Source organism: Rhodococcus sp. NPDC060084 (genome assembly GCF_042730335.1).
Classification (GTDB): domain Bacteria; phylum Actinomycetota; class Actinomycetes; order Mycobacteriales; family Mycobacteriaceae; genus Rhodococcus.
Map to the genome: position 1 here is coordinate 1 of NZ_JBHWWX010000037.1, position 44,340 is coordinate 44,340.

The window sequence follows — 44,340 nt, forward strand, 5'->3', positions numbered from 1 at the left end:
GTGCGGCGGCACCCGGCCGCCGGGCTTTCGTGGCGTCAGGGGCGGCGGAACCATGCTTCGGGGCGGCCCGCGAGAGCTTTGCCGAGCCGTAGCCGCGAGGTGTCGGTCAGCGGTTCGGGGAGAGAGTCGGGGGAGAACCACCCGACCTCGAGATTCTCGTCGTCGGCCACCCGGGCACTGCCACCCACGGCGCGCATGAGAAATGCCACATCGAGATACTGCGCTTCGTCACCGTTCGGATAGACGATCGGAGCGGTGACGTCGACGCTCGTGAGCCGGACGACTTCCGCGTCGACGCCCGTTTCCTCGTGCACTTCCCGGATCGCCGCTGCCGCAGGTTCTTCGCCTGGCTCGAGGATGCCCGAGACGACGGCCCATTTTCCGTTGTCCGCGCGGCGGGTGAGCAACACCCGGTGATCGTCGTCGACGACGACGGCGCTCACTCCGGGCAGCCACAGCGGTGCTGTGCCGACCTGGGCGCGGAGTCGGAGAACGAAGTCGGGGACCGGCATCGCGTATTCCTCTTCTATCCGGAGTAACCGTTGAGACCCACGCCGAGGTCCTCGAGGATCGCGCGCGCTGCGACGGGACCGGGTGTGGACCACACCTCGTCGGCTACGGAGAACAGCCGGTTGTCGGTGACCGCGCCGAGGTCGAGCCACGGATCGGTGCGCATGATCTCGGTGCCGCGCGCGAGTCCGTCTTCGCCGTCGAATCGGACGAAGATCACATCGCCGTCCGCTGCCGCTGGATCGTCCGCGGCGAAAGCTTCGGTCGGGCGGTTGTCGACGATCCCGAACCGCTGTGCCGGCGGCCGTGCGGCGCCGAGATCTCCGACGACCTGTCCGGCGAACGACGCCGTGCCCTCTATCTCTCCACCGTCGGCGGTGAACCGCACGATCGAGGCCTGAGTCTGGGACGACACCAGTTCGCGTCCGAGGGCGGCAGCCTCGGCGGCGTAGGTGTCGAGTACCGCCTGCGCGGCGGTGTTGCGTCCCAGGGCTTCGCCGACGCGGAGGAACTGATCCCGCCAGAACACGGGATCGGAACCGACCAGCACGGTGGGAGCCACCGCGGACACCGATCGGTAGACGCTCTCGTCGGCCGCCGACCCCAGGATCAGATCGGGGCGGGCCTGCTCGATCGCGGCGACATCGGGCGCGCCCTCCGGCCCGACGGTGGGCAACTCGGAGATGCCGGTGCCGAGATACTCCGGCCTCCCGTCGGCGTCGACGGTGGCGCCCACGACACGCTCCCACAAGCCGAGTGCGCACACGGCGTCGAGCGCTGCCTCGTCGAGCACGACGATGCGCTGCGCGTCGGCCGGAACCTCGGTGACCCCGGCGGTGTGGACCATCCGCCGTGTGCCGGTCGGCGGAACGCCCGCATCCAGAGGAGACGGAAGGGCGCACGCGGTGCTGGTGTCACGGTCGATGCCGACCACGGATGCGCCGGCGATGCGGGTGGTCGTGCGCACGATGGTCGAGGCGTCGTCGTCGGCGGGGGTGGAACAACTCGCCAGTACGGTCGACGTCGCGGCAGCGATCGCGAGGGACGCGACGACTGCGCGGGACCGGTGCACAGCTAACACTTCAGACCACTCCTGACGGACGGGCTCGAACCAGGGGACGGCTCAGGCTATCTCGTGTGGCACACGCCGCCGACAGTGTCCCGCAAGCTCGTTGGGACCCGTTCCTGTGATCCGCAGCACAGGCTCTGTGGTGAGTCCCGGGCTCCATGCCAGGTAGCGTGGCGGCGAATACGACAGCGAGTAGGACCCGGCGGGCGACCGGTTTGCGGAGGGTCTACGATTCGATGAGCGCAAGCCAGAGAACGTTCGCCTCCAGCCCGAGGCCGAGCGCGCATTCAGGAGGATTAGTGACTGCCGTAGCGCCCCAGCCAGTCCCAGAGTTAGCGGTAGCGAGGCCATACCCGCCGCGGCAGGGACCCAAGGGTTCGTTCATCTACAAGATGATCACGACAACAGACCCCAAGATGCTTGGGCTCATGTACCTGGTCACCTCGTTCGCGTACTTCCTCATCGGTGGCCTGATGGCCCTGCTGATGCGTACAGAGCTCGCGGTTCCCGGTCTTCAGTTCTTGTCGAACGAACAGTTCAACCAGCTGTTCACCATGCACGGCACGATCATGCTGCTGATGTATGCGACGCCCGTGGTGTTCGCCTTCGCGAACTACATCCTGCCGTTGCAGATCGGCGCGCCCGACGTGGCGTTCCCGCGTCTGAACGCGTTCAGCTACTGGCTGTACCTGTTCGGCGCGACGATCGTCATGCTCGGCTTCGTGACCCCCGGTGGTGCCGCCGACTTCGGCTGGACCGCGTACACCCCGCTCACCAGTGAGCTGCATTCCCCGGGTGTCGGCGCGGACTTCTGGATTCTCGGTCTCGGTGTCATGGGCCTGGGCACCATCCTCGGCGCGGTCAACTTCATCACCACCGTCGTGTGCATGCGCGCTCCCGGTATGACGATGTTCCGGATGCCGATCTTCACGTGGAACATCCTGATCACCGCCCTGCTGATCCTGCTCGTGTTCCCGCTGCTGACCGCTGCGTTCTTCGGGCTGTTCGTCGACCGTCATCTCGGTGGCCACATCTACGACCCGGCTACCGGCGGTGTGCTCCTCTGGCAGCACCTGTTCTGGTTCTTCGGTCACCCCGAGGTGTACGTCATCGCGCTGCCGTTCTTCGGCATCGTCTCGGAGATCTTCCCGGTCTTCAGCCGCAAGCCGATCTTCGGTTACACCGGCCTGGTCTACGCGACGATCGCCATCGCGGCGCTGTCGATCGCGGTGTGGGCGCACCACATGTACGCCACCGGCGCCGTGCTGCTTCCGTACTTCTCGTTCATGACGTTCCTGATCGCCGTCCCGACGGGCGTGAAGTTCTTCAACTGGATCGGCACGCTGTGGAAGGGGCAATTGACCTTCGAGACACCGATGTTGTTCTCGGTCGGCTTCATCATCACGTTCCTCTTCGGTGGCCTGACCGGCGTCATCCTCGCGAGCCCGCCGCTCGACTTCCACCTGCACGACTCGTACTTCGTCGTGGCGCACTTCCACTACGTGCTCTTCGGCACCATCGTGTTCGCCACGTACGCCGGCATCTACTTCTGGTTCCCGAAGATGACGGGCCGCATGCTCGACGAGGGTCTCGGCAAGTGGCACTTCTGGCTGACCTTCGTGGGCTTCCACACCACCTTCCTGGTGCAGCACTGGCTCGGTAACGAGGGCATGCCGCGTCGCTACGCGGACTACCTGCCGTCGGACGGGTTCACCACGCTCAACACGATCTCGACCATCGGTGCGTTCGTGCTCGGTGCTTCGACCCTGCCGTTCCTGTGGAACGTGTTCAAGAGCTACCGCTACGGCCAGGTCGTCACGGTCGACGACCCGTGGGGCTTCGGTAACTCGCTCGAGTGGGCCACCTCCTGCCCGCCGCCGCGGCACAACTTCACCGAGTTGCCGCGCATCCGGTCGGAGCGCCCCGCGTTCGAACTGCACTACCCGCACATGGTCGAGAAGATGCGCGCCGAGGCGCACGTCGGACCGGGTAGCCACAAGCACAGCGTGAACGTGCTCGAAGGCGCCGACCGTACCCCCGGCGACGTCCCGCGCTCCTGATCGACCCGCTCTACGCACCGAAGCCCCGCCCGTCTCCACGGGCGGGGCTTCCGCCGTTCCGGGCCCGTACCCCGACGCGGAGCCGACCGCTCGAACTGCGACAATGGACAGGCACGTGCTGCGTCCGCACGTGCCTCGACGACAATGATCGGAGACGTTGTGGCGTCTGACAGCACGGTGCTCGTGACCGTGACCGGACCGGACCATCCCGGCGTGACCTCGGAGCTGTTCGCAGCGCTGACGAGGTATGACGTCGACCTGCTCGACGTCGAGCAGGTCGTGATCCGCGGGCAGTTGACGCTCGGCGTCCTCGTGGTCTGCCCCCGCGATGTCGAGGCGTTGCAGGACGAGGTCTCGTCGGCCATGGCCGCCATCGGCATGCGCGCCGAAGTGCAGATCGGCGTGGCGCCCGGCAGCGGCCACCCGGTGTCCACCCACGCCGTCGTCGTGCTGGGCAGTCCGTTGAGTGCGCGCGCGTTGCGGTCGGTGGGACGCACGCTCGCCGCGCAGGGCGCCAACATCGATTCCATCCGCGGCATCGCCGACTATCCCGTCACCGGACTGGAACTGATGGTCACCGCACCGGACACCGATTCGGATGCCGACTCCCGTTTGCGCAAGGCCCTCGCGGAACTCGCCGCCGGTATCGACGTGGACATCGCGGTGGAACGCGCCGGTCTCGCCCGTCGCGCGAAGCGTCTGATCGTCTTCGACGTGGACTCGACTCTGGTGCAGGGCGAGGTCATCGAGATGCTCGCTGCGCACGCGGGCGTCGAGGACAAGGTCCGCGAAGTCACCGAAGCCGCGATGCGGGGCGAGATCGATTTCGCGCAGTCGCTCGAACAACGCGTCGCCACACTCGCCGGCCTGCCCGCCAGTGTGATCGACGAAGTCGCCGATCAGATCGAACTCACCCCCGGCGCGCGCACCACCATCCGGACGCTGCGTCGGCTCGGGTTCCGCTGCGGCGTCGTCTCGGGCGGTTTCCGCCAGGTCATCGAAGGCCTCGCTCACGACCTCGAACTCGACTTCGTGCGCGCGAACACTCTCGAAATCGTCGACGGAAGGCTCACGGGCCGCGTTGTCGGCGACATCGTCGACCGTGCCGCAAAGGCGCACGCGCTCCGGGAATTCGCCGCCGAGGCGGGTGTGCCCATCGAGCAGACCGTGGCCGTCGGCGACGGTGCCAACGACATCGACATGCTCGGTGCCGCAGGGCTGGGTATCGCGTTCAACGCGAAGCCCGCGCTGCGCGAGGTCGCCGACACCGCGTTGTCCTACCCGTATCTGGACGCCGTGCTCTTCGTCCTCGGTGTCACGCGGGACGAGGTGGAAGCCGCCGACCGGGTCGACGGAACGTTGCGACGGGTACCGCTCGATCGTGGTGCCTGAACCCCATCCGATCTTCACCGACCCCGGGTTCGCGCAGCGGCACGCCGTGCTCGCCCGGGGTTACGGAGACCGGCCCGACCCGGACGACCCGGCGTCGGTGCTGGCGATGCCGATCGTTCTCCACATCCCGAAATCCGATCCGCCCGACCGGAGTTCGCTGCTCGAGGCCGCCGCAATCGCCACCGTCACACTGTGCCTGGATCCGCGGGTCGGGCCGGGCCCGGACGGAGAGCCCGGACCGTGGCAGGAACCGTTCCTCGCGTGGAACGACGCCCGGATCCGCAAGGTCAGCCGTCGTGCCCGCGGCGCGCAATGGCGTGCCGCGCAGGAGGTCCCCGGTGTCACCGTCGACCACGCCGGCGCCCAGGCGCGGGCACTGGTCCCCGGTCCGGTAGGAGCCCTCGACCCGAGGATCTCCCGGTTGCAGATCGGCGGCACCGATGTCCCGCCCGACAGTCCGCCCTCCCCGCCCGCCGGTGTTCCGGTGCTGTGGGTCGACGGAACTCTCGGTATGACGGTGGGCAAGGCCGCCGCACAGGTCGGTCACGCCTCGATGCTGCTCGCCGGCGCGATGCCGCTCGAGTCCGCGCGCCAGTGGGCGGCCGCGGGTTATCCCTGTGCCGTCCGTGAGGCGACCCCCGCGCGATGGCGCGAACTGCTCGCGCACGTCGAGAACGGATCTGCCGTCGCGGTGAAGGACGCCGGGTTCACCGAAGTCGCGCCCGGGTCGGTCACCGTCGTCGCACAGGCAGAGTGACCGTCGCGACGACAGCGACGCCGCACCGCGTCATCCCGGCGTGGACCCGTGGTGGTCGGAGCCGGAGTGCGTTGGGTCCGTGGGTATTTCGTCTCGCAGCGCGGTTCGGAACACCAGTACGGCCGGACCGGGCAGCGTAAACTCGGTGCCCACCGGGCGAGGGGCATCGTCGACGGGTGAGCCGTCGACAGTGCTCGAGTCGAAGACACACATGATGTCGCCGCGATACCACTCCGGCCCACCCAGCGTCAGGGTCGCGGCGCCCCCGGCGTGCAGAACGAACAGACCACTGCTGTCGGGGAGCTGTATCCCCGCGCGGGTGGTGGTGCCCAGCCCCGATCCGTCGACCCACCCTTGAAGGGTGCGGCGGCTCTCGTCGTGCCAGCCCGCGTAGTCGAGTTCGGTGCCGTCGATCCCGAACCACACCAGGTCGGGGTGGCCGTCGGTCCTCGCCCGCCCGTCGAAGAACCGTCGCCGCCGTAGCACCGGCACGACGTTCCGGAGCCGGAGAAGCCCGCGCACGTACGCGAGCCGGTCGAGGTCGGCGTCTTCCCAGTCCAACGGCCACGCGTCGCGTACCGGTACATCCTCCGGAACGCAGTACGCGTTGTTGTTGCCGTGCTGGGTGTGACCGAGTTCGTCCCCGGCGAGCAGCATCGGTGTCCCGGTCGAGAGCAGCAGCGTCGCGAGCAGCGCGCGGACGTGCCGGTCGCGCGCGGCGACGATCTCCACGTCGTCGGTGGGACCTTCCACCCCGTGATCGACCGATTCGTTGTGGTCGGAGCCGTCGCGGCCGTCCTCACCGTTCGCCTCGTTGCGCTTGTGCCGGTACGACACGAGGTCGGTGAGTGTGAATCCGTCGTGCGCGGTGATGTAGTTGACCGACATCGCGGGCTGCCGCTGATCCCGCCGGAACAGATCCTCCGAGCCGGTGAGCCTCGAGGCGAGTTCGCGCACACCCGAGTGCCCCGCCCAGAAGCGGCGCGCCGTGTCGCGGTACTTGTCGTTCCATTCGGCCCACTGCACACCGAAGCGTCCCAACTGGTAACCGTGCCCGGTCGCGTCCCACGGCTCGGCGATGAGTTTGAGGTCGGTGAGCACCGGGTCGGTGGTGATCGCGGTGAGCAGAGCCCCGCGCGGGTCGAACGCACCACCGCGCGGCCGCGCCAGCGCGCTCGCGAGGTCGAACCGGAACCCGTCCACACCCATCTCCTGCGCCCAGTACCGCAGGCTGTCGCACACCATCCGGACGGCGATGGGGGAGGAACCGTCGATCGTGTTGCCGCAGCCGGTGAGGTCGATGTCGTGACCGTGGTGGTCGAGCAGGTAGTAACCGGGCGCGTCGAGGCCGCGCCACGACAGGTTCGGTCCCGCCACCGACCATTCGCACGTGTGGTTGTAGACGACATCGAGAACGACTTCGAGTCCGGCGCTGTGCAGCGCGCGGACCATCGTGCGGAACTCGGCGATCTCCTCACCCGGTGTCGCGGCGTAGGCGGGGTGCGGAGCGAAGTACGACGCGGTCGAATACCCCCAGTGATTGCGCATCCCGCGCGCCCGGACCGGGGGTTCGGTGAGAAAAGCCTGGACCGGCAGGAGTTCGACCGTGGTCACTCCGAGCTGCACGAGATGGTCGATCACCGCCGGGTGGCAGAGCCCGAGGTAGGTGCCGCGCAGATGCGGGGGTACCTGCGGATGGTGCGCGGTGTACGAACCCACGTGCAGTTCGTAGACGACGGTGTTCTCCCACGGTATGTCGGGCCGCTGCGGGGTGTCGGCGTCGGAGGCCGTGACCACCGACAGCGGCGTGTGCCCGAGCGAGTCCACAGTCGACATCGCGTCGAACGGTCCGCCGTCGTACGCGAGCAGCCTGGCTGCGTCACCTACCTCGCCCGTGATCTGCCGTCCCCACGGATCGAGAAGGATCTTGTGCGGATTGGTGCGCAGGCCGTGGCGCGGATCCCACCGCCCGTGCGCGCGATAGCCGTACCGTTGCCCCGCGCCGACACCGGGGACCACGCCGTGCCACACGCCGTAGGTGAAATCGAGGAGGTCGATGCGCTGTTCGTGCCCGTCCTCGCCGACGAGACACACCTGGACGCGGTCGCTGTGCGGGGCGTGCACGGCGAACCGGGTACCGGAACCGACAACCGTCGCGCCGAGGGGGAACGGCGACCGGTCGTGCAGGGCGGCGGACGGGACGGATTCCGAGGAGGGTGACGACACAGGGATGATCCTGCCGCGTGTCGCGCCCGGACGTAAGACAAGATGGACGCGTGGCACAACCTGATCCCGATTTGCTCATCGAATTCGAAGACGTTCTGGTGCGGCGTGGAGGCAACGTCCTCGTCGGACCCGTGACCTGGAAGGTGGAACTCGACGAACGCTGGGTGGTGCTCGGCCCCAACGGCGCAGGCAAGACGACGCTGCTGCGCATCGCGGCGGCCGAGACGTTCCCCACGTCCGGAACGGCACACGTGCTCGGCGAAACGTTCGGCCGGACCGACCTGTCCGAACTGCGGACCCGCATCGGCCTGTCGTCGGCGGCGCTCGCGAACCGCGTGCCGTTCGACGAGAAAGTCCTCGATCTGGTGATCTCCGCCGGATACGGCGTACTCGGCCGATGGCGCGAGCGCTACGACGACATGGACACCGAGCGCGCGATCGAGATGCTCGAGAGCCTCGGCGCCGAACATCTCGCCGACCGCTCGTACGGAACGCTGTCGGAGGGCGAGCGCAAACGCGTGCTCATCGCCCGCGCGCTCATGACCGATCCCGAACTGCTGCTGCTCGACGAACCCGCGGCCGGCCTGGACCTGGGTGGCCGCGAGGAACTCGTCGCGCGACTCGGCGTGCTGGCCGCCGACCCGGATGCCCCGGCCACCGTCCTCATCACGCACCACGTCGAGGAGATCCCGCCCGGTTTCACCCACGCGTTGCTCCTCAAGGAGGGCACGGTCGTCGCGCAGGGTCTGCTCGACGACGTCATCACCGGGGAGAACCTCAGCGAAGCGTTCAGCCAGGCCATCACGCTGGAACAGGCGGACGGCCGGTTCTTCGCACGCCGAACCCGGGAGCCGGGACGCCACCGTCGCGGGTGACACGACGGGCGCCCGGCATGGCGTGCGTCACGTGATCCGATAGTTTGAGGCCATGTCCCACGATCGCTCGGTGAGCTCCTTCGACCCCGCCGCGGTGCCGATCCGCGGTGCTTCCACGGTGATGCTGGTACGCGACTCCGCACGGGGAGTGGAGGTGTTCCTCCAACAGCGCGTGGTCGGCATGGACTTCGCCGGAGGGATGACCGTGTTCCCCGGCGGCGGGGTCGATCCGTCCGATACCGACGCGTCGGTGCGGTGGTCCGGTCCGGACGTCGCATGGTGGGCGGAGCGGTTCGCCACCGACGAGGCGACAGCGCGCGCACTGGTACTGGCGGCCGTGCGGGAAACGTTCGAGGAATGCGGTGTCCTGCTGGCCGGACCGGACCCCGACACGCTCGTCGCCGACACTGCCGTCTACGCCGGTGCGCGCCGCAAGCTCGAGGCCCGCGACCTGTCCTTCGGCGATTTTCTCGCGCGGGAAGGACTCGTGCTGCGCGCCGACCTGCTGCGCCCCTGGGCCAACTGGATCACGCCCCTGGGCGAGCGACGCCGGTACGACACCCGCTTCTTCGTCGCCGCCGCACCCGACGGACAACGCGCGGACGGGGAGACGAGCGAGGCCGACGAGGTGCGCTGGCGGACCGCCGCGGAAGAACTCGAGTACTGGCGGTCGGGACGGTGCGTGCTGCTTCCCCCGACCTGGACTCAGTTGACGGACCTGGCGCGATACCGGACGGTCGCGGAGATCATAGCCGCGGAAGTGACCGTCGAACCGGTCCTTCCCGTCATGAGCAAGCGGGACGGAATGATCCACATCTCGTTCGACGGCGAGGACGGTTACTACGCGGTCGGGTCGCATCCGTGGGCCCAGCGCGCCGACCTCTAGGCTTCGTGCATGCCTGAATTCGTGACGCTCGAGGTTTCCGACGGTATCGGCACCATCCGACTCGACCGGCCGCCGATGAACGCGCTCAACCGGCAGCTCCAGGAGGAGCTTCGGGAGGCCGCGCGGGAAGCGTCGGTGCGGGACGACGTGAAGTCGGTGATCGTGTACGGCGGGGAGAAGGTGTTCGCCGCCGGCGCCGATATCAAGGAACTCGCCGAGATCGACTTCGTCCGGATGAGCCGGATCGTGGGCGATCTGCAATCCGCGCTGGGCTCGATCGCCGACATTCCGAAGCCGACCGTCGCCGCGATCACCGGGTACGCGCTCGGCGGTGGCCTCGAACTCGCCCTCGGCGCCGACAGGCGGATCATCGGGGACAACGTGAAGCTGGGCACGCCCGAGGTCCTGCTCGGCGTGATTCCCGGTGGTGGCGGCACACAGCGCCTCGCCCGCCTGGTGGGGCCGTCGAAAGCCAAGGACATCGTGTACACCGGCCGGTTCGTCGGGGCGGACGAGGCTCTGGCGATGGGGCTCGTGGACGAGGTCGTGGCACCGGACGACGTGTACGAGGCGGCCCGCCGGTGGGCCGCGCAGTTCACCACAGCGGCGTCGCGTGCGCTTGCGGCAGCCAAGGCTGCGATCGACCAGGGTCTCGAGACCGATCTCGTGACCGGCCTCGCCATCGAACAGCACCTGTTCGCGTCGCTGTTCGCCACGAAGGATCGGACCATCGGCATGGAGTCGTTCCTCGCCGACGGACCCGGAAAAGCCGATTTCGTCGGCGAATAGTTCGCCCAACCGCAAAATTGCCCCCGACTTACCGATGGGTAGGATCACCGCCATGACTGCAAGCAGGCCCGACGGGGTCGACCCCGCGCCGAACCCGCACGCCACTGCCGAACAGGTCGCGGCAGCGATGGAAGACACCAAGCTCGCTCAGGTGCTCTACCACGACTGGGAAGCCGAGACGTACGACGACAAGTGGTCGATCTCGTACGACGAACGCTGCATCGACTACGCGAAGGGACGGTTCGTCGCCGCCGCCGGAGAGCAGCCCCTGCCCTACGAGCGGGCGCTCGAGTTGGGCTGCGGCACCGGCTTCTTCCTGCTCAACCTCATGCAGGGTGGGGTGGCGAAGAGCGGTTCGGTCACCGACCTGTCGCCGGGCATGGTCAAGGTGGCGCTGCGCAACGCCGAGCATCTCGGTCTCGATGTCGACGGCCGCGTCGCCGACGCCGAAACCATCCCGTACGAGGATGACACCTTCGACCTCGTCGTCGGACACGCAGTGCTGCACCACATTCCCGATGTCGAGCAGTCCCTGCGTGAGGTGCTGCGCATCCTCAAGCCGGGTGGCCGATTCGTGTTCGCCGGTGAGCCGAGCACAGTCGGCAACTTCTACGCGCGCTGGCTCGGGCGCATCACGTGGGAGGCCACGACCACCGTCACGAAGCTGCCGTTCCTCAGCGACTGGCGCCGCCCGCAGACCGAACTCGACGAGTCGTCGCGCGCCGCGGCACTCGAGGCCGTCGTCGATCTGCACACCTTCGACCCCTCCGATCTCGAGAAGATCGCCCGGTCGGCCGGCGCGGTGAACGTCAAGGCCTCGAGCGAGGAGTTCGCCGCCGCACTGCTCGGCTGGCCCGTTCGCACGTTCGAAGCCGCAGTTCCGCCCGAGAAGCTGGGCTGGAACTGGGCCAAGTTCGCCTTCGGCGGCTGGAAGTCGCTCAGCTGGGTCGACGAGAATGTGCTCAAGCACGTTGTCCCGCGCAGCTTCTTCTACAACGTGATGATCACCGGTGTGAAGCCGGGCAAGTAATTGGGATACGAGTTCACGCTCGACGACGTCCGGTACCTGACCTCCGATACCGGCGCGGCAGCGCTCGCACGTGTCGGCGAGCGTGAACTGTCGACGCGTACGCGCCTTGCCGATATCGGCTGGGTGCGTACGCACTTCGGCGACCGTACCGCGGTGCTCGTGGAGACGGTGTTGTTGCGCCGCAAGGCGGACGCGAAGATTCCCGGTGCCGCGCGCTGGATCCTCACCGACGATGCAGTGCAGCAGTCGACGCCCGCAACCGTGGCGGCGCATCGTGCGCGACGGCTTGCCGGCCGCCGGGTCCACGACGTCACCTGCTCGATCGGCACCGAACTCGCCGAACTCGTCGGTGTCGCGGAGACGGTGGTGGGCAGCGACCTCGACGAAGTGCGCCTCGCCATGGCCGCGCACAACGTCCCCGAGGCATATCTCCTCCGTGCGGACGCGCTGACGCCGGTGACACGCGGCACGACCGTCGTCGCGGACCCTGCGCGTCGCGCCGGCGGCCGCAGGACCCACGACCCGGCGGCGCTGCAACCGCCGTTGCCCGACCTTCTCGGGGTGTATGCAGGACGCGATCTGGCCGTGAAGTGCGCGCCGGGTCTGGACTTCGACTCCCTCGACTGGGACGGCGAGGTCGAGGTGGTGTCGCTGGACGGCGGCGTGCGTGAAGCATGCCTGTACTCCCCGGGACTCACCCACGGCGGTGTTCGACGCCGCGCGTCGGTACTCCGTTCGGACGGAACCGGTTTCGAGGTCACCGACACGATGCCGGACGAGATTCCCGAGCGTGCACCGGGGGAATGGATCGTCGATCCGGACGGTGCGATCGTGCGGTCCGGACTGGTGCGTCACTACGCGGCCGCACACGGGCTGTGGCAACTCGATCCACGTATCGCCTACCTCACCGGCGATACGTTGCCCGACGGGGTGCGTGGATTCCGCGTCCTCGAACAGTTCAAATACACGGAGAAGGCGCTGAAACAGGCACTGTCCCGGTTCGATTGCGGGATCGCCGAGATCCTGGTGCGCGGGCTCGACATCGATCCCGCGGTGCTGCGTCCCCGGCTCAAATTGAAGGGCTCACGCTCGCTGAGCGTGGTGCTGACCCGCATCGGCCGCACGCCCGAGGCCTTCGTGTGCGCAGCGTCCCGTTAGCCTGCACGGACCGTGTGGGGCAGCGCTCCGAGAATCGCCGCGGGGCTGCCCGCCGGCAGGAGGGGTAGCCGGACGTTCGGAGTCGAAATCCTGCCCTGGGCGTGGAGCACGGCCTTGATGACGGTGGGGTTCGGCCCTGCGGTCAGCGCGCACGCGGTCTCCACGAGTCGGTTCCCGAGGGCCCTCGCCTGCGACAGGAATCCGCCGTCCCACAACCGGAACAGTTCGACGAACTCGCGCGTGCAGACGTTCGCGGTCGCCAGGATCGCTCCCGCGGCACCCATCGCGAGGAGCGGGGAAACCAGCGCGTCGTCTCCTGCGAGGACCGAGAACGACGTGGGGGCCACTGCGACCAGTCGCGCGGTGTCGGTGTCCACCGAGCCGACTGCCTGTTTGATGCCGGCAATCTGCGGATGCTGCGACAGTCGCTCGACGGACTCCCAGCCCAGGTGCTGACCGGTGCGGTACGGAACGTTGTAGAGAATCAGGGGGAGCGGACTGCGTGCGGCGATGTATTCGAAGTGCGCCACCACCCCTGCCTCGGACGGGCGTGTGTAGTACGGGACCACCACCATTGCGGCTGTGGCGTCGCCCTCCGCATGCAGTTCCTCGAGGGTGCGCGCGGTGCCGGCCGTGTCGTTCGAACCTGCGCCGACGATCAGGGGCACGCCGTGCTCGCGGCACGCCGTGCTGCAGATCCGCACGACCTCTCGACGTTCCAGAGGGGTCAGGGTGGCCGCCTCCGCGGTTGTTCCCAACGCCACGATGCCGGCTGCGCCTTCTTCGATCACGCCGTGGGCGAGACGTTCGAGGTCGGTCGCGGCGATCTCGCCGGTGTCTGTGAACGGGGTGACGAGCGGGACGAAGATGCCCGACGGATGGAATGTCATGCACCCACTTTTACCGTCGCAATTCACAAGATCCAGTTACTCTTCGTGACGGAACTCGTAAGCTGAACCGATGCTCGACGTTCGCAAGCTCAGGCTTCTCCGTGAACTCGCCCATCGAGGCACGATCGCTGCCGTCGCCGAGGCGCTTTCGTACACGCCGTCGGCGGTGTCGCAACAGATCTCGGCGCTCGAACGCGAGGCCGGCCGCCCCCTCCTGGTGCGCACGGGTCGTCGGGTGAGGCTGACCCCGGCGGCTCTCATCCTCGTCGAGCACACCGAGGCGGTTCTGGCGGAACTGGAACGAGCAGAAACCGCGCTCGCGACGAGTGGGCCGGGGCCGTCGGGGTCGGTTCGCCTCGGGGCCTTTCCGACCGCGCTACGGACGGTTGTGCTCCCCGCCCTGTCGGAACTCCGCCGTGCGGAGCAGGGCCCGGAAGTGACGGTGACGGAGGTCGATCCCGCCGATGCGCCGGATCTGCTTCGGGGAGGTCACCTCGACATGGCGCTCGTCCACGAATACGACAACGTGCCGTCCTCCGTCGGGTCGGGCATCGAACTCGAACCGCTGCTCGACGAGGTCATCTATCTGGCCGCGTCCGCAGCGCCGGACGCGGAGGGTTTGGCGGTCGTCCGCAGTCACGCAGACAGCCCTTGGATTGTCGGGAACTCCGGCACGTTGTGTCACACCATGGCGGTGCGCACCTGTCGCTCCCAAGGGTTCGAACCGTGGGTCACCCATCGGGTCGACGACTTCGCCACGGTCCTGCGACTGGTTGCAGCGGGAGCCGGCGTGGCACTGGTGCCACAGCTCGGGGCGATCGATGTTCCGGCAGGGGTGGTGCTCACCGCGCTTCCGGTCGGGAGACGAACCCGAATTGCGTACCGCCGGGGCAGTGGGCACCGGCCGGCGCAGGCTGTCGTGAGCGCCGAATTACGCAGGGCAGCACGATCTTTCGACTGTACCTCGACTGTCGGCTGAGGGAACTGCTTCAGCGGAGTACGACGATGTCACCGTCGTGCGTCGTGGTGACGAACTCGCCGTCGGGGCCCACCGCGGTGCCGACCGGGAATCCTGTTGCCTCCGTGATCGGTTCCTCGTCGATCGAGTGGCCGTCCGAGGTGTCGAACACGAGTGCGGCAAGGCCGTCGGCGCCGCCCACGATCGAGTAACCCAGCCCGTTCGAGGTCACCGCCGGTACGGCGTGCTGCGTGACATCCGTTCGCTGCCACACCATTTCGGCGCCGTCGCCATTGTCCCGCAGTGCGGTCAGGGCGCCCTCGTCTCCGCCGGCGGCAAGCAGCAGCAATCCGTCACCGGTCACTGCCGGGCCGGTCGCGGGGGAGTAGTCGAGTCGATGGCTCCATCGGGGTGTCCCCGTCGTGGAGTCGACGGCCCAGAGGGTGCCGTCGCCGTCGTGGACGTAGACGGTCGCGCCGTCGGCGGACAGCACCGGACTCGTCACGGCGCCGCCCGGCAGGTCGTCGGTGGACCATTCTTCGACCACGGACGCGTTGTCGCCGCTGGTGTACCGCATGGCGACGAGCGACGCGCGGTCGGCACCGGGACGCCACAGGGTCACGAAGATCCGGTCCGTGGCCAGGTCGACTGCGGGAGTGGTGGCGACGGGGCAATCGGGTGATCCGCCGAAGCATGCGGGCAACCCGTGATCGCTCGCGAGCCTCGGAACGTTCTGGCCGTCGCCGACGGCGGGAATGGGTACGAGGTCGAACAGTGGTGCGACGAGTTGGCCGGTCTGCGGGTTGATGATGTTGACCTGGCCGAAATGCGTGACGACGACCAGTTTTCCGTCGGACGCGAACTGGGCGCTGCGCGGTGTGCCGCTCACCGGGATCCGCCAGCGTCGCTGCCCGTGTTCGTTGAACGAGAACATGCCACCGTCCTCGCCGACGTAGATGTTCGCGTTGCCGTCGGACACGGGGGTCACGGTCGTGGCGCCCGGAGCGAGCCGCGTGCACCACCGTTTGCGGCCGTTGTCGATCTGGAAGGAGAAGAGGTTGCATCCCGCGTCCGTCGAGGCGGTGACTGCGATCTGGCCGTTGCGGGCAACCCCGGCGGGAGAGCCCACCCGGCCTCCCAGCGGGCGGGCCCACGCGGCCGAGAGGTCGTCGAGACCGTCTGCGGTGGCGGTGCTGCTGTTGCGGGCATCCGAATAACGGCCCGGCCAGCCTCCTTCGGAGAGCACATCGCTGGTACCGCCTCCGCCTGCGCACCCGCTCAGTGCGACCGCTGCCGTCGATGCCAGCACTGCGGCCCGCAGGACACCCCGCATCACCCAACTCCTCCCGGGACGAACGTTTCGAGCCGTCAGCGTATCGGGCCGGTGGTTGTACCCCACGCAGGAGGCGGACCGTAGGCTGCCCCCTATGACGAGCATGTGGGGCGCACCGCTGCGCACGAGGTGGCGCGGTTCCCGTCGCCGGGATCAGGACCAGGCACGATTCCTGACACTGTCATCTCTGCGATGGGTGCTGGCAAACAAGGCATACACGCCGTGGTACCTGGTCCGGTACTACCGCCTGGCGAAGTTCAAGCTGGCGAATCCGCACGTCGTGCTGCGCGGAATGGTGTTTCTCGGGAAGAACGTCGAGATCCACGCGACGCCCGACCTGGCGCGGCTCGAGATCGGCAAGTGGGTGCATATCGGTGATGGCAACGCCATCCGCTGCCACGAAGGTTCGCTGCGAATCGGCGACAAGGTCGTGTTCGGCAAGGACAACGTCGTCAACACCTACCTCGACATCGAGATCGGCGCCTCGACCCTCGTTGCGGACTGGTGCTATATCTGCGATTTCGACCATCGCACGGAGGACATCACCTATCCGATCAAGGACCAGGGCATCATCAAGGGTCCGGTGCGCATCGGGCCGGACACCTGGATCGCCGCCAAGGTGACGGTGTTGCGCAATACCAAGGTGGGTCGCGGCTGTGTGCTCGGCGCGCACGCCGTGGTCAAGGGTGAGATCCCCGATTACAGCATTGCCGTCGGCTCGCCGGCGAAGGTCGTGAAGAATCGGAAGCTGTCGTGGGAGACCGCCGCCGCCGAACGTGCCGCACGGGCCGCAGCGCTCGAGGACATCGCGCGGAAGAAGGCGGGAGAAAAGCCGGCCGACGCACAACCCGGCGTCTGACGACAGCCACAGGAAGATCGGCAGGGGAGGGCTCGAGTGGATTTCGACGAATACCGGCGTCACGACGCCGTGGGGCTCGCAGAACTGGTGGCGGGCGGGCAGGTGACGCCGCACGAACTGCTCGAGACGGCGATCGCCAGGCTCGACGCCGTCGAGCCGACTCTCAATACGGTCGTCTACCGGCTCGACCGAGAGGCTCGTGTGCGGGCCGGCCACCCGTTGGACGGCCCGTTCGCGGGCGTGCCCTTCCTCGTGAAGGACCTCGGGCAGGACATCGCGGGGATCCCCACCGGCAGTGGGTCCCGCGCCCTCGCCCAAGTTCCCGCCGAACGCAACTCGGTGGTCGTCGACCGCTGGCTCGAGGCGGGTCTCGTCGTCTTCGGGAAGACCAACACCCCGGAATTCGGGCTCAAGGGCATCACCGAACCGGAAGCGAACGGTCCCACACGCAACCCGTGGAACCCGGCGTTGACCCCCGGGGGTTCGTCCGGTGGTTCCGCCGCGGCTGTCGCAGCGGGCGTGGTGCCCGTGGCGGGCGCGAGCGACGGCGGCGGCTCGATCCGGATCCCGGCCGCATGCTGCGGTCTCGTCGGTCTCAAGCCCGGCCGTGGAGTCGTGCCGACCGGCCCGCTCGGCAGCGAACCGCTGCACGGGGCGGCAACGAACGGGGCGATCACCCGGAGCATCCGTGACTCCGCGGCTCTCCTGGACGTCATGGCCGGTGCCTATGGGGCGGCGCCCTTCCTGAGCGCGGCTCCACCGCAGTCGTATTCGGCCGCCGCCCGCACCGCCCCCCGGCGCCTGCGGATCGGGTACGCGACTGCGTCCCCGCTCGGGGCCGGGGTCGACCCCGAAGCGGTCGCAGCGGTCGACGCCACGGTTGCCCTGCTCGACGAACTCGGTCACCACGTCGAGCCCGCGACGACCGGCGTCGACGAGCGGCAACTGGCCACGGATTTCCTCACGATGTGGTTCGCGTCGTTGACGGCGGAGGTCGACGAGGTACGGCAACGCACGGGGTCGGGCCCGGACGGATTCGAGTTCGACACCCGCATTCTCGCCGAACTGGGCCGCACCGTGCCCGCTCCGGAGTATCTCGCGGCGCTGGCGCGCTGGGGCGAACACACCACCCGGCTCGCCGCGTTCCACGAGCGTTACGACCTACTGCTCACGCCGACCCTGGCTTATCCTCCGGCGCGGATCGGGGAACTGGCGACTCCGCGCTGGGTGAGCACCCTCGGGAACGTGCTCATCGCGACGCGAATGGGCAGGGTGGCCCGCTGGACCGGCCTGGTGGACCGGATGATAGACGAGAACCTCGGACGCACGCCGTACACCCAGCTGGCGAACATCACCGGGCGCCCGGCGATCTCGCTGCCGCTGCACTGGACCGCGGACGACGTACCCCTCGGCGTGCAGTTCGTCGCGCCGCTCGGCGGGGAAGGCCTGCTGCTCGCTCTCGGGGCCGAACTGGAACAGGCTCGCCCGTGGTTCGACCGCGTGCCGGCGCTCGGAGTCGGCTGACTCAGTCCCGGCCGGGCAGCGGGCGCTGCGGGATCACGGGCCGTCCGAGCGGATGCCGTACCCGCCGCTTCGCGCCGATGTAGACCTGGGCCGTCTCCTCGGCGACCTGTCCCCAGTCGAAGTCGTCGGTGAGCCGGGCCCTGGCGGCCCGGGCGCGTTCCTGCGCGGCGGCCGGATCGTCGAGCGTCTTGCGCACCGCCGACGTGAGCGCTGCGACGTCGCCGGGAGGAAACGACAACCCGGTCGTGCCGTCGACGACGGCCTCGCCGAGCCCACCGGCGGTCGAGGTGACCAACGGTGTTCCCGCAGCGGCAGCTTCGAGCGCGATGATGCCGAACGGTTCGTACCGGCTGGGCAGGACGATGGCGTCGGCGGTGTGCAGTCGATCGAGCAGTTCGGTGTGGTCGAGGTTGCCGAGGAAGGTCACCGAGCGTGCGACACGATGAACCCGCGCCTGTTCGCGCAACCACTCGGACTGGGTGCCGTCCCCGGCGACCATGAGTGTGGTGCCGGGGTGGAAACGCCGAATCCGCGGGAGGGCGGCGATCGCGTCCTGCACGCCCTTTTCGTACTCGAGCCGTCCCACATAGAGAAGCCGGGCCGGTCCGGATCGGGGTGCGCGCTCGCGGTACGACCACGTCGTGATGTCGATACCGTTGCGGATCACCGAGATTCGCGGCAGATCGGGGCCGTACAGTGCTGTCACTTCGTCGTACATCGACGCCGAACACGTGATGAGCGCGTCGGATTCGTGGGCGAGCCACCACTCGACCGAGTGCACCTGGCGGTTGATTCTGCCCGAGAGCCACCCGCTGTGGCGGCCCGCTTCGGTTGCGTGGAGCGTGGAGACCAGCGGCACGTCGAAGTGCTCGGCAAGGGCGATGGCGGGATGCGCGACCAGCCAGTCGTGTGCATGCACGACATCGGGTTGCCACCCCTCGCCGATACCGCCGCGGCTCAGGCCGATCCCCGCGCGCACCATCGCGTGCCCCATCGCGAGGGTCCAGGCGAGCATGTCCTCGCCGAATACGAAGTGGGGGGCGTCCTCCGCGACCGCGACGACGAGCACGCCCTCGGCGATATGGCTGAGTGTGGGATGCGTCGAAGCATCGGTTCCCGTGGGGCGCCGGGACAGCACCACGACTTCGTTCCCCGCTGCGGCAAGTTCCGTGGCGAGATGGTGAACGTGCCGACCGAGCCCACCGACGACGACCGGCGGGTACTCCCACGACACGATCAGGATCTTCATCACTTGCCTCCGTGGCGTCCGGGCAGGCGCCGCGCGTCGAGCCCGGGGAACAGGTTGTCGGCTCGGTTCCAGCCGTCGGCCAACCGTACTGCCGTCGAGTCCCGACCGGAAGCGACCGCCTCGGCGATCTCCCGGAGGGCGTGCGCGTGGGTGTGCGCGCGATCGCGGGCGTAGGCGGCCGCGGTGTCCTTGCTGACCATGAACGCCCAGTCGCTCGAGACGGTGAGCAGTGCTTCGCGCAACATCTGGTCGTGCACGCGGTTGCGCAGGACCGGTGCTCCGGGTGCGTGCCCGTCACGGGCTTTGTCGAGTGTGTCGAGCGTGGTCCGGACCACCTCGTCGTTGAGCTGGACGAGGTCGGAGACCTGGTCGCCGGCCCACACCCGCCAGTCCTTGCCCGATCCCCACGAGGAGTTCGCGAGATCGACGGGGCCACCGACGTATCCGCGATCACGGGCGTCGGTGAGCGTGCCCACCTCGATGCCCGCCTCCGGCAGCGCCCGCAGAAGCCGCTCGAGGAACAGCGGGCCCTCGAACCACCAGTGCCCGAACAGTTCGGTGTCGAATGCCGCGACGACGAGTGCGTCCCTGCCGATACGCGCGGACTCGCTCCGGAGGCGGCGGCGGATCGTGTCGACGAAGTCGGCGACGTGGCGGTCGACGGCGAGGGACGCGAGTTCGGGGTCGTAGGGCGCCTTGTCCTCCGACGGCACCGCGCGTCCGGTCACCCGGGAGGGTTTGAGACCCGTGTCGTGACAGTAGGTGTGGAAGTCGCGGTAGGCGGCGTGCCCGGGGTATCCGGACTTCGGCGACCACACGCGGTACGAGACCTGAAGGTCACGTCCGAAACACAAGACGTCCGAGTCGAGCACGGTGCGGCCGAGAGTGGTCTCGCCGTGCAGCGCCGGCCCGTCGACCATGAAATGTTCGACACCGGCTGCCGCGTACCCGATTTCCATGCCCGGCGTGAATCCGCACTCGGGGCCCCAGATGCCACGGGGTCGGTGTTGCCAACGGGCGTGCGCGTCGTGCAGGCCTTCGGCGAGGGAGAACTCCCGCATCCGGGGGTCGAGCAGTGGCTGGAACGGGTGCGCGAGCGGACCACCGAGCAGTTCGATCGCGTCGGCGTCGACGAGGTTGCGGAGCACGGGGGAACCGCCGTGGCGCCATCGGGTTTCGAACATCTCGCGCGCGGCTGCTGCCGCACGGTGTTCGCGCGCCCCGAGTGCCTGGTAGGACTCCTCGGCCATGCCGGCGGCCTCGTGGGCGCGCAGTTGCCAGTTGCCGAGCCAGTGGTGCATTCCGGCAAGACAGTGCGGATCGTCGAGCTGGGCGGCCAGGACGGGCGTGATCCCGAGCGTGACCATCCGGCTGTGTCCTTCGTGGGCAAGGCGCGCAAGAACGTCGGTGACCGGGAGATATGTTGCGGCCCAGGACTGATAGAGCCATTCCTCACCGACCGGCCAGCGGCCGTGATGGGCGAGCCACGGCAGGTGGGAGTGCAGGACGAGGGAGAACATTCCCGGTTCCCCGGTCTTCTTCGTACTCACCGCGCGGGATCCTTTACTGCGACGGCAACCAGATCGAGGCTGCTGTCGATGTTTTCGGGGTCGAGGACGAAGTCGTCGACGGTGATGCCCGCGACGTCCTCGGTGAGTTCTGCGGGCCACGGTTCTCCGGCCAGTGCACGCTCGATCTGCGCGTCGATGAACGAGCCGCCGTGCTTGGCGTCGAGCGCGCGGAGCGTCGGGCCGTGGTGCACTCCGGTCATCAGTTCCACCCGGAAACCGGCGCTGTCGAGCAGTTCCGAGAGTTCGGCCGCATCGAGTTCACGGGTGTGGAACGGATTGAGCGGGGTGTCGCGCCCGGGCGAGAAGGTGATGCGGTTCGGTGTGCTGATCAGCAGCGCGCCGCCCGGGGAGAGCACGCGGTGGCATTCGCGGAGGAACTGTCCCTGGTCCCACAGGTGTTCGATGACCTGGAAGTTCACGACGACGTCGACGGTCTCGTCCGCGAGGGGGAGTTCGGCGAGGTTGCCGTGCCGCATGTCGACGCGCGGGTAGCGGGCGCGGATGTGGGCAACTGCGCTCTCGTCGTAGTCGAGGCCGATGACCCGCGTCGCCACGTCGGCGATCATGTCCGCGCCGTAGCCTTCGCCCGCTCCCGCTTCGAGGACGGTGCGGTGTCGGCAGCGGTCGAGCAGTTGCCGGTAGACCACTTCGTGGCGCCGGAACCAGTAGTTCTCCTCGGCGATGCCGGGTACCGTCCGTTCGCCGGTGAGGGGGAGAGTCTGGGCGTCGTCGGTGCGGCTGTTGGTATCGCTCACCGAGCAGACATTAGTGCCACTGCACTCCGGCTCCGTTCCGGTGGTCCAGATCACAGGTTTGCGCGTCCTTTCGTGCGGCTATGGTGAACCAGGAATCCCGCTAAGTTACCCACGGGTAACTTAGCGTTTGATAATCTATCGCACACGCCGTGCGACAGACACGAGTGCTCGGTTCAGGCAGCGCCTTGCCGACCAAAGGCAGCTACACACAGGAGGTCGACGCAGACCCATGACGAACATCGTCGTTTTGATCAAGCAGGTCCCCGACACGTGGTCCGAGCGCAAGCTCACCGACGGCGACTACACGCTCGACCGTGAAGCCGCCGACGCGGTTCTCGACGAGATCAACGAGCGGGCGGTCGAAGAGGCCCTGCTCATCAAGGAGCGCGACGGCGGCGAGGTGACCGTGCTGACCGCAGGTCCCGACCGCGCGACCGACGCCATCCGCAAGGCGCTGTCGATGGGTGCCGACAAGGCCATCCACCTCAACGATCCCGCGCTGCACGGCTCGGACTCCATCCAGACCGCCTACGCGCTCGCCGCGGCGCTCGGCCAGATCGAGGGCGTCGAGCTCGTCATCGCCGGCAACGAGGCCACCGACGGTCGCGTCGGTGCCGTGCCCGCGATCATCGCGGAGTACCTGGGCCTGCCGCACCTCACGCACCTGCGCAAGCTGACCCTGGCCGACGGCAAGGCCACCGGCGAGCGTGAGACCGACGAGGGCGTCTTCGGCCTCGAGGCACCGCTCCCCGCGATCGTCTCGGTCACCGAGAAGATCAACGAGCCGCGCTTCCCGTCCTTCAAGGGCATCATGGCCGCGAAGAAGAAGGAAGTTCAGACCCTCACCCTGGCGGACATCGGTCTCGATCCCGAGATCTTCGGTGTCGCGAACGCCGCGTCCACCGTCACCGGCGTCACCCCGAAGCCTGCGCGTACCGCCGGCGAGCGTGTCGCCGACGAGGGCGACGGTGGCGACAAGGTCGCTCAGTACCTGGTCGGCAACAAGATCATCTGATCGCGCCCCCGCGACAACACCAGACCTATCTAGGGAGAGAAGCAAGCAATGGCAGAAGTACTCGTGCTCGTCGAGCATGCCGAGGGCGCGCTCAAGAAGATCAGCACCGAACTCATCACCGCCGCTCGCGCGCTGGGTGAGCCGTCGGCAGTCGTGACCGGTCCCGCCGGCACCGCCGACAAGCTCCAGGAGGCGCTCGCCGCCGCCGGTGCCGCGAAGGTCTACGCCGCCGAGTCGGACATCATCGACGGCTACCTCGTGACGCCGAAGGTCGACGTTCTCGCCGCGCTCGTCGAATCCACCAGCCCCGCAGCGGTTCTCACCGCAGCGTCGGTCGAGGGCAAGGAGGTGTCCGGCCGCCTCGCTGCACGCCTGGGCTCCGGTCTGCTCGTCGACGTCGTCGACGTCAAGAGCGACGGCTCGGCTGTCCACTCGATCTTCGGTGGCGCGTTCACCGTCGATGCCAAGGCCAACGGCGACGTTCCGGTCATCTCGGTTCGCCCGGGTGCGATCGAGGCCAAGCCGGAGGCTGCCGCCGCCACTCGCGTCGACGTCGAGGTTCCGGCCCAGGAAGAGAACGCGGTCAAGATCACCTCGCGTGAGCCCGTCGCCGGTGGCGACCGTCCCGAGCTCACCGAGGCGTCGATCGTCGTCTCCGGTGGTCGTGGTGTCGGCTCGGCCGACAAGTTCTCCGTGGTCGAAGAACTCGCCGATTCGCTCGGCGCAGCGGTGGGCGCATCGCGCGCCGCTGTCGACTCGGGCTACTACCCGGGTCAGTTCCAGGTCGGCCAGACCGGTAAGACGGTCTCGCCGCAGCTGTACATCGCGCTCGGTATCTCCGGAGCGATCCAGCACCGCGCGGGTATGCAGACCTCGAAGACCATCGTCGCGGTCAACAAGGACGAAGAGGCACCGATCTTCGAGATCGCCGACTTCGGCGTCGTGGGCGACCTGTTCAACGTCGCTCCGCAGCTGACCGAGGCTGTCAAGAAGCACAAGGGCTGATTCTCACCCTCAGCAAGAGCGCGGCCCCGTTCCGGAATCCGGAGCGGGGCCGCCCTCGCGCGTGGGCAGTCCCGGTGGGCGAGATGTCCGGCTCGTCCGCACGCCGGAACGTGACCCTTGCCGCATGTGCTCCCGTGGAAGCGGTGAGCGCGACGGGCACCCCGAGCCACCCGCTATCCTGGATCGGTCATGACCTCGCCCGCCACCGGATCCTCCGGTACCCCGAAAACTGTCTACCTCGATCACGCCGCGACCACGCCGATGCTGACCGCGGCGATCGACGCGATGACCGGGGTGTTCGCAACCACCGGCAATGCCTCGTCCCTGCACGGTTCGGGACGCGCGGCACGCCGCAGGATAGAAGAAGCCCGCGAATCGATCGCCGCCGAACTCGGTGCGCGACCCTCCGAAGTGATCTTCGTCTCCGGAGGCACCGAAGGCGACAACCTCGCGGTCAAGGGCATCTACTGGGGCCGGCGCGCCCAGGACCCGCGGCGCCGCCGGATCATCGCGAGCGCCGTGGAACACCACGCCGTGCTCGACGCCGTCGAGTGGCTGGCCGACCACGAGGGTGCCGTGGTGACCTGGCTGCCGGTGGACGCGGTCGGGCGGGTCGAGCCGGCAGTTCTGCGCGAGGCGCTCGCCGCTCATCCGGACGAGGTCGCCCTCGTCACGATCATGTGGGCCAACAACGAAGTCGGCACCGTGATGCCGATCGCCGAACTCGCTGCCGTCGCGGCCGAGTTCGGTGTGCCGATGCACAGCGACGCGGTGCAAGCCGTCGCGCATCTGCCCGTCGATTTCGCGGCGAGCGGGCTGTCGGCGCTCACCCTCGCCGCTCACAAGTTCGGCGGCCCCCAGGGTGTCGGTGCGCTCCTGCTCGGACGCCAGGTGCCCTGCGTTCCGCTCGCGCACGGCGGAGGACACGAACGGGACATCCGGTCGGGGACCCAGGACACCGCGTCGATCGTCGGCATGGCCGCTGCGCTCCGGGAGGTCACCCGCGACCTTCCGGCCCGGACCGCCGAACTCGCCGTCCTGCGCGATCGTCTGGTCGACGGTGTCGAAGCGGTGATCCCCGATGTGATCCTCAACGGACCCCGCGGCGCGGGGCGGCTTCCCAACAATGCGCACATGACGTTCCCCGGCTGTGAGGGGGATTCGCTGCTGATGCTGCTCGATGCGGCCGGGATCGAATGCTCTACCGGGTCGGCGTGCACGGCAGGCGTGGCGCGGCCCAGCCACGTGCTGGTCGCGATGGGATCCGACCCCGCGACCGCCCGCGGGTCGTTGCGATTCTCGTTGGGGCACACCACGACCCGAGACGACATCGATGTACTGATCGACGCTCTGCCGCGCGTGGTGGAGCGGGCACGTGCCGCCGGTATGGCGAGCGCTGGTGGACGAGGAGGTGACCGGAGATGAGGATTCTTGCGGCTATGAGCGGCGGTGTGGACTCGGCGGTTGCCGCGGCCCGCGCTGTCGATGCCGGACACGACGTGGTGGGGGTGCATCTGGCGTTGTCGTCTGCTCCCGGCACCCTGCGCACCGGTTCGCGAGGTTGTTGCTCGAAGGAGGATGCCGGCGATGCCCGCCGCGCCGCCGACATGCTCGGAATCCCCTTCTACATATGGGATTTCGCCGACCGCTTCAAAGAAGACGTGATCGACGACTTCGTGGAGGCCTACGCGGCGGGTCAGACCCCCAATCCGTGCCTGCGGTGCAACGAGAAGATCAAGTTCTCCGCGCTGGCCGACCGCGCGGTGGCCCTGGGCTTCGACGCGGTCGCGACCGGACACTACGCGCGCTTGCAGGACGGGGTGCTGCGGCGCGCGGTCGACGCCGACAAGGACCAGTCCTACGTATTGGCAGTGCTGACCGCGGAACAGTTGTCGCGGGCGATGTTCCCGATCGGGGACACACCCAAGGACCTGATCCGCGCCGAAGCCGCCGAGCGCGGTCTCGCGGTGGCGAACAAGCCGGACAGCCACGACATCTGCTTCATTCCCTCCGGTGACACCCGGGCCTTCCTCGGCGCGCGCATCGGGGTGCGGCCAGGTGCGGTCGTCGACGACGATTCGGGGGAGGTCCTCGCCGAGCACGAGGGCGTCCACGGCTTCACGATCGGTCAGCGCAAGGGACTCGGGATCTCCGGTCCGGGCGCCGACGGCGGTCCGCGGTACGTCACCGCGATCGAACCCGAGACGGGCACCGTCCGTGTCGGCAGCGCCGAACGCCTCAAGGTCGACTTCATCCATGCGGAGCGTGCGGTATGGACCTCGGGTAGCGCACCCGACGGCCCCGTCGAATGCGTCGTGCAGGTCCGCGCGCACGGCGGGATCGCCCCGGCGGTCGCCGAGGCGGCCGGTTCGGGCATCGAGATCTCTCTGCGGGAACCGCTCACGGGCGTCGCCGCCGGTCAGGCCGCGGTGCTGTACCGGCCGGACCCGGCCGGAGACATCGTTCTCGGCAGCGGCACGATCGCGGTCGCACGGCCCGTAGCCGAGGGCATGTGACGACCCGAGACCCGGCTCGGGGGATCTGGTCCGGGATCGCCACCGGAGTGGGTTCGTGGCCGGGCACCGACGCGCGCGAAGCGGCGGCTGTGGTGGTCGGGGAACTCGCCGAGCTTCCGCATCTCGTGGAACTTCCGGACAGAGGTCTGGGTTCGGACACGATCGGGCGGGCGAGCGCGCTGCTCGTCGACCTCCATCTCGACGCATCGACGACCGGTTACCGATTGGTCTCCCGGCGCGGCACGATCGCCGCGCGCGCCGAAGATCTGCTCCGGCAGGACCTCGACGCGCTCGAGGAAGCGTGGGAACGCGCCGGTGCGGGGCCGGATCGCACGGTCAAGGTGCAGTCGGCCGGTCCGCTGACGCTGGCTGCTCATCTGGAACTCGCCACGGGCCGTCGCGTCCTGCTCGACCGCGGGGCGGTGCGCGAACTGTCCGAGTCGCTGGCGGAGGGAATTGCGCGGCACGCCGCCGAACTGCACCGCAGACTCGGCGTGCAGGTCGTCGTGCAACTCGACGAACCCGCGCTTCCCGATGTCCTCGCCGGGACATTGGAGGGCAGGACGATCCTCGAGACGGTTCCGGCATGGCCCGAACCCGAGGCGCTCGACGTCCTGGATACGACGATCCGCGGCACCGGACTGTCCGTCGCGGTGCACTGCTGCGTCGGCAGCCTGCCCGCCGACCTGTTGCGCCGCAGCGCCGCAGAGGCCGTCGCGTTCGATCTCACGAGGGTGTCGCGGGCCGATCTGGACGGCATCGGTGAACTGTTCGATTCCGGTACCGCGCTCGTCCTCGGGCTGGTTCCGACCACCGCTCCCAACCCCGTGCCCAGCTGGCGGGAGCAGGCGGCACCTGCCGTGGAACTCTTCGACCGTCTCGGCTTCCCCCGTACCGCGTTGCGGTCGGTGTCCGTGGCCCCGACGTGCGGGCTCGCCTCGGCGGACCCGCACTGGGCGCGGCAGGCACTGAAGTCGGCGCGCGACATCTCGGCAGCGCTCTCGGAGGACCCCGAGACGCTCTGACGAAAGGGGTCCGGCCGACGCCGCCGGACCCGGTCCGGTGCGATCGGATCGCTGCGGAGTTGTCGGGGTCCTCGACTAGTCTTGTGACCTGTGAGTGAACCGACGGACGCGCCTGCCACCGCTCCTCCCGAGGCGCGCGAGCGCTGGCAGGATCTTGCCGAGCAGGTACGGGAGCACCAGTTCCGCTACTACGTGCGCGACGCGCCGATCATCTCCGACGGTCAGTTCGACGCACTGCTCGGCGAACTCCAGGCGCTCGAGGAGCAGTACACGGAGCTGCGCACCCCGGACTCACCGACCCAGCTCGTCGGCGGAGGGTTCGCCACCGATTTCACCGCTGTCAGCCACCTCGAGCCGATGCTCAGCCTCGACAACGTTTTCGACGAGGACGAGCTGCGGGCATGGCTCGCGCGCGCGGAGACCGAGACCGGGACACACCCGGATTACCTGTGCGAGGTGAAGATCGACGGTGTGGCGCTGAGCCTGGTGTACGAGAACGGCCGACTCGTGCGCGCCGCGACCCGCGGCGACGGCCGTACCGGTGAAGACGTCACGCTCAACGCGCGCACGATCGACGAGGTGCCCGAAAAGCTCACCGCCACCGAGGAATACCCGATCCCGACGCTGCTCGAGGTACGTGGCGAGGTGTTCTTCCGTCTCGAAGACTTCCAGAACCTCAACGCCGGTCTCGTCGCCGCCGGAAAACCGCCGTTCGCGAACCCGCGGAACTCGGCGGCAGGGTCGCTGCGACAGAAGAATCCCGCGGTCACCGCGCAGCGTCGGCTGCGCATGTACTGCCACGGGTACGGCCGCATCGAGGGGTTCTCGCCGCAATCGCAGTCGCAGGCGTACGACGCGTTCGCCGCGTGGGGTCTGCCGGTCTCGCCGCACACCCTCCGCGTCCGGGGAGCGGACGCCGTCGTCGAGCGCATGCGGTACTGGGGCGAACACCGCCACGACATCGAGCACGAACTCGACGGCCTGGTCGTCAAGATCGACGACATGGGCCTGCATCGCCGGCTCGGTGCCACCTCGCGTGCCCCGCGCTGGGCGATCGCCTACAAGTACCCGCCCGAGGAAGTGACCACCAGACTGCTCGACATCCGGGTGAGTGTCGGACGCACCGGCAGGGTCACGCCGTTCGCGTACATGGAACCGGTCACCGTCGCCGGATCCACCGTCTCGCTCGCGACGCTGCACAACGCGTCGGAAGTGGTGCGTAAGGGCGTGCTCATCGGCGACACCGTGGTGATCCGGAAAGCCGGCGACGTCATCCCCGAGGTCCTCGGACCCGTCGTCGACCTGCGCGACGGCACGGAACGTGAATTCGTGATGCCGAACGTATGCCCCGAGTGCGGGACCCCACTCGCGCCCGCGAAGGAAGCCGACGTCGACCTGCGTTGCCCGAATTCGCGGAACTGCCCGGCACAGTTGCGCGAACGGGTCTTCCACGTCGCCGGACGCGGTGCGTTCGACATCGAGGCACTGGGATACGAGGCGGCGACGGCCCTGCTCGAAGCGAACGTGATCTCCGACGAGGGCGATCTGTTCTCGCTGACCGAGGACGACCTCCGGAAGGCGCCGTTCTTTCTCACGTCGAAAGGCGCGCTGTCGAAGAACAGCGAGCGTTTGCTGCAGAACCTGGACAATGCGAAAGAACAGCCGCTGTGGCGCGTCCTGGTCGCGCTGTCGATCCGGCACGTCGGTCCCACGGCGGCACGCGCTCTCGCGACGGAGTTCGGCAGCCTGGACCGGATCCGGGCGGCGTCCCTCGAGGAACTCGCCGCCGTCGAAGGCGTGGGTCCCACGATCGCCGCCGCCGTGGTCGAGTGGTTCACGGTGGACTGGCACGCCGCCATCGTCGACAAGTGGGCGGCGGCCGGGGTGCGGATGGAAGACGAACGCGACGAGTCGATCGCCCGCACACTCGAGGGTCTCTCGATCGTCGTCACGGGCACGCTCGCGACCTTCTCGCGTGATCAGGCGAAGGAAGCGATTCTGGCGCGGGGCGGCAAGGCGGCCGGTTCGGTGTCCAAGAAGACCGCATTCGTGGTGGTGGGCGACAATCCCGGTACGAAGGCCGACAAGGCGACCGATCTCGGCGTGCCCGTGATAGACGAGGACGGGTTCAGAATTCTGCTCGAACAGGGCCCCGACGCCGTGCGCGAGGCGGGCTGACCCGACGGACGGGTTCCACCCGGCGGGCCGGCCGCGCTCACCTCCGTTGTGCCGTGCCACAGCCCGAATCTCCTGACACATCCCGGAAAGCGCCTCTCGGTCGGCGTGAACAAAGGCATGATCGATAAGAACGTGCTGTGAACCTGTCCTTCGGTGGTCGCCCTCCTACGAGACGGACCGACCCGCGCGACGGCCTCCGAGGCGAAGGCGTCGGTCTACCGACGCCGGAGACGTGGGGTGGAGATGGTCGAAATGTCTGTGACGGACCCCAGCGCGTCGTGGGCGCCGGCTCCGGGGACTCTGGTGTCGGCGCGGGGCATCGAACTGGACGGGCCGTGGGGACATGTGTTCGGTCCGCTCGACCTCGATATCGACGAGGGTGGAGTCTCCGTGCTGGCGGCACCGGCCGGGGCGGCACGCACCGCGTTGATGATGGCGTTGTGCGGACGGATGCGCCTGACCGGCGGTTCGCTCACCGTCCTCGGATACGAGGACCAGCCGAGAAAGGTGTTCGCTCATTCCGCGATCGCGTGCATGAACGAACTCGACGAGGTGCCGCCCTCGGTCACCGTGCGCGATCTCGTCACCGAACAGAAGCGGTGGGATTCGCCCTGGTACCGGCTCGTGCCACGGGTCGACGAACGCGGAGTCGCGGACATGTGCGAGGAGGTGTTCGGCGACGTCGAACTCCCGCACCTGCGGGCTTTCATCGACGACCTGCCGGAACTTCAGCAGATGCTGTTGCGTATCGCGGTCGCGAACACCCGGCGCCCGCCGCTGCTGGTGGTCGGGCGGCTCGACCGGATCGCCGACGACGCCGAGCGCGCGGTTCTTCTCGAGAGGCTGATCGCACTGGGCGAGACGCAATCGGTGATCACCGCCGACGTGAATCCGATTCCTCCCGGGGCCGCGGTGCGGACCCTGGTGGACTTGCACGATCTTCTGGGGCCGGGCGACATCGGCGTCATGACCGAGACGGGGTAGCGATGCTGGCTGCGTTTTCGCTGGGGAGCGACATCACACGGTACTTTCGCGGCACGATGCCGCGTGTCGCGCTCGTCACCATCATTCTGATGCCGTTGCTCTACGGCGCGATGTACCTGTGGGCGTTCTGGAATCCGTTCGGTGCGGTCGACAAGATCCCCGCGGCGATCGTCAACAACGACACCGGACGTTCCTCGACCGGCCAACAGGTCGATGCCGGCGATCAAGTCGTCAAATCGCTGCTCGACTCGGGAAAGCTGGATCTGATCGAGGTGCCGGAGAGCGAGGCGACTGCCGGTCTCGCGAGCGGTAAGTACTACTACACCGTGACCATCCCCGAGAACTTCACGGAGGCAGTGGAATCCCCCAGCGGGGACAATCCGGAGAAGGCGAACCTGGTGTTCACCTTCAACGACGCCAACAACTATCTCGCCACGATCATCGCGCAGGACGCCTCCGAACAGGTGCTCAACCAGATCAACGCCACCATCGGCGCGGAGGGCGTCGGACAGATACTCACCGGGCTCGAAAGCGCGGGTTCGGGGCTGAAGAAGGCAGCGGACGGCGCCGGCACACTCGCGAACGGGATCGACACGGCCAAGAGCGGAGCAGACCAGCTCACCTCGGGGTCGCGCGAACTCGCCGACAACCTCGTCACCGCCCGTGACGGATCGGCCCGGCTGGCCACCGGCGCGAACGAACTCGCCACCGCCGTGGACGGCGTCGCCGATCCGCTGCTGGGCTTCCTCAACAGCGGCGCACCGACCGATATTGCCGACCGGGTGACGCAACTGAGGCAATCGCTCATCGCACTGGAAAGCCGGGTGCCCCAGCCGGTGGAGGCCGCGGCGGGGTCGGCGCTGCAAACGGTCGTCGACGTGCTGGGGCAGAGCAACGATCCGCTTGCCCAGCAGGCCCTTGCCGTGCTGGGCCCGCTCGCAGCGCAGCAGGTGCAGACAGACGCAGAGGCGTTGCGCGCGGAGATCGTGCGCTTGCAGGGCGAAGCCCAGGCCGTCGAGTACGAACTGCTCGACCCGAACAGTCCCCTCCAGAGCGGGCTGGCGTTGCTGCAGAGCGGCGATCTGGCGTCGGATGTGGAGCAGTTGCGCAACGGGGTGGACGAATTGAGTTCGGGCGCGGGGACGCTGAATTCCGGGCTGATCGAGCTGACGGACGGGAGTTTCCGGCTCGCCGACGGTGCCGGACAGTTGTCGTCGGGAATGGAGCAGTTGCAGTCGGGCTCGGACGAACTGGCCCAGCAGCTGTCACAGGGCGCTGGCGAGGTGCCGAGCTGGACGGATCAGCAGCGCACCGCGACTGCCGACACCCTGGCCTCGCCGGTGGCGTTGAAGCAGGACTACAACAACCTCGCGTCGACGTTCGGCACCGGGTTCGCTCCCTTCTTCCTCTCATTGGCACTGTTCGTCGGCGGCATCATCACGTGGATGCTCTTGACACCGTTGCAATCCCGTCCGACGGTCGGTGGAGTCGGGCTGTACCGCACCGTCTTCGCGTCGTACTGGCCGGCGCTGCTCGTCGGTATCCTGCAGGCGCTGGTCATGTACGCGGTGGTGCATTTCGGCGTGGGTCTCGACGTCAAGCACCTCGCCGGGACGATCTTGTTCCTGATGCTCATCGCGGCGACCTATCTCGCCATGATCCAAGCGTTCAATGCGGTCTTCGGGACGGCGGTCGGGCGGGTCGTCACCCTCGCATTCCTGATGCTGCAACTGGTCTCGGCAGGCGGCATCTATCCGGTACCCACGACTGCGAAACCGTTCCAGTACATCCATCCCTTCGACCCGATGACCTACACCGTCGAGGGGTTGCGGCAGCTCACGGTCGCCGAACAGGTCGACTCGCGCCTGTGGGTGGCCGTGGCAGTCCTGGTCGGGCTCCTGCTGGTGTCCCTCACCGCAAGCGCCCTGGCGGTGAGGCGAAACCGGCGGTACACCATGCAGCGGCTCTATCCGCCGGTGGAGGTCTGACACTTCGGGCTGTGGGCGCAGGGCCCGGCAACGGAGGGGTCTGGGTAACGCCGGCGCAGGCTAGGCGAGAACGGTACCGATGATGCCCGCGAGATAGCCGATCCGCGCGATCTCCGACGGGCGGAACTCCGGTCCACCGGGCCGGCCCAGCACGAGCACTCGGTCGGGCGCTCCCAGCGGCGCGGCGGCCAGCATCGTGTTCATGTCGCGCCACAGGCCGGGAACCCAGTCCGCTTCGTGGTCGAGCAGCGTCGATTTCGCCAGTGGCATCCACGGAACGTCGGCAAGGTGTGTCTCGGGGGCTCCGGCGCTGCCGGCGATGCGGTAGATGCCGTGTGTACCGATTCCGAGCACCGTCGCCCATCCGACCCGCAGCACACGCGGGGCACCGTCGACGAGAACCTGGAGCCGGTCGTCCCGGGCCGCGGCGACGTGATCGATCAACTCGAGTTCCCGGTGGGTGTCCAGAATGCCCGCGTACGGCCGGATGGAATCGACCGTCACACCGTCGAGCGACTCCGCGGCGGTCAGGAGGGTGTCGGGCAGTTTGCCCGGATCGACATCGACCACGAGATCGTCGATCGCGTAGTCCGTGCCGCGTTCCACGACATCGAGCGAGAGGATGTCCGCTCCGACAGAACCGAGAGCCAAGGCGAGCGCGCCGAGGCTACCGGGACGATCGGGTAGCCGGACACGCAAGAGATATGACACGTACGTCCCTTCCCAGAGGATGCCGGCGCCCCGTACGCCGGCCCGGGATCGCAGTGCACCCCGGTGGGGCACATCTTTCCACCCGCCGCACGCCGATTGTGACCGCCCATCACCGGTTTCGGCGATCCTCACCCGAAAATGCCCGGTCGCGGCCATCCGATTCACAAGAACGCAACAATTCCTTTGTACGAACGAAACAGCGCGACGGCGAACGGGGCGCACGGGGGGTGATCGAACCGACTGCACGACCGTATCGGGCACGCACTACCCTGGACAGGAAGTTCAATTCCCATCGGAAAGGGGCCACCTACGGTGCCTGACATCTCCCGTGACGAGGTCGCGCACCTCGCCCGGTTGTCCCGGCTCGCGCTGACCGACGCCGAACTCGACGAGTTCTCCGGCCAGCTTGATTCGATCCTCAACCATGTCAAGGCGGTGTCGGAGGTGGCCGCGGACGATGTCGCGCCGATGGCGAACCCGAACGCCGTCACCAACGTGACACGGCCGGACGAGGTGATTCCCGGACTGTCGCCCGAGCAGGCGCTGTCGGGTGCACCCCTCGTCGAGGAAGGACGGTTCTCCGTCCCGCAGATCTTGGGGGAGGGCGAATGAGCACCGATTTGACACGGCTCGACGCCGCGACGCTCGCCTCGCGGATCCACGCCGGTGACCTGTCGTCCGTCGAGGTGACCCAGGCGCACCTGGACCGCATCGGAGCGGTCGACGGCGGCTACAACGCGTTTCTGCACGTGGCCGGAGAGCAGGCGCTCGACGCTGCGCGTGAGGTCGACCGCGCCGTGGCCGCAGGCGAGACGCCGGCGTCCTCGCTCGCGGGCGTGCCGATCGCGCTGAAGGACGTGTTCACGACCACCGACATGCCGACGACGTGCGGGTCGAAGATCCTCGAGGGTTGGGTGTCGCCGTACGACGCGACGCTGACCACCAAGCTGCGGCAGGCCGGTATCCCCATCCTCGGCAAGACGAACATGGACGAGTTCGCCATGGGTTCGTCGACCGAGAACTCGGCATACGGTCCGACCCGCAACCCGTGGGACACCGATCGCATCCCGGGCGGATCGGGCGGCGGCTCCGCGGCTGCGCTCGCGTCCTACCAGGCGCCGCTGGCGATCGGCACCGACACCGGTGGCTCCATTCGTCAGCCCGCCGCAGTGACCGCGACGGTCGGCACCAAACCCACCTACGGCACCGTGTCCCGGTACGGCCTGGTCGCGTGCGCGTCGTCGCTGGATCAAGGTGGCCCGTGCGGCCGCACCGTCCTCGACACCGCGCTGCTGCACGAAGTGATCGCCGGGCACGACCCGCGCGACTCCACCTCGGTCGAGGCCGCGGTGCGCCCGGTCGTCGAGGCTGCCCGCCGCGGTGCCGACGGTGACCTGTCCGGACTGCGGGTCGGTGTCGTCAAGGAACTGCACTCCGACAGCTACAACCCCGGTGTGATCACGTCGTTCGATGCGGCCGTCGAGACCCTGACGAAACTCGGTGCCGAGGTTGTCGAGGTGTCGTGCCCGAACTTCGAGTACGCGCTCGCTTCGTACTACCTGATCCTCCCGTCGGAGGTCTCGTCCAACCTCGCCCGTTTCGACGCGATGCGGTACGGCATGCGCGTGGACGACGGCACGATGAGCGCCGACCAGGTCATGGCGGCCACCCGCGCTGCCGGGTTCGGCAAGGAAGTCAAGCGCCGCATCATGATCGGCACCTACGCATTGTCCTCCGGCTACTACGAGGCCTACTACGGTCAGGCGTTGAAGGTGCGTCGTCTCATCGCGCAGGACTTCGACAAGGCGTACGAGCAGGTCGACGTGCTGGTCTCCCCGACGAGCCCGTTCACTCCGTGGAAGCTGGGCGAGAAGGTCGACGATCCGCTCGCGATGTACCTGTCCGATCTGTGCACGCTGCCGACGAACCTCGCCGGTCACTGCGCGATGTCGGTGCCGTCGGGCTTGTCCGCGGACGACGGGCTTCCGGTCGGCCTGCAGATCATGGCTCCGGCGATGGCAGACGAGCGCCTCTACCGCGTGGGTGCGGCATACGAGGCTGCCCGGGGCCCGATCGTGGCCTGAGCGTCCCCGCGTCGCCGTCGACGACCCGCAGGCTCCCTCCCGGAGCCTGCGGGTCGTTCCGTGTCGCCGCTCGATCACGGAGTGCACTGCGCCTGATCCTGTCCGTACCGGTGACCGTGGCCGGGCGCAGCGTCGAGGGAGGTGAGCAGGTCCACGGTCGTCTGCGCGAAGGTGATCACCGGTAACCACGGCGGGACGGGGGCATCCACCCGCGCATGGGACAGGTCCGGAGGCGACCAGAGCAGCGAAGGCTGCCACCACACCACCGGATCCGAACTGTTCGCCAGGACGGTTCCTCCCGGAGGGCTCATCCCGGCGGGTGGACCCGACAGCACCGTGTCGCACGACCCCGGTTCGGCATCGGGGAACGCCGCGGCGGCACCGGACGCGCCGAGACTCTGCCCGTACACGTGCACCTCGGGGCGGTGGGACGCCGGCATGCCGTCGACGTGGGCGCGCACGGCAGAGGTCAGTGTGCGGGCCGATTCGGCGGCTGCGTCACGATCGGTGAGGAAGGTCATCCAACTCGGGGCGTCCGAGTACTGCTGAGCGACGATCGCGACATCGGTTCCCCAGCGTGCTTCGAAGCCTTCGACGGCGTGCGCGTCCACCCACCCCGACCCCGTGGGTACCGCGAGCACGAGATGCGCGCGGTCGAATCCGCCGGCCCGTTCCAGTTCCCGGACGGCCAGTGCCGCACGCTCCGGGACGTCCGGGGCGGACTCCAGACCCACGTAGGTGCGGACAGCGGATCCGGCGGAGGCGAGGGACACGAAACGCTGCCCCTCACGTCCGAGAGTGTCCCATCCGACGAGGGAATCCTTCGATCCCGCGAGCCCCGCGGCGGACGGAAGAGGCGACAGGGAAGTGGGGTCCGGGGCGCCGGGGGCAGGGGAGAGCAGTGCCGATCCGGCAGCGAACCATGTTGCAAGACAAGCTGTACCGATCGTCACCGCAATTCGTCGTCCTCGCCGGTTCCGCAGGATCGTGCGTACCACCCGTGCCGAGAAGACGAGGAGCGCGGCGGCGATCGATGCCGTGACGAACACGTCGAGCCAATAACGCGGCCCGATCTGTGCCTGTCCCATCGCCTCTCGCAGCGCGTTCTGCCAGTGGTGTGCGCCGGTCCCGGCGATCACGACGGACGCGGCGGCAACGGACGCGGCGAGGTACCGCACCTCGGTCTCGCCGGATACGCGTGCCGGGCGCGGGGCGCGCATTCGCGCGATACCCGCCCGGACCGCCAGTGCCAGCACGACCACCAGTCCGGACACCAGCCCTTGCGTCGACGACGTGCGGGGAAGCAGCGACGGCGCGAGTGAAAACCAGAGTGCGACAGCGATTGTGACACTGGTACCGATCGTCGGTCCCGACGATGCCAGGACGGACCGGACGCGCCCGGCGGTGCCCGGGTGCAACGGCGGGGACCCGGCAGTGTGGTCGCGAGCGAGGATGCTCATCGGCGGGCCGCCCTTCGCACTGCCCACGCGCCCAAGACGACCGGGAGTGCGCCGAGACCTGCCACCATCAGGAACGACGCGGGGGATTCGGAGATCGGGATGCGGTAGCCCTGGCGCCAGGAGTTGAGACGCACGAAGGTCGTGGCGAGATGGGCCGCGGGCATACAGGACGGATCGCTCTGGGCTGCATCGGATTCGCACGTGGCACGCAGGTGACGTGCGAGCATCGCATCCAGCTCGCGGCGTGCGTCGGGACCCAGTTCCTGTCCGCTGTCCCGGGCGAAACGCAACATGTCGTACCCGAGATCGTGGACACGGCACGCGGCGTCGAACGAGCTGGGGAGCGGGACCGGAGACGAGCAGTCCCCGTCGGGGTCCGCGAGGACCTCTGTGGATGTGAACCCGGGCTCGGTCACCGGCGAGTAACCCATCGTGGCGGCGAAGTCCGCAGGAAACGCCGCCATCGCAGCGGCGGTGTCGTCGGTCGCGAGAGCGTGGACGGCCGCAGCGGTGGCCGTGATATCCACGGGGGCGGTGGCCGCGAGCGCGTGCGGCGCTCCGGCCGATGGGGATGGGATACCGGTGGCCGCGGAGGGCGTCGCGCTTACGCACAGCGCCGCCCCTGCGCCCACAATGAGGGCGGCCGCACCCCGGCGGACCAGCAATCGCAATGTCATGGCGGCGACGCTAGGAACGGAACACACCCGCACGGATCACGCGACGGAGCGGTCCGGAGCGAGCGGCCCGTACCGGAGGGTCGCCCGGATCTCACTCTCAGGTATGAGGACAGGCGAGGGGCGCAAAACCTAGCGTGAACGTGTGAAGAAGCGGGAATCGTCGGGAATGCGGTCCACGGGGCGGTTCGTCCGCCGGCACTGGGCATCGATGTGCGTCGTCGCGGTGACGCTCATTCTGTACGCCGTCGCCTGGCCCACCCTGCGCCTGACCCACGAGGTGTCGCCCCAGGTGATGCCGCTGCTGTCCGCGGCGGCGGTGTTCCCGATGTTGCTCGTCTGGGTCCGGCCGCTTCTCGGCTGGGCCCTCACCGCGGCGACGGCGCTCGTCGTCCCGGTCGTCGTCGACCGCGTCGACGGGTTCGACTATCCGTGGCAGGTCGTGCACATCATCGTGATGCTTGTGCTGGTCGCAGCGGTGAGCGTCCGTGAAGACATCCGCGTCGTCCTCGCGGTGTGGCTTGCGACGGTACTGCTCTTCTTCGGATTCGTGCCGGGCAACGACGGCTGGGGCTGGGCCATCGGGATCACCGCCGTCGTCGTGTTCGGATTACTCGTGCGCTGGCTCGTGATCTCCCGTCGGCAACTCGCACACGAGGAGGAGGTCAGCGAACTCGAGCGTGCACGGCGCGCGATCCTCGAAGAGAAGGCGCACATCGCGCGCGACCTGCACGACATCGTCGCCCACCACATGTCGATGATCGTCGTGCAGGCGCAGAGCGCACCGTATCGGCTCCCTACGATGCCAGACGAGGTGCGCGCGGAATTCGACACGATCGGCGCCGCCGCTCGCGAAGCGCTCAACGATGTGCGCGGCCTCCTCGGCGTGCTCCGCAGCGACGGACAACTGCCGGAGAGCGCGCCGCAACCCGGCCTGGACCGGATTGCCGATCTGTTCGAGGCCTCACGGCGTGCCGGGATCCGGCTCGACGCCCGGACGACGGGGGTGCCGGCGGGCGTGACCGACGCCGTGGCGCTGACGATGTATCGCATCCTTCAGGAATCTCTCACCAACAGCGCACGGCACGCGCCCGGCGCGGAAGTAGCGACCTGCCTCGAGTGGGGAAAAGGGACCGTGACGATCTCGGTGACCAACGGCCCCGGAGAACCGGGTGATTCGGCATCGGACCACGGCGGCGGCACCGGCATCCGCGGGATGGCCGAACGCGCTGCGGCCGTCGGGGGAAACCTTGTCGCACACCCGCGACCCGACGGGGGATTCGAGGTGCGGGCACTGCTTCCGACGCTCGCGGCCTAGGCTGGCGGCCGATGATCGAGTTCGAGAGACCCGTCACCGTATTCATCGCCGACGACCAGGCGATGGTGCGACAAGGCTTCGGCGCGTTGCTTGCCGCGCAGCCGGACATCAGTGTTCTCGGCGACGCGCCCGACGGGCGGGCCGCCGTCACCGAGGTAGCGCGGCTGCGACCGGATGTCGTCCTCATGGATGTGCGGATGCCCGAGATGAACGGACTCGACGCGGCCCGGCTCATCCTGTCCGACACGCGCGAACCCCGTTCACGCGTGCTGATGCTGACCACGTTCGATCTCGACGACTACGTGTACGAGGCGCTCGGGATGGGGGCGAGCGGGTTCCTGCTCAAGGACGCACCGGCCGACGAGTTGGTCCGTGCCGTGCGGGTCGTGGCGAAGGGGGAGGCACTGCTCGCGCCGACCGTCACGCGCCGGCTGATCGCCGACGTCACCCGGCGTCGCCCCTCACGGCGTCGGCGTGACGACACACTCGGCGTCCTGACCCCTCGCGAACTCGAAGTCCTCGAACTGATCGCGCACGGATTGTCGAACACCGAGATCGCCGAGCGTCTGTTCGTCGCCGAGCAGACCGTCAAAACCCACGTCGGCAAGGTTCTGGGCAAGCTTCACCTGCGCGACCGTGCGCAGGCGGTGGTGATCGCCTACGAATCGGGGCTGGTGACTCCGGGTTAGGGCTGCCCTGCCGCGGCGTAACGGGCAGGATGGCAGGGCGGAACGAAGTCCATTCGACGGAGGTATGCATGACGACGATCGGGATTCTTACGAGCGGCGGGGACTGCCCGGGCCTCAACGCTGTCATCCGCGGCGCGGTCCTGAAAGGCACGGAAGTCCACGGCCAGGAGTTCGTCGGTTTCCTCGACGGTTGGCGCGGACTCGTCGAAGGCGACGCGATTCCGTTGGATCGCAGCAGAGTTCGTGGTCTGGCCCAGCAGGGCGGCACCATTCTGGGTACCAGCCGGTTCGGTCCCTATCAGGGCCCGCAGGGCGGTGCGCAGAACATTCAGGCCACTCTCGACCGGCTCGGGGTGGACGCAGTCGTCGCCATCGGGGGTGAGGGCACGGCGGCGGCGTCGAAACGCCTGTTCGAGGACGGGATCAAGATCGTCGGTGTTCCCAAGACGATCGACAACGACCTCAGCCACACCGACTACACCTTCGGGTTCGATACCGCCGTGGAGATTGCCACCGTGGCGATCGACCGGCTGCGTACGACCGGCAATTCCCACAAACGGTGCATGGTCCTCGAGGTGATGGGCCGGCATGCAGGATGGATTGCGCTGCATTCGGGTACCGCCGGTGGCGCCCACGCCATCCTGATCCCGGAACACCCCGAGAGCCTCGAGCAGATCTGCGAATGGGTGCTCAGCGTCCGCAACCGCGGACGTGCGCCGATGGTGGTCGTCGCGGAGGGATTCAAGTTCCCGGATATGGACGAGGCGTATTCGACCAAGGGACTCGACGGGTTCGATCGCCCCCGGCTCGGCGGTATCGGCGAGGTGCTCGCGCCCCTGATCGAGGAGCGCACCGGCATCGAAACCCGCGCCACCGTGCTCGGACACATCCAGCGCGGTGGTGTTCCGACCGCGTTCGACCGGGTGCTCGCAACCCGCCTCGGTATGGCGGTGACCGATCTCGTCGCCGACGAGGAATGGGGACACATGGTCGCGCTGCACGGCACCGAGATCGCCCGGGTCGGGTTCGACGAATCGCTTGCCGACCCCAAGTTCGTGCCCGAGTCGCGCTATCAGGAAATGCGCGTTCTCTTCGGCTGAGGCCGCGCGGGGTGGCCGGGTACGAGCCCGCGCCGCCCCGTTCGGGGGGCGGTCTAAAATCAGGTGCATGACTGCCTCTGTGTCTGCCGACCTGCTCGCCTACGACGACGTGCTCGCGAAGTTCGAGCCCGTGATGGGCATGGAGGTGCACGTCGAGTTGCACACCGCCACCAAGATGTTCTGCGGGTGCCCGACGGGGTTCGGCGCCGAGCCCAATACCCAGGTGTGCCCCGTGTGCCTCGGTCTCCCGGGCGCACTGCCGGTGGTGAACCAGGCGGCGGTCGAGTCGGCGATCCGGATCGGTCTGGCCCTGAACTGCTCGATCACCCCGTGGGGCCGGTTCGCGCGCAAGAACTACTTCTACCCGGATCAGCCGAAGAACTACCAGATCTCGCAGTACGACGAGCCCATCGCCACCGACGGCTACCTCGACGTGGTGCTCGACGACGGCAGCACCTGGCGCGTGGACATCGAACGCGCGCACATGGAGGAGGACACCGGCAAGTCGCTGCACGTGGGCGGCGCCACCGGCCGGATCCACGGTGCGAGCCACTCGCTGCTCGACTACAACCGTGCGGGAGTGCCCCTCGTCGAGATCGTCACCAAGCCGATCGTCGGTGCCGGAGAACGCGCGCCCGAGGTGGCACGCGCCTACGTGACCGCCCTGCGCGACCTGCTCCGCGCGCTCGATGTGTCGGATGTGCGCATGGACCAGGGATCGATGCGGTGCGACGCGAACATTTCGCTCATGCCGATCGGCGCGAAGGAGTTCGGTACCCGTACCGAGACGAAGAACGTCAACTCGCTCAAGTCGGTCGAGGTGGCCGTGCGCTACGAGATGCGCCGTCAAGCCGCAGTGCTCCTCTCCGGCGGTGAGGTGATCCAGGAAACCCGGCACTTCCAGGAGGCCGACGGCACCACATCCCCGGGTCGCCGCAAGGAAACCGCGGAGGACTACCGGTACTTCCCGGAGCCGGACCTCGAACCGGTCGCACCCGACGCCGCGTGGGTCGAAGAACTGCGCGGCACGCTCCCGGAGCTGCCGTGGTTGCGTCGGGCCCGCATCCAAGCCGAATGGGGTGTCTCGGACGAGGTGATGCGCGACCTGGTCAACGCCGGCGCCCTCGACCTGGTCATCGCCACCACCGAGGCGGGTGCGCCCGCCGACGCGGCGCGATCCTGGTGGGTGTCGTACCTGACGCAGCAGGCCAACACGCGCGGAGTCGAACTGGCCGATCTTCCGATCAGTCCGAAGCAGGTCGCGCAGGTCGTCGCGCTCATCGACAGCGGCAAGCTCAACAACAAAGTCGCCCGTCAGGTCGTCGATCACGTGCTCGCGGGTGAAGGCGATCCCGAGCAGATCCTCGAGGCGCATCCCGAACTCGTCGTGGTGCGTGACGACAGCAAGCTGCAGGCTGCCGTCGACGAGGCGCTCGCCGCGAACCCGGATATCGCCGAGAAGATCCGCTCCGGCAAGGTCCAGGCCGCGGGCAAGATCGTCGGCGATGTCATGAAGGCGACACGCGGACAGGCCGACCCCGCCCGCGTCAAGGAACTCGTTATCGCTGCCTGTAGCTGACGTCCTGCTGAGCACCACCGCGGCCGAGCCCGTTCCGGGTCGGCCGCGGTGGTGTCTGCACGAACGTTTCCCGGACCGCAGTCTCTGCCCGGGCGAGCCGGACCTCAGTCGAAGCCGCCGCCGCCCGCGGGGAACTGGATGCGCACGACGCGGTCGTCGTTCGGTCCGGGTTCACCGCCGGACTTGTTGACCGTCGAGATCCAGAGCAGACCGTCCGGGGACGACGCCGCCCCGCGAAGCAGGCCGTAGCGATCCTGAACGGTGAGGACCGGCGCGGCGGTGACCGCACCCGATCCCGGATCGATCGCCACCACGGCGACCGCTTTCCCGCCGGTCAGCGCTACCGCGATACCGTCCGGCGACGCGGCGCATCCCGCCACACCGGGTCGCTCGGGCCAAGTCCATGCCGGGCCCGCACCGACGGAGCCGTCCGCGCCGATGCGCTGGAGACGATCTTCGAGTTCGGTCCGGTCCGTCACCCACAGATTGCCGCCCGGGTCGCGGCACACGTCACCGGCCGTGCCGATGCCCGAGAGCACCACGGTGGGCACCGGTGCGGTGCCCGGCGCCGGAAGCGGGAACTCGAGCAGTTTCCCGGCCAGAGAAGCGGGATCGGTTGCCGCGGAGCCGTTTCCCGCATTTCCGGTGAGGACGACCATCTCCGTGGGGGACGTGAATTCGATGGCGCCACCGTTTCCCGTCGCGCCGCGGGGTATGCCGGTCAGCACATCCTTCGGGGTGTCGCCGGCCGCGACCCGCACGACCCGGTTGTCGGTGGGGGTGGTGATGTAGGCGTAGAGCAACCGGTCTTCGTCGAAGGTGGGGGACAGCGCCACATCGAGCAGGCCGCCGTCACCCGAAGCGTCGACGGGGACGGTGGCGATCTCCACGGGCTCGGTGTCGGGCGCGACCTGGAGGATTCGTCCGGTCCGTCGTTCCGTCACGAGTGCGGCACCACCGCCGGGCAGGGTCACCAGCCCGCCGGTCGTGTCGAGACAGGTCGCGACCACTGCCGGATCGGGATCTTCACACGGCCCCGGGGGCACGGCGGAGGCGTTCGGCGTCGTCGTGGTCGTCGTGGGGTCCTGCGGCCCGAAACCGGGACCGGAATCGAAGGTCGGTTCGGGGGTGAACGGTGTCGATGCCGCATCGTCGAACCTCGCGCAGGACGACAGCGCGAGAACCCCGACGGCCAGTGCCACCGCCGCCGTCCGAACACCGCGCGAACCTGTCGACTGCCTGCCCCACGTCATAGCGCAAACGTTACCGGCACGCCGCGTGTCGCCTCCGGATGCCGGGTGCTCGGGCGCCCGGAGTCCTACCCTGGTGGCGTGACCGACAAGGAAACCGGCCGATCGCCGGAAACAGGATCGAGTCCTTTCGACGAGCCGACACTCCAGATGCGGCGCACTCGTGCCTCCCGGCTGGAGTCCGAGGACGACCTCGACCTCGACGGATCGTCGTTCGGTAGCGGTGCCCACGCGGCGCCCACCGAGCAGATGTACCGGCCCGGCACCGCCGGTGGCTACGTGGCGGATCCCGCGTCCACGACCGTCGAGCAGCATCCGGTCAAGGTTCGACGCGGCACCCTCGATCTCGGGTTGCTGATTCTGCGACTCGCGGTCGGTGGAACCCTGATCGCCCACGGCCTGCAGAAACTGGTCGGGTTGTGGGGCGGGCCCGGACTCGACGGTTTCGAGGAACTGCTGCGCGAGGCCGGATATCAGCAGCCCCGGGTGCTTGCGATCGTCGGCGCGGTCGGCGAGACGGCGGCCGGTGCGCTGCTCGTGCTCGGTCTGCTGACACCTCTTGCCGCGGCGGCGGTGGTCGCGATCATGATCAACGCCGTGTTGTTCAAGCACGACCTCGAGCCGGGCGTGCAGTACTTCGCGTCCGACCGCTCCGGCTTCGAGTACGAGGTTCTCCTCGCCGCAGCGGCGGTGGCGCTCACGCTCACCGGTCCCGGCAGGATCGCGGCCGACGGCCCGCGCAAGTGGGCGACACGTCCCTTCCTCGGATCGTTCGTCGCGTTGCTGCTCGGCGTCGCGGCGGGTGTCTGTCTGTGGCTGTTCGGCCGCTGAGACCACGGAAAACGGCGGGGGCCGCACACATGTGTGCGGCCC

General features: G+C 68.4%; 38 protein-coding genes. 26 read left to right on the forward strand and 12 right to left on the reverse strand.

What is annotated here, in order from left to right; genetic code table 11:
• Positions 1-35: 35 nt before the first annotated feature.
• Complete coding sequence (locus tag ACFWBU_RS16975) at positions 36-512, reverse strand: NUDIX domain-containing protein (RefSeq protein ID WP_169619673.1); 477 nt, start codon at positions 510-512, stop codon at positions 36-38.
• A gap of 14 nt (positions 513-526) precedes the next feature.
• Entirely contained in the window at positions 527-1,591 is a 1,065-nt protein-coding gene (locus ACFWBU_RS16980; protein WP_378528795.1) for an ABC transporter substrate-binding protein, read from the reverse strand.
• A 287-nt stretch (positions 1,592-1,878) separates the two neighbouring features.
• Between ACFWBU_RS16980 and ctaD the strand changes: the two genes are divergently transcribed.
• The 3 genes from ctaD to ACFWBU_RS16995 all read left to right on the forward strand — a co-directional run bounded on the left by ctaD (position 1,879) and on the right by ACFWBU_RS16995 (position 5,788).
• Entirely contained in the window at positions 1,879-3,639 is a 1,761-nt protein-coding gene (ctaD, locus tag ACFWBU_RS16985; RefSeq protein ID WP_169619671.1) for a cytochrome c oxidase subunit I, read from the forward strand.
• A gap of 144 nt (positions 3,640-3,783) precedes the next feature.
• Positions 3,784-5,031 (forward strand): phosphoserine phosphatase SerB, encoded by a 1,248-nt coding sequence (serB, locus tag ACFWBU_RS16990; protein WP_169619670.1) that lies wholly within the window; start codon positions 3,784-3,786, stop codon positions 5,029-5,031.
• A complete protein-coding gene (locus ACFWBU_RS16995) occupies positions 5,021-5,788 on the forward strand; it encodes a peptidyl-tRNA hydrolase (RefSeq protein WP_378528796.1) in 768 nt (255 codons plus the stop codon). The genes serB and ACFWBU_RS16995 overlap by 11 nt, the downstream gene beginning before the upstream one ends.
• A gap of 30 nt (positions 5,789-5,818) precedes the next feature.
• On the opposite strand, the gene glgX is transcribed toward ACFWBU_RS16995, so the two are convergent.
• Positions 5,819-8,014: a glycogen debranching protein GlgX gene (gene glgX, locus ACFWBU_RS17000; RefSeq protein ID WP_378528797.1), complete on the reverse strand. Its 2,196-nt coding sequence runs from the start codon at positions 8,012-8,014 to the stop codon at positions 5,819-5,821.
• Positions 8,015-8,064: 50 nt separating this feature from the next.
• Here glgX and ACFWBU_RS17005 point away from each other — a divergent pair, with 50 nt between their 5' ends.
• From ACFWBU_RS17005 to ACFWBU_RS17025, 5 genes are read left to right on the forward strand one after another with little or no spacing between them, the layout of a single operon-like run.
• A complete protein-coding gene (locus ACFWBU_RS17005) occupies positions 8,065-8,889 on the forward strand; it encodes an ABC transporter ATP-binding protein (RefSeq protein ID WP_169619668.1) in 825 nt (274 codons plus the stop codon).
• Between the two features lie 52 nt (positions 8,890-8,941).
• Complete coding sequence (locus ACFWBU_RS17010; RefSeq protein WP_169619667.1) at positions 8,942-9,775, forward strand: NUDIX domain-containing protein; 834 nt, start codon at positions 8,942-8,944, stop codon at positions 9,773-9,775.
• Positions 9,776-9,784: 9 nt separating this feature from the next.
• A complete protein-coding gene (locus ACFWBU_RS17015; RefSeq protein WP_169619666.1) occupies positions 9,785-10,564 on the forward strand; it encodes an enoyl-CoA hydratase/isomerase family protein in 780 nt (259 codons plus the stop codon).
• A gap of 52 nt (positions 10,565-10,616) precedes the next feature.
• Positions 10,617-11,594 (forward strand): class I SAM-dependent methyltransferase, encoded by a 978-nt coding sequence (locus ACFWBU_RS17020; RefSeq protein WP_169619665.1) that lies wholly within the window; start codon positions 10,617-10,619, stop codon positions 11,592-11,594.
• Positions 11,595-12,752 (forward strand): class I SAM-dependent methyltransferase, encoded by a 1,158-nt coding sequence (locus ACFWBU_RS17025; RefSeq protein ID WP_169619664.1) that lies wholly within the window; start codon positions 11,595-11,597, stop codon positions 12,750-12,752.
• On the opposite strand, the gene dapA is transcribed toward ACFWBU_RS17025, so the two are convergent.
• On the reverse strand, positions 12,749-13,642 hold the full coding sequence (gene dapA / locus ACFWBU_RS17030; RefSeq protein WP_169619663.1) for a 4-hydroxy-tetrahydrodipicolinate synthase: 894 nt from the start codon (positions 13,640-13,642) through the stop codon (positions 12,749-12,751). The two genes, ACFWBU_RS17025 and dapA, sit on opposite strands and share 4 nt — an antisense overlap.
• A 70-nt stretch (positions 13,643-13,712) precedes the next feature.
• Between dapA and ACFWBU_RS17035 the strand changes: the two genes are divergently transcribed.
• Entirely contained in the window at positions 13,713-14,621 is a 909-nt protein-coding gene (locus tag ACFWBU_RS17035; protein ID WP_169619662.1) for a LysR family transcriptional regulator, read from the forward strand.
• A gap of 10 nt (positions 14,622-14,631) precedes the next feature.
• Here ACFWBU_RS17035 and ACFWBU_RS17040 read toward each other — a convergent pair whose 3' ends face one another.
• Positions 14,632-15,933: a PQQ-binding-like beta-propeller repeat protein gene (locus ACFWBU_RS17040; protein ID WP_169619661.1), complete on the reverse strand. Its 1,302-nt coding sequence runs from the start codon at positions 15,931-15,933 to the stop codon at positions 14,632-14,634.
• Positions 15,934-16,027: 94 nt separating this feature from the next.
• Here ACFWBU_RS17040 and ACFWBU_RS17045 point away from each other — a divergent pair, with 94 nt between their 5' ends.
• Entirely contained in the window at positions 16,028-16,792 is a 765-nt protein-coding gene (locus ACFWBU_RS17045; protein WP_169619660.1) for an acyltransferase, read from the forward strand.
• A 36-nt stretch (positions 16,793-16,828) separates the two neighbouring features.
• Complete coding sequence (locus ACFWBU_RS17050; protein WP_378528799.1) at positions 16,829-18,316, forward strand: amidase; 1,488 nt, start codon at positions 16,829-16,831, stop codon at positions 18,314-18,316.
• Between the two features lies 1 nt (position 18,317).
• Here ACFWBU_RS17050 and ACFWBU_RS17055 read toward each other — a convergent pair whose 3' ends face one another.
• Genes ACFWBU_RS17055 through ACFWBU_RS17065 form a run of 3 tightly spaced genes read right to left on the reverse strand, consistent with a single transcriptional unit; the run spans position 18,318 to position 21,891 of the window.
• A complete protein-coding gene (locus ACFWBU_RS17055) occupies positions 18,318-19,565 on the reverse strand; it encodes a glycosyltransferase family 4 protein (protein ID WP_378528800.1) in 1,248 nt (415 codons plus the stop codon).
• Positions 19,565-21,085 carry a 1,4-alpha-glucan branching protein domain-containing protein gene (locus ACFWBU_RS17060; RefSeq protein ID WP_378528806.1) on the reverse strand — a complete coding sequence of 507 codons (1,521 nt, stop codon included), beginning with the start codon at positions 21,083-21,085 and terminating at the stop codon, positions 19,565-19,567. The genes ACFWBU_RS17055 and ACFWBU_RS17060 overlap by 1 nt, the downstream gene beginning before the upstream one ends.
• 26 nt (positions 21,086-21,111) lie before the next feature.
• Complete coding sequence (locus tag ACFWBU_RS17065) at positions 21,112-21,891, reverse strand: class I SAM-dependent methyltransferase (protein WP_346765294.1); 780 nt, start codon at positions 21,889-21,891, stop codon at positions 21,112-21,114.
• A 229-nt stretch (positions 21,892-22,120) separates the two neighbouring features.
• Here ACFWBU_RS17065 and ACFWBU_RS17070 point away from each other — a divergent pair, with 229 nt between their 5' ends.
• The 8 genes from ACFWBU_RS17070 to ACFWBU_RS17105 all read left to right on the forward strand — a co-directional run bounded on the left by ACFWBU_RS17070 (position 22,121) and on the right by ACFWBU_RS17105 (position 32,602).
• Positions 22,121-22,906 carry an electron transfer flavoprotein subunit beta/FixA family protein gene (locus ACFWBU_RS17070; RefSeq protein ID WP_169619656.1) on the forward strand — a complete coding sequence of 262 codons (786 nt, stop codon included), beginning with the start codon at positions 22,121-22,123 and terminating at the stop codon, positions 22,904-22,906.
• 48 nt (positions 22,907-22,954) lie between these two features.
• Entirely contained in the window at positions 22,955-23,911 is a 957-nt protein-coding gene (locus ACFWBU_RS17075) for an electron transfer flavoprotein subunit alpha/FixB family protein (protein WP_169651743.1), read from the forward strand.
• A 189-nt stretch (positions 23,912-24,100) separates the two neighbouring features.
• The gene (locus ACFWBU_RS17080; protein ID WP_169651744.1) at positions 24,101-25,336 is read left to right on the forward strand and encodes a cysteine desulfurase family protein; all 1,236 of its coding nucleotides are present in this window, start codon (positions 24,101-24,103) and stop codon (positions 25,334-25,336) included.
• The gene (gene mnmA / locus ACFWBU_RS17085) at positions 25,333-26,427 is read left to right on the forward strand and encodes a tRNA 2-thiouridine(34) synthase MnmA (protein ID WP_169619653.1); all 1,095 of its coding nucleotides are present in this window, start codon (positions 25,333-25,335) and stop codon (positions 26,425-26,427) included. The genes ACFWBU_RS17080 and mnmA overlap by 4 nt, the downstream gene beginning before the upstream one ends.
• Positions 26,424-27,452 (forward strand): methionine synthase, encoded by a 1,029-nt coding sequence (locus tag ACFWBU_RS17090; RefSeq protein ID WP_346765295.1) that lies wholly within the window; start codon positions 26,424-26,426, stop codon positions 27,450-27,452. The genes mnmA and ACFWBU_RS17090 overlap by 4 nt, the downstream gene beginning before the upstream one ends.
• A 90-nt stretch (positions 27,453-27,542) precedes the next feature.
• Positions 27,543-29,630 carry an NAD-dependent DNA ligase LigA gene (gene ligA / locus ACFWBU_RS17095; protein WP_378528801.1) on the forward strand — a complete coding sequence of 696 codons (2,088 nt, stop codon included), beginning with the start codon at positions 27,543-27,545 and terminating at the stop codon, positions 29,628-29,630.
• Positions 29,631-29,882: 252 nt separating this feature from the next.
• On the forward strand, positions 29,883-30,614 hold the full coding sequence (locus ACFWBU_RS17100) for a hypothetical protein (RefSeq protein ID WP_378528802.1): 732 nt from the start codon (positions 29,883-29,885) through the stop codon (positions 30,612-30,614).
• A gap of 2 nt (positions 30,615-30,616) precedes the next feature.
• Positions 30,617-32,602, forward strand: coding sequence for a YhgE/Pip family protein (locus ACFWBU_RS17105; protein ID WP_169619651.1), 1,986 nt, complete (start codon positions 30,617-30,619; stop codon positions 32,600-32,602).
• Positions 32,603-32,662: 60 nt separating this feature from the next.
• On the opposite strand, the gene ACFWBU_RS17110 is transcribed toward ACFWBU_RS17105, so the two are convergent.
• The gene (locus ACFWBU_RS17110; protein WP_169619650.1) at positions 32,663-33,313 is read right to left on the reverse strand and encodes an amino acid-binding protein; all 651 of its coding nucleotides are present in this window, start codon (positions 33,311-33,313) and stop codon (positions 32,663-32,665) included.
• A 312-nt stretch (positions 33,314-33,625) separates the two neighbouring features.
• On the opposite strand from ACFWBU_RS17110, the gene gatC reads away from it, so the two are divergent.
• On the forward strand, positions 33,626-33,925 hold the full coding sequence (gene gatC / locus ACFWBU_RS17115; protein WP_169619649.1) for an Asp-tRNA(Asn)/Glu-tRNA(Gln) amidotransferase subunit GatC: 300 nt from the start codon (positions 33,626-33,628) through the stop codon (positions 33,923-33,925).
• On the forward strand, positions 33,922-35,397 hold the full coding sequence (gene gatA / locus ACFWBU_RS17120) for an Asp-tRNA(Asn)/Glu-tRNA(Gln) amidotransferase subunit GatA (protein ID WP_378528803.1): 1,476 nt from the start codon (positions 33,922-33,924) through the stop codon (positions 35,395-35,397). Before gatC ends, gatA begins: the two co-directional genes overlap by 4 nt.
• 74 nt (positions 35,398-35,471) lie before the next feature.
• Here the strand turns inward: gatA and ACFWBU_RS17125 are convergent, their stop codons facing one another.
• Together ACFWBU_RS17125 and ACFWBU_RS17130 are read right to left on the reverse strand one after the other, a co-directional pair.
• Positions 35,472-36,857, reverse strand: coding sequence for an alpha/beta-hydrolase family protein (locus tag ACFWBU_RS17125; protein ID WP_378528804.1), 1,386 nt, complete (start codon positions 36,855-36,857; stop codon positions 35,472-35,474).
• Positions 36,854-37,534, reverse strand: a complete 681-nt coding sequence (locus ACFWBU_RS17130) for a hypothetical protein (protein ID WP_206036534.1) — start codon at positions 37,532-37,534, stop codon at positions 36,854-36,856. Before ACFWBU_RS17130 ends, ACFWBU_RS17125 begins: the two co-directional genes overlap by 4 nt.
• Positions 37,535-37,700: 166 nt before the next feature.
• On the opposite strand from ACFWBU_RS17130, the gene ACFWBU_RS17135 reads away from it, so the two are divergent.
• The 4 genes from ACFWBU_RS17135 to gatB all read left to right on the forward strand — a co-directional run bounded on the left by ACFWBU_RS17135 (position 37,701) and on the right by gatB (position 42,217).
• Complete coding sequence (locus tag ACFWBU_RS17135) at positions 37,701-38,849, forward strand: sensor histidine kinase (RefSeq protein WP_378528807.1); 1,149 nt, start codon at positions 37,701-37,703, stop codon at positions 38,847-38,849.
• 11 nt (positions 38,850-38,860) lie between these two features.
• Positions 38,861-39,538, forward strand: coding sequence for a response regulator transcription factor (locus ACFWBU_RS17140; protein ID WP_169619646.1), 678 nt, complete (start codon positions 38,861-38,863; stop codon positions 39,536-39,538).
• 68 nt (positions 39,539-39,606) lie between these two features.
• Positions 39,607-40,638: a 6-phosphofructokinase gene (locus tag ACFWBU_RS17145; RefSeq protein WP_169619645.1), complete on the forward strand. Its 1,032-nt coding sequence runs from the start codon at positions 39,607-39,609 to the stop codon at positions 40,636-40,638.
• Between the two features lie 67 nt (positions 40,639-40,705).
• Positions 40,706-42,217, forward strand: coding sequence for an Asp-tRNA(Asn)/Glu-tRNA(Gln) amidotransferase subunit GatB (gene gatB, locus ACFWBU_RS17150; protein WP_378528805.1), 1,512 nt, complete (start codon positions 40,706-40,708; stop codon positions 42,215-42,217).
• Between the two features lie 104 nt (positions 42,218-42,321).
• On the opposite strand, the gene ACFWBU_RS17155 is transcribed toward gatB, so the two are convergent.
• Positions 42,322-43,470 carry a sorbosone dehydrogenase family protein gene (locus ACFWBU_RS17155; RefSeq protein WP_169619643.1) on the reverse strand — a complete coding sequence of 383 codons (1,149 nt, stop codon included), beginning with the start codon at positions 43,468-43,470 and terminating at the stop codon, positions 42,322-42,324.
• Between the two features lie 78 nt (positions 43,471-43,548).
• Between ACFWBU_RS17155 and ACFWBU_RS17160 the strand changes: the two genes are divergently transcribed.
• Entirely contained in the window at positions 43,549-44,298 is a 750-nt protein-coding gene (locus ACFWBU_RS17160) for a DoxX family membrane protein (RefSeq protein ID WP_296550417.1), read from the forward strand.
• Positions 44,299-44,340 lie beyond the last annotated feature (42 nt).

Excerpts from the sequence above, each read along its gene's own strand:
- ACFWBU_RS17035 (WP_169619662.1), top strand. The coding sequence starts at position 13,713 with ATGCTCGACGTTCGCAAGCTCAGGCTTCTCCGTGAACTCGCCCATCGA.
- dapA (WP_169619663.1), bottom strand. The coding sequence starts at position 13,642 with ATGACATTCCATCCGTCGGGCATCTTCGTCCCGCTCGTCACCCCGTTC.
- ACFWBU_RS17060 (WP_378528806.1), bottom strand. The coding sequence starts at position 21,085 with ATGTTCTCCCTCGTCCTGCACTCCCACCTGCCGTGGCTCGCCCATCAC.
- ACFWBU_RS17105 (WP_169619651.1), top strand. The coding sequence starts at position 30,617 with ATGCTGGCTGCGTTTTCGCTGGGGAGCGACATCACACGGTACTTTCGC.
- ACFWBU_RS17140 (WP_169619646.1), top strand. The coding sequence starts at position 38,861 with ATGATCGAGTTCGAGAGACCCGTCACCGTATTCATCGCCGACGACCAG.
- ACFWBU_RS17015 (WP_169619666.1), top strand. The coding sequence starts at position 9,785 with ATGCCTGAATTCGTGACGCTCGAGGTTTCCGACGGTATCGGCACCATC.
- ACFWBU_RS17135 (WP_378528807.1), top strand. The coding sequence starts at position 37,701 with ATGCGGTCCACGGGGCGGTTCGTCCGCCGGCACTGGGCATCGATGTGC.
- gatB (WP_378528805.1), top strand. The coding sequence starts at position 40,706 with ATGACTGCCTCTGTGTCTGCCGACCTGCTCGCCTACGACGACGTGCTC.
- ACFWBU_RS17155 (WP_169619643.1), bottom strand. The coding sequence starts at position 43,470 with ATGACGTGGGGCAGGCAGTCGACAGGTTCGCGCGGTGTTCGGACGGCG.
- mnmA (WP_169619653.1), top strand. The coding sequence starts at position 25,333 with ATGAGGATTCTTGCGGCTATGAGCGGCGGTGTGGACTCGGCGGTTGCC.
- ACFWBU_RS17080 (WP_169651744.1), top strand. The coding sequence starts at position 24,101 with ATGACCTCGCCCGCCACCGGATCCTCCGGTACCCCGAAAACTGTCTAC.
- ACFWBU_RS17040 (WP_169619661.1), bottom strand. The coding sequence starts at position 15,933 with ATGCGGGGTGTCCTGCGGGCCGCAGTGCTGGCATCGACGGCAGCGGTC.
- ACFWBU_RS17125 (WP_378528804.1), bottom strand. The coding sequence starts at position 36,857 with ATGAGCATCCTCGCTCGCGACCACACTGCCGGGTCCCCGCCGTTGCAC.
- ACFWBU_RS17130 (WP_206036534.1), bottom strand. The coding sequence starts at position 37,534 with ATGACATTGCGATTGCTGGTCCGCCGGGGTGCGGCCGCCCTCATTGTG.
- ACFWBU_RS17055 (WP_378528800.1), bottom strand. The coding sequence starts at position 19,565 with ATGAAGATCCTGATCGTGTCGTGGGAGTACCCGCCGGTCGTCGTCGGT.
- ACFWBU_RS17010 (WP_169619667.1), top strand. The coding sequence starts at position 8,942 with ATGTCCCACGATCGCTCGGTGAGCTCCTTCGACCCCGCCGCGGTGCCG.
- ACFWBU_RS16975 (WP_169619673.1), bottom strand. The coding sequence starts at position 512 with ATGCCGGTCCCCGACTTCGTTCTCCGACTCCGCGCCCAGGTCGGCACA.
- ACFWBU_RS17100 (WP_378528802.1), top strand. The coding sequence starts at position 29,883 with ATGTCTGTGACGGACCCCAGCGCGTCGTGGGCGCCGGCTCCGGGGACT.
- ACFWBU_RS17145 (WP_169619645.1), top strand. The coding sequence starts at position 39,607 with ATGACGACGATCGGGATTCTTACGAGCGGCGGGGACTGCCCGGGCCTC.
- ACFWBU_RS17075 (WP_169651743.1), top strand. The coding sequence starts at position 22,955 with ATGGCAGAAGTACTCGTGCTCGTCGAGCATGCCGAGGGCGCGCTCAAG.
- ACFWBU_RS17020 (WP_169619665.1), top strand. The coding sequence starts at position 10,617 with ATGACTGCAAGCAGGCCCGACGGGGTCGACCCCGCGCCGAACCCGCAC.
- ACFWBU_RS17045 (WP_169619660.1), top strand. The coding sequence starts at position 16,028 with ATGACGAGCATGTGGGGCGCACCGCTGCGCACGAGGTGGCGCGGTTCC.
- ACFWBU_RS17070 (WP_169619656.1), top strand. The coding sequence starts at position 22,121 with ATGACGAACATCGTCGTTTTGATCAAGCAGGTCCCCGACACGTGGTCC.
- serB (WP_169619670.1), top strand. The coding sequence starts at position 3,784 with ATGATCGGAGACGTTGTGGCGTCTGACAGCACGGTGCTCGTGACCGTG.
- gatA (WP_378528803.1), top strand. The coding sequence starts at position 33,922 with ATGAGCACCGATTTGACACGGCTCGACGCCGCGACGCTCGCCTCGCGG.